Origin of the sequence: Staphylococcus massiliensis CCUG 55927 (genome assembly GCF_000298075.1) — a bacterium.
Lineage (GTDB): Bacteria > Bacillota > Bacilli > Staphylococcales > Staphylococcaceae > Staphylococcus > Staphylococcus massiliensis.
On the sequence record NZ_JH815593.1, the window covers coordinates 1,504,542 to 1,562,212 of the forward strand.

The 57,671-nt window shown below is 36.8% G+C and carries 49 protein-coding genes, 1 tRNA gene, 2 pseudogenes and 1 CRISPR repeat array; of the genes and pseudogenes, 18 read left to right on the forward strand and 34 right to left on the reverse strand.

From position 1 onward, the window contains the following. From A33S_RS0107420 to A33S_RS0107435, 4 genes are all read left to right on the forward strand, one after another. The coding region (locus A33S_RS0107420) for a DUF1430 domain-containing protein (protein ID WP_238537484.1) at window positions 1-386 on the forward strand (386 nt) is incomplete at its 5' end. 2 nt (window positions 387-388) lie between these two features. Then, the gene (locus tag A33S_RS0107425; RefSeq protein WP_017176695.1) at window positions 389-1,015 is read left to right on the forward strand and encodes an ABC transporter ATP-binding protein; all 627 of its coding nucleotides are present in this window, start codon (window positions 389-391) and stop codon (window positions 1,013-1,015) included. 331 nt (window positions 1,016-1,346) lie between these two features. Beyond that, window positions 1,347-1,706, forward strand: coding sequence for a DUF3147 family protein (locus A33S_RS0107430; protein ID WP_009382317.1), 360 nt, complete (start codon window positions 1,347-1,349; stop codon window positions 1,704-1,706). A gap of 15 nt (window positions 1,707-1,721) precedes the next feature. After that, window positions 1,722-2,096, forward strand: coding sequence for a DUF3147 family protein (locus A33S_RS0107435; RefSeq protein WP_017176696.1), 375 nt, complete (start codon window positions 1,722-1,724; stop codon window positions 2,094-2,096). 92 nt (window positions 2,097-2,188) lie between these two features. Here A33S_RS0107435 and A33S_RS0107440 read toward each other — a convergent pair whose 3' ends face one another. The 6 genes from A33S_RS0107440 to A33S_RS0107465 form a co-directional block, all read right to left on the reverse strand. Next, window positions 2,189-3,007 (reverse strand): SDR family oxidoreductase, encoded by an 819-nt coding sequence (locus A33S_RS0107440; protein ID WP_017176697.1) that lies wholly within the window; start codon window positions 3,005-3,007, stop codon window positions 2,189-2,191. A gap of 159 nt (window positions 3,008-3,166) precedes the next feature. Then, on the reverse strand, window positions 3,167-3,775 hold the full coding sequence (locus A33S_RS0107445; protein WP_017176698.1) for a DUF4352 domain-containing protein: 609 nt from the start codon (window positions 3,773-3,775) through the stop codon (window positions 3,167-3,169). Window positions 3,776-3,998: 223 nt separating this feature from the next. Further along, on the reverse strand, window positions 3,999-4,721 hold the full coding sequence (locus tag A33S_RS0107450; protein WP_009382322.1) for a CPBP family intramembrane glutamic endopeptidase: 723 nt from the start codon (window positions 4,719-4,721) through the stop codon (window positions 3,999-4,001). A 15-nt stretch (window positions 4,722-4,736) separates the two neighbouring features. After that, window positions 4,737-5,450: a DUF3169 family protein gene (locus A33S_RS0107455; protein WP_009382323.1), complete on the reverse strand. Its 714-nt coding sequence runs from the start codon at window positions 5,448-5,450 to the stop codon at window positions 4,737-4,739. Continuing rightward, window positions 5,447-5,650: a helix-turn-helix transcriptional regulator gene (locus A33S_RS0107460; RefSeq protein WP_009382325.1), complete on the reverse strand. Its 204-nt coding sequence runs from the start codon at window positions 5,648-5,650 to the stop codon at window positions 5,447-5,449. Before A33S_RS0107460 ends, A33S_RS0107455 begins: the two co-directional genes overlap by 4 nt. Window positions 5,651-5,818: 168 nt before the next feature. Beyond that, window positions 5,819-6,427, reverse strand: coding sequence for a GNAT family N-acetyltransferase (locus A33S_RS0107465; protein ID WP_009382327.1), 609 nt, complete (start codon window positions 6,425-6,427; stop codon window positions 5,819-5,821). Window positions 6,428-6,533: 106 nt separating this feature from the next. Between A33S_RS0107465 and A33S_RS0107470 the strand changes: the two genes are divergently transcribed. Together A33S_RS0107470 and A33S_RS0107475 are read left to right on the forward strand one after the other, a co-directional pair. Next, window positions 6,534-8,996, forward strand: coding sequence for a heavy metal translocating P-type ATPase (locus tag A33S_RS0107470; protein ID WP_238537485.1), 2,463 nt, complete (start codon window positions 6,534-6,536; stop codon window positions 8,994-8,996). A 462-nt stretch (window positions 8,997-9,458) separates the two neighbouring features. Next, complete coding sequence (locus A33S_RS0107475) at window positions 9,459-11,195, forward strand: acyltransferase family protein (protein ID WP_051007384.1); 1,737 nt, start codon at window positions 9,459-9,461, stop codon at window positions 11,193-11,195. Between the two features lie 770 nt (window positions 11,196-11,965). Here the strand turns inward: A33S_RS0107475 and A33S_RS0107480 are convergent. The 3 genes from A33S_RS0107480 to nadC all read right to left on the reverse strand — a co-directional run bounded on the left by A33S_RS0107480 (window position 11,966) and on the right by nadC (window position 15,115). After that, a complete protein-coding gene (locus A33S_RS0107480) occupies window positions 11,966-12,676 on the reverse strand; it encodes a transglycosylase family protein (RefSeq protein WP_009382330.1) in 711 nt (236 codons plus the stop codon). A gap of 507 nt (window positions 12,677-13,183) precedes the next feature. Then, window positions 13,184-14,284, reverse strand: coding sequence for a quinolinate synthase NadA (gene nadA / locus A33S_RS12240; protein ID WP_017176701.1), 1,101 nt, complete (start codon window positions 14,282-14,284; stop codon window positions 13,184-13,186). Beyond that, the gene (nadC, locus tag A33S_RS12245) at window positions 14,285-15,115 is read right to left on the reverse strand and encodes a carboxylating nicotinate-nucleotide diphosphorylase (protein WP_009382334.1); all 831 of its coding nucleotides are present in this window, start codon (window positions 15,113-15,115) and stop codon (window positions 14,285-14,287) included. A gap of 124 nt (window positions 15,116-15,239) precedes the next feature. Here nadC and A33S_RS0107495 point away from each other — a divergent pair, with 124 nt between their 5' ends. Together A33S_RS0107495 and A33S_RS0107500 are read left to right on the forward strand one after the other, a co-directional pair. Next, on the forward strand, window positions 15,240-16,325 hold the full coding sequence (locus tag A33S_RS0107495; protein ID WP_017176702.1) for a cysteine desulfurase family protein: 1,086 nt from the start codon (window positions 15,240-15,242) through the stop codon (window positions 16,323-16,325). A 4-nt stretch (window positions 16,326-16,329) separates the two neighbouring features. Further along, entirely contained in the window at window positions 16,330-16,857 is a 528-nt protein-coding gene (locus tag A33S_RS0107500) for a transcription repressor NadR (protein ID WP_009382337.1), read from the forward strand. Window positions 16,858-17,066: 209 nt separating this feature from the next. On the opposite strand, the gene A33S_RS0107505 is transcribed toward A33S_RS0107500, so the two are convergent. Both A33S_RS0107505 and A33S_RS12250 read right to left on the reverse strand, forming a co-directional pair. Further along, complete coding sequence (locus A33S_RS0107505; RefSeq protein WP_009382338.1) at window positions 17,067-17,795, reverse strand: alpha/beta hydrolase; 729 nt, start codon at window positions 17,793-17,795, stop codon at window positions 17,067-17,069. Between the two features lie 126 nt (window positions 17,796-17,921). Further along, window positions 17,922-18,011: transfer RNA gene (locus tag A33S_RS12250), tRNA-Lys, on the reverse strand. 294 nt (window positions 18,012-18,305) lie between these two features. Between A33S_RS12250 and A33S_RS0107510 the strand changes: the two genes are divergently transcribed. After that, window positions 18,306-19,550, forward strand: coding sequence for an aminoacyltransferase (locus A33S_RS0107510; RefSeq protein ID WP_009382341.1), 1,245 nt, complete (start codon window positions 18,306-18,308; stop codon window positions 19,548-19,550). A 697-nt stretch (window positions 19,551-20,247) separates the two neighbouring features. Then, complete coding sequence (locus A33S_RS0107515) at window positions 20,248-22,224, forward strand: acyltransferase family protein (protein ID WP_009382343.1); 1,977 nt, start codon at window positions 20,248-20,250, stop codon at window positions 22,222-22,224. A 295-nt stretch (window positions 22,225-22,519) separates the two neighbouring features. Here the strand turns inward: A33S_RS0107515 and betA are convergent, their stop codons facing one another. The 8 genes and pseudogenes from betA to cas9 all read right to left on the reverse strand — a co-directional run bounded on the left by betA (window position 22,520) and on the right by cas9 (window position 36,034). After that, the gene (betA, locus tag A33S_RS0107520) at window positions 22,520-24,211 is read right to left on the reverse strand and encodes a choline dehydrogenase (RefSeq protein ID WP_009382345.1); all 1,692 of its coding nucleotides are present in this window, start codon (window positions 24,209-24,211) and stop codon (window positions 22,520-22,522) included. A gap of 48 nt (window positions 24,212-24,259) precedes the next feature. Next, window positions 24,260-25,750, reverse strand: coding sequence for a betaine-aldehyde dehydrogenase (gene betB, locus A33S_RS0107525; protein ID WP_009382347.1), 1,491 nt, complete (start codon window positions 25,748-25,750; stop codon window positions 24,260-24,262). A gap of 665 nt (window positions 25,751-26,415) precedes the next feature. Further along, complete coding sequence (locus A33S_RS0107530) at window positions 26,416-28,038, reverse strand: BCCT family transporter (RefSeq protein WP_009382349.1); 1,623 nt, start codon at window positions 28,036-28,038, stop codon at window positions 26,416-26,418. 358 nt (window positions 28,039-28,396) lie between these two features. Beyond that, window positions 28,397-29,764, reverse strand: coding sequence for a YSIRK-targeted triacylglycerol lipase (lip, locus tag A33S_RS11720; RefSeq protein ID WP_017176703.1), 1,368 nt, complete (start codon window positions 29,762-29,764; stop codon window positions 28,397-28,399). Between the two features lie 243 nt (window positions 29,765-30,007). After that, a CRISPR array of direct repeats spans window positions 30,008-30,635; the repeat unit is 36 nt; unit sequence GAATCACTTATACCTAAAATTACAGAGTACTAAAAC. Between the two features lie 14 nt (window positions 30,636-30,649). After that, window positions 30,650-31,642: a hypothetical protein gene (locus A33S_RS0107540; protein WP_235044490.1), complete on the reverse strand. Its 993-nt coding sequence runs from the start codon at window positions 31,640-31,642 to the stop codon at window positions 30,650-30,652. Window positions 31,643-31,655: 13 nt separating this feature from the next. Continuing rightward, complete coding sequence (gene cas2 / locus A33S_RS0107545) at window positions 31,656-31,964, reverse strand: CRISPR-associated endonuclease Cas2 (protein ID WP_009382352.1); 309 nt, start codon at window positions 31,962-31,964, stop codon at window positions 31,656-31,658. Between the two features lie 4 nt (window positions 31,965-31,968). After that, window positions 31,969-32,808 carry a type II CRISPR-associated endonuclease Cas1 gene (cas1, locus tag A33S_RS11725; protein ID WP_274515674.1) on the reverse strand — a complete coding sequence of 280 codons (840 nt, stop codon included), beginning with the start codon at window positions 32,806-32,808 and terminating at the stop codon, window positions 31,969-31,971. Window positions 32,809-32,876: 68 nt separating this feature from the next. Further along, window positions 32,877-36,034, reverse strand: a pseudogene (gene cas9 / locus A33S_RS12630) (type II CRISPR RNA-guided endonuclease Cas9). 315 nt (window positions 36,035-36,349) lie between these two features. Between cas9 and A33S_RS0107560 the strand changes: the two are divergent. Next, a complete protein-coding gene (locus A33S_RS0107560; RefSeq protein WP_009382364.1) occupies window positions 36,350-36,604 on the forward strand; it encodes a GlsB/YeaQ/YmgE family stress response membrane protein in 255 nt (84 codons plus the stop codon). 56 nt (window positions 36,605-36,660) lie between these two features. Here the strand turns inward: A33S_RS0107560 and A33S_RS0107565 are convergent, their stop codons facing one another. The 4 genes and pseudogenes from A33S_RS0107565 to A33S_RS0107580 form a co-directional block, all read right to left on the reverse strand. Further along, on the reverse strand, window positions 36,661-37,203 hold the full coding sequence (locus tag A33S_RS0107565; RefSeq protein WP_009382365.1) for a DUF3267 domain-containing protein: 543 nt from the start codon (window positions 37,201-37,203) through the stop codon (window positions 36,661-36,663). A gap of 15 nt (window positions 37,204-37,218) precedes the next feature. Further along, a pseudogene (locus tag A33S_RS11735) lies at window positions 37,219-37,679 on the reverse strand (2-thiouracil desulfurase family protein). Window positions 37,680-37,876: 197 nt separating this feature from the next. Then, on the reverse strand, window positions 37,877-39,100 hold the full coding sequence (allC, locus tag A33S_RS0107575; RefSeq protein WP_009382367.1) for an allantoate deiminase: 1,224 nt from the start codon (window positions 39,098-39,100) through the stop codon (window positions 37,877-37,879). Between the two features lie 111 nt (window positions 39,101-39,211). Further along, window positions 39,212-39,874 carry a haloacid dehalogenase type II gene (locus A33S_RS0107580; RefSeq protein WP_009382368.1) on the reverse strand — a complete coding sequence of 221 codons (663 nt, stop codon included), beginning with the start codon at window positions 39,872-39,874 and terminating at the stop codon, window positions 39,212-39,214. Window positions 39,875-40,877: 1,003 nt separating this feature from the next. On the opposite strand from A33S_RS0107580, the gene A33S_RS0107585 reads away from it, so the two are divergent. Continuing rightward, window positions 40,878-41,768: a fructose bisphosphate aldolase gene (locus A33S_RS0107585; RefSeq protein ID WP_017176706.1), complete on the forward strand. Its 891-nt coding sequence runs from the start codon at window positions 40,878-40,880 to the stop codon at window positions 41,766-41,768. A gap of 441 nt (window positions 41,769-42,209) precedes the next feature. Here the strand turns inward: A33S_RS0107585 and A33S_RS0107590 are convergent, their stop codons facing one another. Then, window positions 42,210-43,157, reverse strand: coding sequence for a mechanosensitive ion channel (locus A33S_RS0107590; RefSeq protein WP_009382370.1), 948 nt, complete (start codon window positions 43,155-43,157; stop codon window positions 42,210-42,212). 402 nt (window positions 43,158-43,559) lie between these two features. Here A33S_RS0107590 and A33S_RS0107595 point away from each other — a divergent pair, with 402 nt between their 5' ends. Then, a complete protein-coding gene (locus A33S_RS0107595) occupies window positions 43,560-44,339 on the forward strand; it encodes a hypothetical protein (RefSeq protein ID WP_009382371.1) in 780 nt (259 codons plus the stop codon). A gap of 50 nt (window positions 44,340-44,389) precedes the next feature. Here A33S_RS0107595 and A33S_RS0107600 read toward each other — a convergent pair whose 3' ends face one another. Further along, window positions 44,390-45,259, reverse strand: coding sequence for a LysR family transcriptional regulator (locus tag A33S_RS0107600; protein ID WP_009382372.1), 870 nt, complete (start codon window positions 45,257-45,259; stop codon window positions 44,390-44,392). Window positions 45,260-45,421: 162 nt separating this feature from the next. Here A33S_RS0107600 and A33S_RS0107605 point away from each other — a divergent pair, with 162 nt between their 5' ends. The 4 genes from A33S_RS0107605 to A33S_RS0107620 are packed head-to-tail and all read left to right on the forward strand — an operon-like array spanning window position 45,422 to window position 49,779. After that, window positions 45,422-46,447 (forward strand): ABC transporter ATP-binding protein, encoded by a 1,026-nt coding sequence (locus A33S_RS0107605; protein ID WP_009382373.1) that lies wholly within the window; start codon window positions 45,422-45,424, stop codon window positions 46,445-46,447. A 3-nt stretch (window positions 46,448-46,450) separates the two neighbouring features. Beyond that, window positions 46,451-47,476 carry an ABC transporter substrate-binding protein gene (locus A33S_RS0107610; RefSeq protein WP_009382375.1) on the forward strand — a complete coding sequence of 342 codons (1,026 nt, stop codon included), beginning with the start codon at window positions 46,451-46,453 and terminating at the stop codon, window positions 47,474-47,476. Window position 47,477: 1 nt separating this feature from the next. Next, the gene (locus A33S_RS0107615) at window positions 47,478-49,121 is read left to right on the forward strand and encodes an ABC transporter permease (RefSeq protein WP_009382376.1); all 1,644 of its coding nucleotides are present in this window, start codon (window positions 47,478-47,480) and stop codon (window positions 49,119-49,121) included. A 49-nt stretch (window positions 49,122-49,170) separates the two neighbouring features. Next, window positions 49,171-49,779, forward strand: a complete 609-nt coding sequence (locus tag A33S_RS0107620; protein WP_009382377.1) for a metallophosphoesterase — start codon at window positions 49,171-49,173, stop codon at window positions 49,777-49,779. Window positions 49,780-49,853: 74 nt separating this feature from the next. On the opposite strand, the gene budA is transcribed toward A33S_RS0107620, so the two are convergent. From budA to A33S_RS0107655, 7 genes are all read right to left on the reverse strand, one after another. Beyond that, the gene (gene budA, locus A33S_RS0107625; RefSeq protein ID WP_009382378.1) at window positions 49,854-50,555 is read right to left on the reverse strand and encodes an acetolactate decarboxylase; all 702 of its coding nucleotides are present in this window, start codon (window positions 50,553-50,555) and stop codon (window positions 49,854-49,856) included. A 13-nt stretch (window positions 50,556-50,568) separates the two neighbouring features. Next, window positions 50,569-50,925: a DUF2200 domain-containing protein gene (locus tag A33S_RS0107630; RefSeq protein ID WP_009382379.1), complete on the reverse strand. Its 357-nt coding sequence runs from the start codon at window positions 50,923-50,925 to the stop codon at window positions 50,569-50,571. Between the two features lie 170 nt (window positions 50,926-51,095). Further along, on the reverse strand, window positions 51,096-51,665 hold the full coding sequence (locus A33S_RS0107635; protein ID WP_009382380.1) for a CHAP domain-containing protein: 570 nt from the start codon (window positions 51,663-51,665) through the stop codon (window positions 51,096-51,098). A 292-nt stretch (window positions 51,666-51,957) separates the two neighbouring features. Then, window positions 51,958-52,416: a class B sortase gene (gene srtB, locus A33S_RS12520; RefSeq protein WP_009382381.1), complete on the reverse strand. Its 459-nt coding sequence runs from the start codon at window positions 52,414-52,416 to the stop codon at window positions 51,958-51,960. Between the two features lie 5 nt (window positions 52,417-52,421). Beyond that, window positions 52,422-53,204 (reverse strand): hypothetical protein, encoded by a 783-nt coding sequence (locus tag A33S_RS0107645; protein WP_009382382.1) that lies wholly within the window; start codon window positions 53,202-53,204, stop codon window positions 52,422-52,424. Beyond that, window positions 53,194-53,793 (reverse strand): NEAT domain-containing protein, encoded by a 600-nt coding sequence (locus A33S_RS0107650; protein WP_009382383.1) that lies wholly within the window; start codon window positions 53,791-53,793, stop codon window positions 53,194-53,196. The genes A33S_RS0107645 and A33S_RS0107650 overlap by 11 nt, the downstream gene beginning before the upstream one ends. Before the next feature lie 291 nt (window positions 53,794-54,084). Further along, window positions 54,085-54,465: an HsmA family protein gene (locus tag A33S_RS0107655; protein ID WP_009382384.1), complete on the reverse strand. Its 381-nt coding sequence runs from the start codon at window positions 54,463-54,465 to the stop codon at window positions 54,085-54,087. 187 nt (window positions 54,466-54,652) lie between these two features. On the opposite strand from A33S_RS0107655, the gene A33S_RS0107660 reads away from it, so the two are divergent. Beyond that, window positions 54,653-56,215 (forward strand): MFS transporter, encoded by a 1,563-nt coding sequence (locus A33S_RS0107660; RefSeq protein ID WP_009382389.1) that lies wholly within the window; start codon window positions 54,653-54,655, stop codon window positions 56,213-56,215. Window positions 56,216-56,412: 197 nt separating this feature from the next. On the opposite strand, the gene A33S_RS12635 is transcribed toward A33S_RS0107660, so the two are convergent. Continuing rightward, window positions 56,413-56,610, reverse strand: coding sequence for a hypothetical protein (locus tag A33S_RS12635; RefSeq protein ID WP_338421025.1), 198 nt, complete (start codon window positions 56,608-56,610; stop codon window positions 56,413-56,415). Between the two features lie 97 nt (window positions 56,611-56,707). Beyond that, window positions 56,708-57,592, reverse strand: coding sequence for an MFS transporter (locus A33S_RS11740; RefSeq protein ID WP_392450200.1), 885 nt, complete (start codon window positions 57,590-57,592; stop codon window positions 56,708-56,710). Window positions 57,593-57,671: the final 79 nt, after the last annotated feature.

The following is a 57,671-nucleotide window of genomic DNA, read 5'->3' on the forward strand; positions in this document are numbered from 1 at the left end:
CGATTGAATCTGTGTATAACACTAAAGTTGACGATGTGAACGCAGCTCAACGAGAATTGATTAAATATGTTGCGCTCGCATGCCTAACCTTAACTGCACTAATGATTTCTATTATAACTGCGATTCATCTTTACTTTGCCAATTGTAAGTATGCGATATTTCTCAAATATAATTTAGGTTACAGTTTTTTAAGAACTCATTCAAAAGCCATCTTACTTATTCTTGCATTTAATACTTTTATGCTTTTCACTTTGTTGAGTAAGTATGTATTATTAAGCTTCTTAATCTTTATTGGAATGCTTATCTTAGAACTAATTCTGATTATGATTGAATTTATCATTTTAAATAAAAAGAACCAGAACGAAATTTTGAAAGGAAAGGCATAACCATGATTGAATTAACTTATGTTTCAAAGTCATTTAAAGATCATGAAATATTTAAAAATATTCATTTGAAAATTAATAAGGGCGACTTTGTCGTGCTTCGCGGCAAAAGCGGTCAAGGGAAATCGACATTGCTTAATATCATGAGCTTATTAGAACCACCTACTCAAGGTCAGGTCTCTTATTATGACTCGCCTATTAAAACCGCTTCACAAATTAGAAAACTGAAGCGAAAAGACATTGCTTATGTTTATCAAAACTACGGTTTACTGGAAAATAAGACTGTCTTCGAAAACCTTCTATTACCGTTAAATATTTCAAAGAAAGATACACCAAAAATAAAACAAGCACTTCAAGATGTTGGTCTTTCACAAGATTTATTACACAGGAAAGTATTTACGTGTAGCGGCGGCGAACAACAACGCGTTGCGATTGCAAGAGCGATACTTAAGAATCCATCTATCATATTCGCAGACGAACCTACGGGTAATTTAGACGAAAAGAATGCGAAAGATATCGTAGAATTGTTTATAGTTTTAATTGCTAAAGGCGTTACAATCGTCATGGCTACTCATAGCGAACGATTTTTTGATATAGGTACAAGACTGATTGATCTCGATTCTTTTGCTTAAATGTCAACCTATATAAGCCTAACCATACAAAATTCCCCTTTAGTTATGACAACTAAAGGGAAAGATTGGTGGTTAGTGTGATTCATATCGACTTATTTTCAAAGTAACATAATAAATCGTGCAATACAAAATGCGATTGTGTGACTAATAGAATCCGTTCCGCTTATTCGCTATACCATTTATTTCGTAAAGCATTCTATATTGTATTCCAAGGGCTTTTCAAAAAGATAAATGAATTAAATCATATAAATTATCAATATATAAACTTCACATAATATTTAAAGTATACGGGTATCTTACATATACATACAGGTTTAAAGAGGTGTATATGATGTCAGATATATCATTAATCGGCGTTATCTTGCGCTTCGTCATCGGTGGCCTCGCCGTCTTACTAGCCTCTTACCTCGCGGGAAAAATTGGCGGTAAATTCGGGGGCATCATCGCTACGATGCCGGCAGTTTACTTAGCAGCTGTCGTAGCGCTCGCAATAGATCATCACGGTGAAGAACTCGTTCAAATGTCCATACACATGAGTACGGGTGCCATCGTCGGAATTGTGGCATGTATCCTAAGTGTGTTCTTATCAGTTTATGTCATCAGGAAGTGGGGACACCACGTGGGACTCATCTTTACAATCGCAAGTTGGCTCGTTTTAGCAACGCTCATATTTATGGTTACGCATTTATAAAGAGGTGTTACGAATATGAAATTAAATCTCATCAAATTTTTAGTCGGCGGTTTAACCGTCGTGCTAACATATTTACTTTCGAAAGTGATTCCAGTCAAAGCATACGGCGGTATCTTCGCAGCGTTCCCAGCAGTTTTCTTAATTTCGATGTATGTTGCAGGCCTGCAATACGGTCGCGCTATGGCGATGCACGTAAGTAAGGGCGCGATATTTGGAATGATTGGCGTCTTATGTAGCATGCTTGCGACGTGGGGTATGCTTGCGACAACGCATATGTGGTTACTCAGCATCGTTGTCGGCTTTATCGTGTGGTTTATCAGTGCTTTCTTATTATTCGAAATCGGCGAAAAGTTCTTTAGACATAAGCATACGCATCATTATAAACATTAAAAGAGACTATGACAGTCTGATATGTGCCTTCAAGATGGGTTATTGAGCCCCCTGAAGAAGCATGTCTCTCGCGTCATAGCCTCTTTTTTTATTTATTGAATTGAGTTTTTCCAACTGTCGTCTGTCAACATGTCACCAGGCCAAGTGTACGCCATCACACCGCCGTCAATTCGGATTGTTTCACCTGTAATAAATGAACTATCGTCTGACGCTAGAAATGCGACAAGTTTACCAACTTCTTCTGGCTTACCTAAACGACCTAGAGGTGTTACCCATTTCTGTGTATCTCGGAATGCGCGACCACCTTTGTCATCATTAGTACCAGCTAAATTATCTACTAGAGGTGTTTCAATCGTTCCTGGATTGATTGCATTGCAACGGATATTTTCACGTCCATATTCAATCGCAGTAGAACGTGTTAAGTTCACGACACCAGCTTTAGCGGCATTGTAACCGGCACGATTTAAGTCAGCCGCTTCACCTGAAAATGACGCTGTGTTCACGATTGAACCGCCATTTTCAAGCATGAGTGTGATGAAGAATTTCGTCATAAAGAACGTTCCGCGTAAGTCTACGTTTAAGATCTTGTCGAAAGTTTCAACCTCGTATTCGTGGATGCGACCACCCTTAATATCAATGCCCGCATTGTTGAAAAGCACATCAATCTTACCGTATTCAGATTTGATTTTGTCTGCGAGGTCTTCTATAGCTTTCTCGTCAGCAATATCTAAGTGATAGCCTTTAGCTTTGTATCCTGCATCATTGATGTCTTGTACTGTTTGGTCTAACTTTTCTGAAACGTCGAACGCGAGTACTTCTGCACCTTCTGATGCCATTTGAAAAGCCGAAGCACGCCCTATTCCAGTAGCCGCGCCTGATACGATCGCGACCTTGCCTTCTAATCTCTTCATGCTTAACACTCCTTTTAATTAATATCTAGTTAGTATTATACATTGCTTTGTAAAGGCGATAAAAGATTCCGTTCAGGACTAATAATATAAGAAAAGCTAAGACAATTTTGCAATCTAGGAAATCCTCCCAACATTAACAAAATGTCTTAGCTCATTAAATTATTGAGGATTTACCTCGTAAACGTAACGTTTATTAGAAAATGACATTAATGGTTGAAATTCAAGTTCAATCTTTTTAGGGTTGCCGTTAATAGCGAAACCTTCTGAACCACTAATTGAGCGACCTGGAGATAGGGAATCTATTAATGAATCATTAATAGGATAAGTTTTAACTTGCTTTCCATCAGCGTACACTTTGACATCTGAGCCTACTGGGATTTCTTCATCAGAACCATTTTTTATTGTCATATCTACTTTAAGTACTTTGTCAGCTTCAACTTCAGCAAATTCATTACGTTCATCAGTATATGTAGCTCCATCTAACGTAAATTCAATATCATCTACTTCTGTAGTCTCTCCTACTTTTTTAACTTTGGTGTCCTTATCCTTATCTAAAGTACCTTCTTCATTAACGCTTTTATCTACTTCATTAACTACACTATTAGTGCATGCTCCAAATAAGATACCTAGTATGATAAGTAATCCTAAACACCCACCACAACCAAACAACCATTTCTTTTTGGATTTTGATTTTTGTTGTTTTTTGTAATCTTCAAATTCTTGTTGCTGTTTTTTTAGTTGTTCTTCATATTTACTTTCATTATCCATTATTTAACCCTCCAAAATATTATGTTTATTTTATTTTACCGCATCTATTTATTTAATTTAATGGTTTTATATAAATTTATATATTTTAGATTATCCAGAAGATGTAAACTTTATAGTTATAAATATTAAAGTTTATATATGCAGTTTTAAAATACAAAATTTCACATCGCAATATCTTAAATAAAAAAACGCCACGTTAACAACGCGGCACTTTAATCACATTTTACATAAGATTTGTCATAGAGACGCCATTTAAGTACATTATAAATAGCATTGATGCTGGCAATAAGTTATTAATCATATGCAAAATCATTGAAGCTAAAATATTTTCAGTTTTTCTATAAATAATAATTAATAGCGCTCCTAAAGAAGCATAGATGATAAGCGAAAGAATATCTGAAGGCATATGGAATGAACCGAACACTAATGAAGTAATCACTAACGGTAATATGAAACTACCATACTTGAATACTTTATTGTAAAAAATCCCTCTAAATGCTAATTCCTCTAAGATTGGCGTTATAAAACTGAGCGTTAAAACAAAGAGCAACATAGCTATCATAGAAGTATTTTGGTAATCAAATCCCATTATAGCTTGATCGTTCTTAGTCATCTTTTCACCAAGTAAAGATATACGTAGTACCGTTAATCCATACATTAGCGCTCTAGCAAAAATTGCGAATAGAATGATAAGACCAATCGTTTTAAGGGTAAGTTTCTTTATCCCGTGTCCTGAATACTTTTTATACTTACGGTACATAAACCAAATTAAAGTTAAATCTATGCAAAGTATAAGTAATGTTAGAAGTATCGTGCCCCATAGCGGCAAGTTTTTATCTGATGTAACTAAAAATGACGATAAAGTCATAGGTATTATAGCCAGTAAAATAAAGCCAATTACTTTTAATATTCTTAGTAAAATATGTTCTTTTTGTGCTTTATTCATATTTTCAACCTCTTCCTAGTAGTAATAAACTTTAATTTTTTTGTAATAATAAGAAATATTAACAATGTATAATACACAAAATAGTACTGATGAAATTCCAATATCATTAAAACCAAATGCAGCGGCTGCGGCACATATCATTGCAAACATTAAGAAAATAGAGAGGTTATATTGAAATAATTTATAAATAGCATTAAACATGATATAACGCTCTCCTTCATCAAAATTATTTAACAAAGTATTAACTGGATTGCTATCTGATAATTTTGGGAAGCGCTTATCTACTTTATGAATTTGTGCATTATAAATGTAACTAAATATCGTTGCGATCATTAATGTAATAAAAGCAATAAAGAACATACGTCCAGAATCTTTCATAAAAAGTGCTAAAATAGAAATGTTTAACAAAGCTAATATATTAATGACATGTATTAAAATTGATGTTTTGTAAATTTGTTTACCTCTCATTAAGTCATAATCATCTTCAAATCCATCATCTTCATTTTCCATCAATTGATTATATGTCTTTGCCTTATTTAAGCGTTTTAACATTAATAAACCTAAAATTATAACTAAAATTACTGCTATACCATTGATAATATTACCTGAGACCCAGTTAAGAAATTTGGGTATGCCTTCGTCAATAAGTAAGCCAATTAAACCTCCGATTATACCTCCTATTATCAGCGAAAGTATGATAAATGGAATACTATTTCTTCTCTTTTTCACAGTTCTTCCTCCTCGAAAATAAATATGTCTTCAATACGTTCATTAAAAATATTTGCGATTTTAGCTGCCGTATGTACTGACGGCATAAATTCGTTTCGTTCGATCATTGAAATCGTCTGCCTTGAAACTTTAACTTTTTTAGCAAGTTTGGTCTGATTATAGCCATCACGTGCTCTAAGCTCTTTAATTCGGTTACGCATACGCTATCCCCTTTCTGCACTTAATACGTTAATACAACTTCGCAGTTTTGTAAAGTATACTTGTCAAAAAGTTATGTTCACTTGTCAAAATGATAACTTTAATTATCAATTTAAACTCTAAAAAAAGCCTGACACCAACGTGTCAGACTCATCTATCAAGACCTATTTTCAAACCAACTGTTTACGCATGCGATATAAATGAAACGGCGCTTTATCAATATCGCCAACGATTTTATACCCCATCTTTTCATAGAGTTTGCGCGCTTCATGATTATCTTTTTTGACGGTAAGTGAACATGTATCAAACCCTTCGTTTAAGGCGTAATCTTCTGTAGCTTTAAGTAGAGCTGTACCAGATCCTGTACCTTGGTGCTCAGGCAACACAGCTAACATACTTACATGATACTCGCCTTTGTATCCTTCTTTCATCGTGATTAGAGACTTTATGCTTTTAAAATTCTGAACTAATAACGAAATGGCGCCAAGTCCTTTCAATTTCAAAATTTGAAGCACGGTTTGTCCCATTGTAGCGTCCATCTTTGACACAGGATAACATGTCACAATACCTGTTACGTTATCGCCCTTTTTCGCTACTAAAGAATATTCGTGACTAAATCGGTTGCCGGGCTTTTTCCAAAGTTGTTGCATGAGGTATTCGATTTTGTGCTTTTCAGAGGTGCCTAAGAATGCTTCACACATATCTCCAATTGCTAAATAGTTAACGCGTCCACCAAGTGTATAATCTTTACTTGCTCTCTCTATCGAAACGTTCGCCAATCTGATTCCTCCTATGCGGTTTTCATAACGTTATTCTATACCCGGATTTCTAATTATAAACAGCAAGGTCGAAATACCCATATAGGGTATGTTAAAATAGATTTAAATGAAACTTGCTTTTCTAAATGGCTTTTCAAGAAGGAGGGATTGTGTGACACAAAAAGAACTTAATTTGAATGTTACAGGCATGACATGTGCGGCGTGTGCGAATCGTGTTGAAAAGGGCTTGAATAAGACGGACGGAGTGTCTGAAGCGAATGTGAACTTTGCGCTCGAACGGGCTACCGTTAAGTATGATCCTGATGTGACTTCGATTAGCGCCTTTCATGACAAGATCAAGAAGCTCGGCTACGATTTACAAACGACCGACGCGTCCTTTGATATAGAAGGTATGACGTGTGCGGCGTGTGCGAATCGCATTGAGAAAGGAATTCAAAAGGCGGACGGTATCGTTTCAGCGAATGTGAATTTCTCACTTGAGAAACTGAATGTTACGTATCTTGAAGGTACGACGGGGCCTGATGACTTTAAAACTATCGTGGATAAACTTGGTTATAAGTTGATAATGGATCAGACGAATGATGAGAAACAGAACCATAAGCAAGATGAAATTAAACGCCAAACGATGAAATTTATTGCGGCCTTAATCTTAACCTTGCCACTACTTTGGACGATGGTGGCGCACTTTAGTTTCTTAAACTTTATACCACTACCTGATTTCCTCATGAATCCTTTCGTGCAACTTATCTTCGCGACGCCAGTTCAGTTTATTATTGGTGGTGCGTTTTACGTCGGCGCCTTTAAAGCGTTACGTAATAAGAGCGCGAATATGGATGTGCTTGTTGCACTAGGTACGAGTGCCGCCTATTTCTATAGTATTTATCAGACGGTTAAATGGATTAAAGATGGGATGACGGGACACCCTGAACTCTACTTTGAAGCGTCGGCAGTGATTATCACGTTAATCTTGTTAGGTAAACTATTCGAAGCGCGTGCTAAAGGTAAGACGAGTGCCGCGATTGAGAAGTTACTTCAACTTAAGGCTAAGACAGCCCGTGTCGAACGTGATGGCGAGGTCGTTGAAATAGCAGTAGATGACGTTGTTTCAGGTGATGTTGTACTCGTGCGCCCCGGTGAAAAGGTCCCTGTCGACGGTACCATTATTGAAGGTAAATCGGCATTGGATGAATCCATGATTACGGGCGAAAGCATGCCGGTTGAAAAAAATTCTGGCGATAACGTAATTGGCGCAACAGTTAATAAGAACGGCGCTTTAAAAGTTCGTGCTACGAATGTTGGTAAGGACACGGCGTTATCTCAAATTATTAAGATGGTTGAGGAAGCACAAGGTTCTAAAGCAGACGTTCAACGCTTAGCGGACAAAATTTCAGGCATATTCGTACCTGTCGTTGTAGGTATTGCGTTACTTACGTTTCTAATTTGGATTGTGTTTGTAGATCCAGGTCACTTTGAGCACGCTTTAATTCCAACGATTTCAATTCTCGTTATCGCATGTCCATGTGCGCTAGGTTTAGCGACACCTACGTCTATAATGGCTGGTTCAGGACGTGCCGCTGAGATGGGATTACTGTTTAAAGGTGGCGAACATTTAGGGCGTACGCGAGACGTCGACACGGTCGTGTTAGATAAGACGGGTACCGTGACGCAAGGTGAACCGACATTAACGGATGTCGAAGTAGCGAACGGCTTTAGTGCGTCGGACGTTTTAACTTACGTTAGTAGTGCCGAACGTGAGTCTGAACATCCACTTGCGACGGCGATTGTACGATATGCTGAATCAAATGATGTTGAATTGCAGGACGTACGTGAATTTGAGGCGGTACCTGGTTATGGTATTAAAGCTATTGTGAACGGTAAATCGGTTTATGTAGGTACGCGACAACTCATGGCGAAATATGAAATTGAAAGTGATGAAATGGAATCGCGTATTCAAGAACTTGAAGCATCTGGTAAAACTGCGATGCTTGTTGGTGTTGAAGGTAAGTTAGCTGGCGTTGTAGCAGTATCCGATGTTGTGAAGCCGACGTCGAAAGAGGCGATTGAGCGCTTACACGATTTAGGCATCGAAGTACTCATGTTAACTGGTGATAACAAACGTACGGCAGACGCGATTGGTCGCGAAGTCGGCATTGACCACGTCATCGCCGAAGTACTTCCTGATGATAAACGTGCTCAGGTCGAAGTACTTGAGCAGAAAGGTAAACGCGTCGCAATGGTTGGTGATGGTATTAACGATGCACCTGCCCTTGCCGAAGCTACGATTGGTATGGCGATGGGTACTGGTACTGACATTGCGATTGAAGCCGCAGACATCACATTGATGCGTGGAGATCTGAATAGTGTTCCTGATGCGATACTCATGAGTCGTAAGACAATGCGTAACATTAAAGAGAATCTGTTCTTCGCATTTATTTACAATTCTATTGGTATTCCAATTGCAGCATTAGGTTTACTTGCACCATGGGTTGCAGGTGCTGCGATGGCGTTCAGTTCCGTATCCGTTGTGTTAAACGCGTTACGCTTACAACGTGTAAAATTGAATAAATAGTTTTATGGGTCCAAGCTTATCTTGGTGGTAAGTCTTGGGCCTTTTATTATTGTCACAAATTGTCGTTTTACACTGACGGCATACTACTGGCACACAAGCGTCAGTCTTCCCCTTTTTTGAAAAGCCCTTTCAAACCAACGGATTTCGTATCATTCACCCAATCCTAGTGATTAGAATTTAAAGCTCCTAACTACATGTCTTATCTATAATTCTAGCCTTCTATTTTTAAAAATATCATAAAATTGACACTTATATTTTGAAATTCCTATCCGATGTATGATTATAATATAATGTATTATAAGGAAATTAGGCATAATTTCCTTTTTATTTAAATACACGAATTAATTATTGACTTCTTTTAAATTATGTGAAAATATTTGATTATGTTGTAGTACTTTTAAAAAAATAAATAAATATGGAGTGTTAATCTTGAGGTTAAACAGATTACATAAAGCTAGGTATATGCCTGGCCTCGACGGGCTTCGTGCTATTGCAGTTCTTGGCATCATTATTTACCACTTAAATAAACAGTGGTTAACAGGTGGTTTCCTAGGCGTTGACACTTTCTTCGTTATATCCGGGTACCTCATTACGAGTTTACTTTTAAATGAGTACAACAAAAACGGTACCATTGATCTAAAGCGTTTTTGGATTAAACGGATAAAACGATTGTTCCCAGCCGTCTTCTTTATGATTGGCGTCGTACTCGTTTACACACTCTTTTTCGAACCCGATTCGATCGTAAACTTTAAGAATGATGCGATTGCTTCAATCTTTTACGTAACGAACTGGTGGTTCATTTTTGATAATGTAAGCTACTTCGACCAATTCGAGATGAAACCATTCATGCACTTGTGGTCACTCGCGATAGAAGAACAATTCTACATATTCTTCCCTATCGTTCTACTGTTTTTACTTAAGAAAGTTAAGAAACTCAACAAGATTTTCACGATATTATTCATACTTTCTTTAGTGTCACTTGTGCTTATGATCATCATTTTCTCAATCACAGACAACAGTTCACGCGTATACTTCGGCACAGATACACGACTTCAAACCCTATTATTTGGTGTGCTACTCAGCTTTATCTGGCCACCATTTAATTTAAGACAACATCCACCGAAACGCGTCGTGATGTTCATTGATATTCTAGGATTTATCAGTTTAGCATTACTCATCCTATGTTTCTTCTTTATTACAGACAAGACAGGATGGATTTACAACGGCGGCTTCTACCTAATTTCGTTAATGACGTTATTCTTAATCGCCGCTTGTGCCCACCCAGCATCAAAGCTTGCGAAACTGATGGGTAACAAAGTATTCGTTTACATTGGTAAACGATCATACAGTTTATACTTATGGCATTTCCCTGTTATCACGCTACTTCATAACCATTTCGTCAAAGGCCAATATCCTTGGTACGTTTATCTATTAGACATTCTGATTATGTTAGCGTTAACAGAGTTCTCTTATAACTTCATTGAAAAGCCAATTCGAAAAGGCGGTTTCAAAAGTTTCAGTATCAACCCAGTTAAAGTTAAACGCTTTGTTAGAACAGCGCTAACAGCGTTAGTACTCGTTCCATCAATTCTAATTCTTTGCGGGGCTTTTAACCATTTAGGAAAAGACACAGCGAAAAAAGAAAAGAAACAAGAATTTACAAGTAACCAAGGCAATGCAGAACCTAAGCCACCAAGCAAAGAAGGCAGCGGTAACGAAAGCGAAGAAGAAGCAAACTACTTACTCATGGGTGACTCCGTTATGGTTGATATCGGTGAAAGAGTGAAACAAGATCACCCTAACGCCGTTATCGACGGTAAAGTCGGTCGTCAATTACGCGACGTTATCCCATTAGCAAATAATAAATATCAGAAATTCAATACCGAAAACTCTAAGATCATCTTAGAACTTGGTACAAACGGTGCCTTTACGAAGCAAGAGATGGATCAACTGACACAAGCATTTGATAAAGCACAAATTTACGTTGTGACAACGCGTGTTCCACGTGAATACGAAGCACAAGTCAATACTGCATTACATCAAGTAGCTGACGAAAAAGAAAACGTCAAACTGATCGATTGGTACAAAGCTTCAGAAGGTCATCAAGAATACTTTGCACATGACGGTATCCACCTAGAAAAACCTGGTATCGACCGTCTCGCACAATTAATTAATGAAGAAACTGAGGAAAAACCTTAAGAAGAGAAATAAAAAGATGAGGAGCATTTACGATTGCGTTCGTAAATGCTTCTTTTTTTATGGGTTATCGGGATTTTAGGAGTTGGGTATTTCGAGATAGCGTCGGTTTGATACTGGCATTCCGACGCTATTCGGCTTTTGCGTCGGTTTCGGTTGCGCATTCCGACGCTATTTGAGTTTTACATCGGTTTCGTTCGCTCATTCCGACGCTATTTGAGTTTTGCGTCGGTTTGATTCTTTCATTCCGACGTTAATTGCGTTTTGCATCGGTTTCGTTCGCTCATTCCAACGCTATTTTGTTTTACATCGGTTTCAGCCTTTCATTCCGACGCTATTTGAGTTTTACATCGGTTTCAGTCGCTCATTCCGACGTTATTGGCGTTTTGCGTCGGTGTCGTTCGCTCATTCCGACGCTAATATTGAGTATTATTAATATCTAACTATTGATTCTATTGATATAGGCAACTTGTCGCATCTTCACTAGTTGCTAACGCGGCTCTTACCAACTTGTCACATCTCCACTAGTCGTTAACGGCGCTCTTACCAACTTGTCGCATCTCCACTAGTTGCTAACGGGGCTTTTACCAACTTGTCATATCTCCACTAGTTGCTAACGAGGCTTTTACCAACTTGTCACCGAATCACAAGTCGTTATCAGCGCATTACAATTAACATTACTCCTCAAATACCCTACAACGCAAAAAAGCTACCGACACATTAGTGCCGATAGCTCTCTATTTTAAACATTCATTATATTTAATCGATTAGGATTATGCAGTTACCCAGTGACCTGCACCGTAGTTGTTGTATAAGTCCATAGCTGCTTGGTCTTGTACTGATTCAGGAGCTTGAGCTGGTGATACACCAACGTATTCAGCTGGAGCTACAGTGTCCCAAGTTGATTGTAAGAATTGGTATTTACCTGCTGCACCTGAAGATGGGTTGATAGCAGTTGGGTTATTACGTGATTCTCTGTAAGCGATAGCTTGTAAGTGTTCGTTTACTTGAACGCCACCGTTGTTAGCTTCTTGAGCTGGTTGCTCTTGAACTGGTTGTTGAACAGCTTGAGTTTGAGGAGCTGCTTCTTGTACTGGAGCTTCCTCTTGAACTGGAGCTTGTTCAGTAGTTTCTTCTTGTACTGGAGCTACTTCTTCTTGTGCTGGTGCTACTTCTTCAGCAGGAGCTTCAGTTGTTTCTTCAACTGGTTCACCTTCTAATAAATCTGAAGCGTCTTGTTCACCTGCACCATAACTCCAAGCCCAGTAAGTACCATTTGATACGAAGTTATAGTTTAAACCATTTTGTGAAAATGAGATATCATATGAACCTTCTTGAACAGGAGCATTGTTTAATGCTTCTGGGTTATTTTGAGCTTTGTTAGCTAATTCAGTTTGGTTACCTTCAGCAGCGTTAGCGTTACCTGCTACGCCAGTTACTCCTAGACCTAATGCTAATGTAGATGTTAATAATACTTTTTTCATTATAAAAAACCTCCAAAATTTTTTATTATCTATTTTTCTATAAAATTTCGTGATAGTTCATTTCTGAGTTACTTTGTTTCAAAAGACAATTAACACTTTAACATAAAATTCCGAGTTGTAAATTACAGACGTATAACAATTTACTATACACTTGAAATCTTTTGTTAATCATTGTTTGCAACTTATCTAGAAATCGCATAGGGACGGCATTAAAATTATTACAAAATGATTAAATCAATAAATTGTAAGATGAAATATTTTCAAATTTATTGATAAATTATCCATAGAATGCACAAAAAAGTTATTGTCAAAGAAATAGACCTGTGTTTAATGAGATTTTAGAAAAGCCTATAACAACGCTTATTCCCCTTATTTAAAAAGCAATCCAAGAATATTAAATTGCTTCAGAGATCGACAACTTTTATGTGTCAATAACAATATTCAAATTAATTTAAGCATACTTGCTACTATTAATAGAATTACTTTTTAAAAGGAATATCCTTTAAACTATGTAATAGCTAACATACGATTTAAACTATCTTTAGCTGGGTGTGCGATATCCGCTTCAACACTAATTTGATTAGAAGTGTCGCCATTCATTATTTTATCTAAGCACCAAGTAAGATGCGGTAAATCAATACGGTTCATAGTTAAACAAGCGCACATAAGTGGATTTAATGATTCAATATTTAACTTAGGATAGTTTGTCCGAATACGATTCACCAAATTCATTTCCGTACCAATAACCCAAATACTACCAGGCTTAGCCTCTGATATCGTCTTCAAGATATATTTCGTCGACCCAGCATAATCTGCTTCCTGCACCACGTCAAACTCGCATTCTGGGTGAACAAGTACATTTACATCGGGATTGTTCTCTCGTGCGCGCTTGATATGCGTCGTATGAAATTTCTCATGAACAGTACAATGCCCTTTCCATAAGACAATTTTAATTTGATCGATATCACCGTCATAATAAAGTTCTTTACTTATAGGATCATAAGTCGCCATGGCTGATAGCGGTATACCTAATTCAAACGCTATATTGCGACCAAGATGTTGGTCAGGCAGGAATAAAACACGTTTACCTTGATCAAGTGCCCATTGAATGACTTTTCGTGCATTACCACTTGTAACGCATGATCCCCCTTTTAAACCGACAAATGCTTTAATCTCTGCAGTAGAATTTACATATGTTATAGGTAATAATGCTTCATTGAAGGTATCGGTCAGAATATCAAAGGCATTCTTTGCTTGATTAATATTCGCCATATCTGCCAAAGCACATCCGGCTGATAAATCAGGCAAATATATTTTTTGGTGATCATGTGTAAGAATATCAGCTGTTTCAGCCATAAAATGTACGCCATTGAACACAAAATATTTAGCTTCGGTGTTTTCACGGCAAATACGTGCAAGTTCTAAAGAATCACCCATAACATCTGCAAATTGAGCAACCTCATCCTTTTGATAATGATGTGTAGGCATGAAAAGGTCTTTTCCTAAGGTGTCTTTAATCGTTCTAACACGTTCTTCTAACTCTGCCGTAGTCATTCTCAAATAACGTTCTGGAATTTCACTTTCCATTTGAAATACTGAACCTTTCATTTATATCACCACTTTCATTGAGATATCGAGCGCTTTTGCTTCATAAAATAAAGCACCCATTGAAATAAAATCGACGCCTGATTCCGCATATGATCGAACATTCTTTTCCGAAATGTTGCCAGAAGCCTCAGTTTGAATATGTTTAGGTACGCTCGAAATATGTGACTTAATCCAATCTGCTGAACAATTATCAAACATAATAATATCTGCTTTAGCATCGATTGCCTCTTGTAGCATGTCTGAATTTTCAATTTCAACTTCAATTTTATCCATTGGACCTAAATGAGCACGTGCCAGTTCAACGGCTATTTTTAAAGATGGACTGTAAGCAATATGGTTATCCTTCAACATCAAACCATCATTTAAGTTACGACGATGATTCACACCGCCACCAACGCGCACGGCATACTTCTCGAACATACCAAGCCCTGGGGTAGTCTTTCTTGTATCCGTTAACTTCGCCTCAGTATGACTAATTTGGCGCACAATACGATTCGTTTTAGTAGCAATACCTGACATACGTTGAATTAAATTTAAAGCAATACGTTCCATTGATAAGATAGCACGTAAATTACCTTTAACTTCCGCTATCGTATCACCCACTTTAATTTCTTCTCCGTCACGAACATTTAGGCAAATTTTAGATTCGTTATCGACTAGCTTAAATGCTTCCTTTAAAATAAGTTCTCCTGTAAATACGCCATTAGATTTCGCTTTCACGTATAACGCACCTTGTTCATCATGATTAAAAATCGCACTAGATATATCTCCATAGTGACTATCTTCTAAGTAAAATTGTTTTAGTTTTTCTCGAACTAATAAAAGGTTCAATTTAAATTCCTCCATAAACTAGATTAAATATACCACACCGAAAATTTACATATAAGTTTACACATATGTTAACATATAAATGTCTAATATGTTTACAGTTAATTTAGTTTTAGGAGGATGTACCATGATTTATCTAGACCATGCTTCAACTACAAAACCTACTCAATCAGCACTTAACACTTATTTAAAAGCCCAAGAAAAACTTTTTTTTAATAGTGAAAGCATACATCAAGGCGGCGTCTTTGTGCAGCGTGCTTTAGATCATAGCCGTCACGTTATTCAAACATATTTCCAATGTGATAAAGATGTTATCTTCACGACAACCGGGTCTGAAGCAAATCGAATAGCGATTTCGATGTACTTAATTCATAAAAACTCTGGCACTATATGGGTAAGCCCTTATGAGCATCCTTCTATCTTTGCAAGTCTTTCCCCTTTTGAAAAGGACTTTAAGATACGTTATTTACCTTTAGATACAAGTGGTGAAATTGACGTCGAGGCTTTTAAAAGAGAGGACCACAATGATGATGTGTTAATTATTATGCAACACGTGAATTCAGAAACAGGCTATCGTTTACCTGTCGAATCTATAGGTGAAATTGCGAATGGCCACGGCACCCCAATGCACGTAGATGGCATCCAAGCAGTATTAAAAGTAGAACCGCTTAATATAGCATATGTGTCCTCTTATTCGGTATCTGGACACAAATTTGGTGGCTCTAAAGGGGCGGGGTTTCTTCTTGCAGACTTCAAATATATAAAACCATTAAACACTCATTTCCATCATGAGTACGGTATGCGTAATGGAACTCTAGATGTACCGAGTATTCTCGCAATGGTTAAAGTACTTGAAGAAACGCATACTCAAGCAAATGTTACATCCTTGAATCAGTTATTTAGGGAAGCGCTTGAAGATCTAGGGTTTAAAGTAATCGACTTTAGTTCGCAATCACCGTATATTCTAGGCGTATTAACACCTAAATTTGAAGGGCAATTCGTTATGCAAAGTTTATCAAGTCGCAATATCTATGTTTCGACTGGTACAGCATGTGGACACGGCACTTTAATGAGTAAAGGACTGCTTAATAAAATTTCGAGCTACGATAACTTTTCTGAAAAACAGTATTTACGGATTTCACTATGTGACACAACCCGTTATACTGAGATTAAGATATGTTACGAAACACTTGGTAAGATTTTAAAGGAGTAGAACCATGAATAAAACGGATAAACGCAGAGAAGCAATAGTTAAATATTTAGAAGAAGCTAACACGGCAGTAAGCGGTCGTGAGTTAAGTGAGACTTTCGAGGTTTCACGACAAATCATTGTTCGAGATATTGCTACACTTAAGACGATGGACTACCCTATCACTTCGACAAGTAAGGGTTATACCATAAGTAGAAAACCAGAAGGTCGTGCGTTTAAACGTGTCATTATGTGTTATCATTCGATGGGTCAAACGCAGGATGAACTTGAAATCGTGATAGACAATGGCGCAATGGTTGATGATGTGTTTGTCGAGCATTCTGTATATGGAACGATTAAGGCTGAGCTTATGATTGAAACTCATGAAGATATTGAATACTTTATTACATCAATGAGTAAAGAGAATAGTCACTTACTTGCACACTTAACAGATAATTATCACCTACATACTATTTCAGCACATACGTCCAAAATTTTAGAAAATGCAGTTGAAGATTTGAGCGCACATGGTTATTTAGTAGATGATGTGAAGTAGAAATGAAACATAGCACCGTGTCAGTTTTATAATTACAGGCTTTTGATTAAAGTGTTCTTACCATATTTTCCAGTAAGAACTACAACTTCCTTATTTATATGAAGAAAAGAGGCATACAGCCTCTTTTTCTAGTTTCTTCTATATAAATTGAGTTGTTGGCTTGAAAGGGCTTTTCAAGGAGGGGCGGTAAGGTTAATTAAATTAACGTGCTAGCTTTCGATGTAATCGATGACCATTTGTTCGACGGTTTCTTTAGCGTGGCTACGAAGCATGAGATGGGTCGCGTCTGGAACGCCGTCTAGTGTCTTGTGGTCGGTGCCCAGATGTTCGTGAATCCAGTGCGCACTTGTATGATAGCTCTCTGCGTCGTTTAAACCATACAGCACGTGCATCGGCGTGTCGATGTCTTGAACGTCCGCCATAATCTGCTCAATCATTTGAATGAATGCATCTGTACCTTTCGAATAAGTTTCAATCGCATTGGCCTCATGTTGACGTTCGTCCTCATCGAAACCGAGGATATCGTTCATGCGACGACCATAACTGTGCAGGCGATCGTGAATGCCTTCTGCGTCCTTCTCAATCGGAACAGACATGATGATGCCTTTATCGAATGATACGTCCTCAGCAAGCTTCAATGTAAATAGACCGCCAAGTGACGTGCCCACTACAATAATCTTGTTGTAACCTTCCTCTTTTAAAAAGTTAAACGCCGCCACAACGTCGTCGTACCAATCATTTACATCGTACTTAACAAGTTCACTTACATTAAGACCGTGACCACGGTAGTTCGGAATATAAGTCGCGTAACCGATCTTATTAAGCCTTTTCGCAAAAGGACGGCACTCGTTAACGTTTCCTGTAAACGAATGTAGCAGAAGTATTGCGGTATCGGATGGCATTGCTTCATATATGTGCTCTGGACTTTTAATTTTCAATTCGTCGTCCCCTTTCGTTTGAGTTCGTTTATGTACAACATTTATGTTACCAATATCATTTAAATGGAACCAAAAAAATGACCCTAGCTTTGAATATCAAAACTAGGGTCGGTATGTATCTATTAGCGGAGGGAGAAGGATTTGAACCAACGCGAGCATAAGCTCCTAATTAATATAAAATATTAATCCTCTTAAGCCAGACTTGAGTATCCCTCCATGAACAAGACAATTAATAATATACCAATAAACTTCATAGAAATCAATACTAAATTTACAAAAAATTACTTTTTCATTAATATTATTCGTAAACCTTATCTCAGTGGTAACTGAATTTGTTGTTTTTTTATCGTTATTGCTATAAAATTACTAAATGGAACAATAGTCGTTGTTATACGATAATTGCTTTTCATACATATTAAAACGATAAATTTGAGCAATTATATTATGATGAATTTTTTAAAATTAATTAGATATGAGAATGTAAATACGTTAGCGAAAAGAGGTAAATTTATGCAATTTGTGAATATATCACGTGAAGAGTTCGAACGTTTTACGTCGGAACATTTTTCACACTATACGCAACTTGTTAAACACTATAACTATCGTAGAAAGTATCAAAACGATGTTCACCTTGTTGGTGTTAAGGACGATGACGGCAATGTTTTAGCGGCTTGCCTTTTAACGGAGGCGCCAGCGCTTAAGGTGTATCGTTACTTCTACACGCACCGCGGTCCGGTTATGGATTACACGAATATACCACTTGTTGAGTTCTTCTTCAAGGAGTTAACGGCGTATTTAAAACGCTTAAATGCTTTATTTGTGCTTGTAGATCCATATGAGCTTGAGAATTATCGCAATACTGAGGGCGAGATTATTGAGTCATTTGATAACCGTGCTTGGATGCGCACACTTGAAAAGCTAGGCTACAAACACCAAGGTTACACGGTTGGTTATTCGTCTACGAGTCAAATTAGATGGCTCTCTGTTCTTGATTTAAAAGGCAAGTCCGAGGATCAATTATTAAAAGAAATGGACTATCAAACACGCCGTAATATCAAGAAAACGTACGAAATGGGCGTTAAAGTGAAGACGTTACCGATTGAAGATACGGATACATTCTTTAAATTATTTAGAATGGCTGAGGAGCGTCACGGCTTTAAGTTTAAGGAAAAAGATTATTTCTACATTATGCAAAATATATACGAAGAAAACGCAATGTTAAAGCTTGCGTATGTAGACTTAAATGAATACTTAGACGAACTTAATAAAAAACATGATGACTTAACTTCTGAGCTTAATGAAGTTAACGAAGCCTTAAAAGAGAATTCAAATTCTAAAAAGCAAAAAAATAAAGCGAAACAGCTTGAGCAACAAGTTAATAGTAGTAAGAAAAAAATTGACCAAACTGAAGCGCTTAAGGCGGAACATGGTGATGTGTTAAATCTTGCATCAGCGTTATACATTTATAATGACCATGAAGTCTATTATTTATCAAGTGGTTCAAACCCTGAGTTTAACCGCTTCATGGGCGCGTACCGCTTACAGTGGGAAATGATTAAGTTTGCGAAGGATCATGGTATCGACCGTTATAACTTCTACGGTATCACTGGTGACTTTAGTGATGATGCTGAAGATTACGGTGTGCAACAGTTTAAGAAAGGCTTTAATGCGCATGTTGAAGAATATATCGGCGACTTTATTAAGCCTATTCAACCTACTGTTTATAAGCTTGCGAAAAAGCTAGGTCGTCTTTAAATCGTATATATTATAGAAGAAACTGGTTTATCCGATGCGGGTAAACCAGTTTTTCTTTGTTTGGGTGGAGGTGGTGGTCGTGGCTTTAAGGGGCGTGGTGACAATGGTTTCGGTGGATTGATAGATCTTATGCCTCGGGCGGTGGTATTTTTCGATCGCAGTTGCGGCATTATAGGTAACTCGTAGGGCTTGAGACTTGATTAGAATTTCACCATCAAGTTTGAACGGGCTTGAGACGTGATTAGGATTTCGTCATCAAGTTTGAAACGACCTGAGACTTGATGAGGATTCCGTCATCAAGTTTGAACGGGCTTGAGACGTGATTACGGTTCGCTCATCAAGTTTCAAACGCCCTGAGACTTGATTAGAGTTCGCTCATCAAGTTTCATATCTCATTTAACAGAGCGCGCAATATTGAAGCTTAAAATATCTCCCCTTTTATCAGTTATTATTTCCTAAACGCTGTAAGCGGCCGTATACCCCCATTTTCAAAAAGGCCTCTCGAAAAAGTTCATTTATCCCATGTAAAAAGAATACAAACTCAATACCTTAAACTTTCTAAATATTAGAAAATCTAAAAACTTAACTAAAAATAAAACTCCCAATATTTAATATGTTATATTAATATATAGTACATCTTAAATAAACAATTATTAATTATTATAATACATACTTATTAAATACGGAGGCAATTACCATGAAGCACGATTTCAACATTGATGTAGAACGTCGCTTTAGACCTGAAATCGAGGGTTTACGAATTGTAGCGGCATTGCTTGTAGCAATCTATCACATTTGGTTTAACAAGGTGTCTGGAGGCGTTGATGTTTTCTTCGTAATATCTGGCTTCCTCATCACGACTTCCATTATTTCTAAATTAAATAAACAAGGCGAATTAAAAGCGTGGCCTTACTTTAGAAATTTGATGAAGCGACTCTTACCAAGTGTACTAACGATTTTATTTATCGTGAGTATCCTAAGTTTTCTCTTCTTACCTGAGTCGATACTCGTTCAAACGATAAAGGAAATTATTGCATCACTCTTTTACTTTGAAAACTGGCAATTGGCCTTTTCAAACACGGATTACTTAGCACAAGATCAAATGAAGACGCCTGTTGAGCATTTCTGGGCGATGTCTATTCAAGGACAATTCTATATCATTTGGTTCTTACTATTTTCAGGCATGATTATCCTTGCCAAATCTTCGCGAAAAGTGAACTTAACGAAGCTGATTAACATCGTTTTAGGTATATTGTTTATCACTTCATTTAGTTTTTCTGTGTATCAAACAATCGTCAACCAACCATTTGCGTACTTTAATGTCGCAGCTCGCGTATGGGAATTCGCACTCGGCGGCTTACTGTGCATGAATATCTCGAAGTTTAAATTACCGAGTTGGTTATCTGTCATTATTGGTTGGTTAGGCCTAATCATGCTAATTATTACGGGCATGTTATTCAATGTATCGACGATGTTCCCTGGTTACATCGCTTTATGGCCTATGGTCAGCGCAATATTCATTATGATTGCTGGTAACAATCCTACGAATTTAGGCGTAGAGAAATTCTTAGGTTCACGCCCAATGATTAAATTAGGCGGCATTTCATTCGGAATTTACTTATGGCATTGGGTAATCCTGTCCTTTTATAGATACAACATCTCAACTAAGGTAGGCATCTTACAGGGTATCGCAATTATCTTAGTGTCAATCCTGCTAAGTTATCTCATGACACGCTTTATCGAGTCACCGGTTCGTAATTGTAAACAAACACCCTCTATCTTCAAGCGTCTTATCCCGATGTTTATCGTGAGCGCGCTTACGATTAGCGTGTTAGGCGTTCGCACTTATGCCATGAACAAAGCATCTTCAGAAATCAACTCATCGCATCCTGGTGCCATGGCTCTTGAAAAGGACTTTAAGAAATCTGATGAGAAGCCAATTCCTTCTTTTGCAAAAGCCAAAGAGGACACTGCCGACGCATATAAAGATGGTTATGATACGAAATTAAAGAAGAGCGACTTAAAAGTCGGTGAATATGGAGAAACTGAGAATTACAAGAAAACGATTGTCTTAAGTGGTGCATCTCATACGACGCATTATCTCGGTGCACTTCAAGAACTTGGTAAAAAGCACAACTACCGAATACTGTCTATAACAAAATCAGGTTGTCGCTTAAGTTCCGAACAAGACGACGACCCAGGTTGTGCACCATGGCGAGATAAAGCTATGAAGAAAATTATAGAAATCGACCCTGACCTCGTTGTGACTTTAGGTACCATTACGCATGAAAAAGAAGTCCCTAAAGGCTTTATCGATTACTTCAAGAAATTTAAAGAACACGACATCGATGTGATGGCGACACGAGATACGCCACGTTACAAGTTTAGTATTCCAAACCATCTTGAAAAGCTTGGTGAACAGAAAACCATTGAGGCTATGAACCAAAAGCCACAGCTAGAACACGAACAAGAATGGAAAGGAAATCCTGATATTCCAGATAACGTACACTTTGTTGATTACACGAAGTACTTTAAGGAAGATGGTAAATTTAAACCAGTAATCGGTAATGTCATCGTTTACTTTGATAAAGGTCATATATCTAACACATATGCTAAATCAATGGGACCTATCATGTATAAAGATATCAAAGAAATTATTGAAGAGAAGAAATAATGAGATGAAACCCCTGTTTCCGTTGTGGAAAACAGGGGTTTTTAGGTTGGTGTGGTATTTTTCGATGGTGGTTACGGTATGATAGGTAACTCGCGGTGCTTGAGACTTGATGAGGTTTCCGCCATCAAGTTTGAAACGCCCTGAGACGTGATGACGAATCCACTATCAAGTTTCACCATCTAAACAGTACGACCTGCTCTATAAGCATAAGCCAAATTCACCACTACCATCCCCGTACACCACCAATACCACAAAAAAAGCGACTTCCCGAAAGAAGTCGCTCTACCTAAAATTCTTATTTAAATGGACCTACTGTACCAGCGTCTTTATCGTGCTTGCCGTGTACGTAGTAATCAACGTATTCAGGTTCTAACGGTTTCTTACCGCGGATGATGTCTGCTGCTTTCTCAGCAAGCATTAATACTGGTGAGTGGATGTTACCGTTTGTAGTACGTGGCATTGCTGAAGCGTCTACAACGCGTAGGTTCTCCATGCCATGTACTTTCATCGTTAATGGGTCAACTACAGCCATTGGGTCTGTTTTAGGTCCCATCTTCGCACTACAAGATGGGTGAAGTGCTGTTTCCGCATCTTTACGTACCCAGTCTAAAATTTCTTCATCTGTTTGAACAGATGGTCCTGGTGAAATTTCACCTGCGTTAAATGGATCCATAGCTGGCTGAGATAAGATATGACGTGCTACACGGATTGCTTCAGTCCACTCACGCTTATCTTCTTCTGTAGATAAATAGTTAAATACGAAGTCTGGCTTTTCAAAAGGATCCTTAGACTTGATCTTAAGGCTACCACGAGAGTTTGAGTACATTGGACCAACGTGAACTTGGTAACCATGAGATGTCTTCGCCTTCTGACCGTCGTAACGTACGGCTAACGGTAAGAAGTGGAACATTAAGTTTGGATAGTCAACGTCGTCGTTAGAACGTACGAAGCCGCCACCTTCGAAGTGGTTAGATGCTGCGGCACCTTTACGTCTGAAGATCCAGTTTAAACCGATTAACGGCATCTTAAGTTTATCAAGACTTGGTTGCATAGAAACTGGCTGCTTACAAGCATGTTGGATGTACACTTCTAAGTGGTCCTCGAAGTTCTCACCAACACCTGGTAAGTGGATACGAGGTTCGATACCTAATGAACGTAAGTGTTCTGAATCACCAATACCTGATAATTGTAATAGTTGCGGCGTATTGAACGCACCACCTGATAAGATGACTTCATCAGCGTCTACAGTGTGTTTCTTGCCGTTCTTCTTATACGTAACACCAGTTACACGGTTGCCTTCGAATTCTAAGCTTGTAACGAAAGCACGTGTCTCAACTGATAAGTTTTTACGCTTCATAGCTGGGTGTAAGTAAGCTCTTGAAGCTGATACACGACGACCGCGGTGTACTTGGCTGTCGAACGGTCCGAAACCTTCTTGACGGAAACCGTTTACGTCAGGCGTTCTGTTGTAACCTGCTTGAACACCCGCTTCGAAAAAGGCATTGAATAATGGGTTCTTCGCTGGACCACGGCGTAACTTAATTGGACCATGGTGACCGCGGAACTTATCATCTTTCGTAGCACCAAAGGTCTTTTCAAGACGTTTAAAGTAAGGGAGACAATGTGCATAGTCCCAAGTGTCCATACCTTCAGGCTCGCCCCAACCTTCGTAATCGAGTGGGTTACCACGTTGGTAAATCATACCGTTGATTGAACTAGAACCACCTAGCACTTTACCACGCGCGTGACCGATCTTACGGCCGCCCATATGTGGTTCTTCGTTCGTTTGATAAATCCAGTCATAGAACGGATTACCTGATGGATACATTAAAGCTGCTGGCATTTGAATAAATAAATCCCAGAAATAGTCACTACGCCCTGCTTCTAATACAAGTACTTCTTTATCTTTATCTTCTGTTAAGCGGCTACCGAGCACTGAACCGGCACTACCGCCGCCGATGATAATATAATCATATTTTTTTGACATGTGATGAAACCCTCCTATTTGTATATCGTTTCATGTGTTACAAGAAATTTATTTACTGAACCAATTTACAGGCTCTGGATTTAAGTTCGTTAAGATGTGTTTTGATGTTAAATACTCTTCTAAACCTTCTTTACCGAGTTCACGGCCAATACCTGATTGCTTATAGCCACCCCATGGCGCTTGTGCGAAGTATGGGTGGAAGTCGTTAATCCAAACAGTTCCCATTTTAAGCTTCGTTGCCATGCGTTCAGCTTTGCCGATGTCTTTTGTAAAGATAGCGCCCGCTAAACCGTAGATAGAATCGTTCGCAAGCTCGATTGCTTCTTCCTCACTTGAAAAGCCCTCTACAGTTACAACCGGACCAAAGACTTCTTCTTGTACAATGCGCTGCGTCGTATTGCAGTCTGTGATAACTGTTGGTTCAAAGAAGAAACCGTCTTGTAGGTCTTCACGTTCAGGACGCTTACCACCTGTAGCGATTGTAACGCCTTCTTCTTTCGCAATTTCCATATACTTTTCAATCTTGTCACGGTGTGCTTCAGAGATAACCGGACCGCATTCAGTATCTTCGTCAAAGCCATTACCTAGCTTGATTTTCTTAGCACGGTCGATTAACGCCTTTTCAAATTCATCTTTAATATCATTGTGTACTAAGATACGTGAGCCTGCTGAGCAAACTTGACCTGCATGGAAAAAGGCACCGTTAAGTGCTTGGTCAACAGCAAGTTCAAAGTCCGCATCGTCGAAAATAATGTTAGGGTTCTTACCGCCAAGTTCTAACGCAATGTTCGTCACGTGATCGGCAGTTTGTTTCATAATGTGCTTACCAGTTTGAATACCACCAGTAAATGACACTAAGTCAACGTCTTTGTGAGATGATAAGACATCTCCAACTTCAGAACCTTTACCTAATACTAAGTTGATAACACCTTTAGGGAAACCAACCTCTTCCATTAATTCAAATACGCGAATTGTCGTAAGCGGTGTAATTTCACTTGGTTTCATAACAAGTGAACAACCTGTCGCAAGCGCTGGACCAATTTTCCATGAAGCTTGTAGTAATGGGTAGTTCCAAGGTGTGATTTGTATAACGACACCAACCGGTTCTTTAACGACTTTAGATTGCGTATTAGGGATCGGTGAATCGATTACTTCGCCACCATCTTTATCCGCTAAACCTGCGAAATACATAAATACATTTGAAATATCTTCCATATCAGCGCGTGATTCTTCTAACGTCTTACCAGTATCAAGCGTTTCTAACTTCGCTAATTCTTCTTTATGTTCTAAAATTTTATCCGCAATTGCACGTACTTTTTGACCTCTGACTTCACTTGTTTCATTTTTATAAGTGCCTTCTTCAAAAGCGCGTCGAGCAGCTAAAATTGCACGTTCAGAATCTTCCTTCGTACCTTCAGCTACTTCCATGATTACTTCTTGGTTATAAGGATTGATGATTTCGCGTGTCGCACCGTTCGCACTATCAACCCATTCGCCATCGATAAACTGACGACGTTCTAAGTTCTTTACAAGTTCCATCAAAATACCTCCGTTAAGTTTGTTAAATGTTTATTTAACGAATTTCACAAAGTTATCGTAGCACAATTCTAAAAACAATGTCAATCTGCCTAAGTTGGTTTAGAGTGAGTCGTGTGTCTGTACTTTCTTTTATTTTAATTTGGAAAAGCCACGTTGAGATCGTTATGGAATTTTGGGGGTAATGCTTCCTCTCAACTGAAAAATCACGCGTGCTTGCGCGAACTTAGGACAATACATAATTCTAGAATTGTGTAAAATTCCTCTCCTTTATTGTTTACGCTTCTCACAGAATTTAAAACATTGGTAATATATTCCAAATTTAAACAATTTCATGAATTATTTAATATGAAGGCTAAGAGTTTATTTAGAGGTACGGGTCGGGGTGTTTACGGGGGCTGTAATGACGTTAGGTTTTGTTGTATTAGTACTCGTTATGCGATTGTTTTTATTTTCTTTCGCGTAACGGGGCCCTTATGCGATTGTTTCGAATTTCTTTCGCGTAACGGACGCCTTATGCGATTGTTTTTATTTTCTTTCGCGTAACGGGGCCGTATAACTAAAGGGCTTTTCAGAAAGGGAATCAAAAAGAGGAAAAAAAGAGACAGGAAAATTGGGATAAAAAAAGAACAGCACGCCTAAGTGACGTGCTGCCTTATTTAAATGATTTATAGATTGTCGTCTTGCTTTGGTTCGCTCACTTGTGTGATGCTGAGTGATCTGCGTTCGACTTCTTTGAGTTTGTCGGCGCGCTTCTCGAGTTTGATACGGTCGCGTGACAGTGTGGAGATGAATGAAATCATCATCATGATGAAGATGACGATTAACGGCACACTTGCGAGGATGGACGCTGTCTTAAGGACGTCTAACGCACGTTCGCCGCCAACTAGCATCAGTGAGAACGGTAGTAAGCATAACGCGAATGCCCAGAATAAACGGTTCTCACGGATTGGTTCGCCAATGACTTTCTTTTGAGAAGCTGACGCTAGAATGTATGAACCTGAGTCGAATGTTGTCGCTAAGAATAAGAATGCTGAAATTAAGAATAAGACAATAATTAAGTTTGAGAACGGTAAGTGATGCATAACTTCAATAATTGTAGCCTCAGTACCATGTGAATTTAAGAATTCGATCACATTGAATTCATTTGTGATTTGTAGGTAAACTGCATAGTTACCAAAGATACCGAAAAATAATACGCAACCTAACGTACCGTATAGTAACGTACCTAGTACAACCTCTTTAAGCGTACGGCCTTTAGAAATTCGAGCGATGAATAGCCCGATAAACGGTGCGTACACGATCCACCATGACCAGTAGAAAATCGTCCATTGTTGTGGGAAGTTCGTTTCTTTACGACCATCGATACCACCAAATGGTTCTAACCATGTTGCCATGTGGAAGAAGTTCTTAAGCATGTTACCCAAACCTGTAACGGTCGTTTCCATTAGGAATACAGTTGGTCCGACGATAAAGACGAACGCGAGTAGTAAGAACGATAACCATACGTTCACGTCACTTAGCTTCTGAATCCCTTTCTTAAGTCCTGTGTACGAGCTGACTGCGAAGATGACTGTGATTGTAAGTAAGATAATACTTCGAACGAACATGTTCTCGCCGTCAATGCCCGTTAAGCGTTCAATACCAGCCGCAATCATTGGTACACCTAATGCAAGTGATGTAGCGGCACCGCCGAGTAGACCGAAGATAAATAAGATATCCACGATTTTACCGAGTAATTTATCTGTCTGGCCTTTTAAAATAGGGCGACACGCTTGGCTGATCTTATAAACCGGTTTCTTCTTAACGAAAACTAAGTAACCGATTGGTAAGGCAGGTAGAACGTATATTGCCCAGGCAATAGGTCCCCAGTGGAACATACCATACATTGTCGCGTATTCTAACGCTTGGTCAGTCATGCCTTTCGCGCCGTATGGTGGGTCTTGGTAGTAATACGCCCACTCAATAACACCCCAGTATAGAATGTCAGAGCCAATTCCAGCGCAGAATAACATCGCTGCCCAACTGAAATTACCAAATTCCGGCTTGTCACTTGCTTTACCTAGTGTGACGTTTCCATATTTACCAAAAGCAATGTATAGCACAAAGCAAAATATTGCTAAACCTAGAAATAAATAGACAGACCCCAAAGAACTTGAAATCATATCATTAATGCCCGTGATGACGTCTTGACTTGCTTTAGGAAAAATCATCATCGGTAGTACTGCGATTAATAATACGATTACAGTTCCTATGAAGGTCGTCCAGTCCATAATCTTGCGTTTTTGCAATTTAGACACCCCTCATCGAATATTTTTTCGCTTGAAACATGACGCAGATTCAGTTTTCAAATTTCTCTCTATTAGCCATTAAGAACATTAACTAAAATACAATTCCAATGCAAATTACATACAAAAGAATAAAAGCGGATAAATGAATAAATATATAAATTATAAGTTAAAAAAACATTTACACAAACGTCGTGATACTTACGTTAAGTTAATACTTAACAATCTTAACAAATTTTACCTATGCTTTAATATTGAATAAATATAAATTTAAAGTGAATAAAAATTCTTTTTCTTAAACTAGGTTTTACACATTAAAAAAGGAAGCAAACGCTTTAGACGTTTACTCCCTTAAAGTGTGCTATTTTGTATCTTCGGTAGAAATTAAATAATCAATTATGTCATGGTAAAACCCTTTTAATTCTTCAGGTGTTCGATGGATATCTAATACGTCCTGACCAGTAAAGTCAGTATGGTCAAAGTCGTGCATGATCGGCATTACTTGCCAGATACCCTTCTGAGGTGCGTCACCTTTCTTAACATTGACGTGCTGCTCGTTCGTTGGATAGTCAGCCGAATATTCAGAGACCATTCCATCGTTTACACGCCACTTTTCATCTTCAACACCACCGATTAAAGAACCTGTACCTCGGTGGATTAAGTGCATGTATGGATTAGGTACTTGTTTACCCGTAGGACCCTTGTGCACTGCTTCGCCACGATACGTCTTGTAATAAACATTAGGATTGACTGAAGTTTTTTCATTAAGTTTTTCGGCACCCTCACGTGTTAAATCATAGAGACCAGTATCGTTACTCGTCCAAAGTTTACTCTTTTCAACACGTTTTGAATACTCAATGTAAGACTCACCTTCACGTTGTTCAAGCCCCCATTGCTTAAGACCGAAATCAATCTTAGAACCGCGGTGTCCTTCAAGTTTTGCGACTTCATAAAGAATACGCTTAATCGTTTCTTTGTTGCCGAAATCGTCCGATGCATGCGTACCTTTGTGAGGTGTTGCGATCGTCGTAATTGAAGATATCATACCATCTTTATTTCCTGTATAAAGTGGGCTGATGTGACCGCCGTGCTCTTTTTGAAAAGCCCTTTCTTCAGGATCACCATTTCTTAAGTACTCTTCCAATAATCTTAACGTTTGACCACCCATACTATGTCCAACTAAGTGAACCTTTTGACCAGGTTTCCAATTCTTCTTTACACCTTCGTAAGTTTTGCCATAGCGCTCGTGACCATATTTCTTAGCATGCGCAGCACCATAGTCAACCTGACCGCCTTTTAAATAGTAATAAAGCTCGACAGCACGATCGTGATTACTCGCAAACGAACTTACATTCGCTTCATAAACTTCGTAATCATTGGCTTTAAGGTCCTCCATCATGTGATACTTCTCGCCACCCCAGTGCTTCATGCCATTTGGCATATGTGCTTCCGTAAATACGCCGAATCCGTGCAGAAAGACTACTGGATATTTGTTTTTATGAGAAGAATCATCTGCCTGAGCTTTGGCTTTCTCTTTAGATGAAAGGTCGCTTAACTGCGCGTCTTCAGGTACTGCACTTGGATTAAATTGATTTGAGTAATTTGAGCCTTCTTTAATAGGTGCTTCCGGAACCGTTTCGTCCGCATGAGCTGAGTATGCGAACGTCGTGAAAGATAGCCCTGTCGCAAGCGTTAAAGATACAATTCGTTTAAAAGCAAAAGTTTTCATTTAGAACCCCCGTGTAAATTTTTGTGTTTGTGGATGCTTAAGTTTCCTGATTACTTTTAACAAAAAGTATTTTATTAAATTTAGTGGGGTTTTTGGTACATTTTGCCCAACTCGTTGAAAATGGTTCCTAAGTGTTTTAGGGGAATAAAAAAGCGAGAATTAAGGATAGATCCTCAATCTCGCTATGAAGTGATTTAAAATTTGAATACTGAGTTTCATTGAAGAAATTTTTGAAGTCAGTATCTTGAACTTATACCTAAAATTACAGAGTACTAAAACGACGTGGTTAGTTACTTACGCAACATCAATGAATCACTTATACCTAAAATTATAGAGTACTAAAACATGCTCAAATAGAGTCGTGCAATCTTCCCAGAATCACTTATACCTAAAAATACAGAGTACTAAAACGCCATCTAAAAAATTAATAGTGTGTGTTTGAATCACTTATACCTAAAATTACAGAGTACTAAAACCAGAATAACCAGTTGTTTGACCAGTTACAGAATCACTTATACCTAAAATTACAGAGTACTAAAACTCTTGATACGCCTTTTTCATCTGTTTCATAGAATCACTTATACCTAAAATTACAGAGTACTAAAACTCTTGATACGCCTTTTTCATCTGTTTCATAGAATCACTTATACCTAAAATTACAGAGTACTAAAACTCTTGATACGCCTTTTTCATCTGTTTCATAGAATCACTTATACCTAAAATTACAGAGTACTAAAACGCATCTATTAAGGTTAAGAAACCGGATGCCGAATCACTTATACCTAAAATTACAGAGTACTAAAACTGTCGATAAGTTTGTTATTCGTTGTCATTTGAATCACTTATACCTAAAATTACAGAGTACTAAAACCTCTAGTAAATCAATTAACTTGTACTTAAACCTAAATATAATGCCAGTGGTTCACTAATTTTAGTATCATCAATATCTAAAATGTAATCTAATTTACAGAATCTAAGAAATCGTACAATTACATAGATATCTATATCTTTGAATACCATTATATCACCCAGGTGATAATTCGTTATAGTTGGATGAATTTCAAAACAGTGACTATATTGATCAAAAACATTTTTCAAACTAACTACTATATCTTCCCTCTTAAAATTCAATGGTGCTTCCCAATAACAATTTTCTATAAAATCGACTGTAATCATTTGCTTAGAATTACGTAAATAATTTAATCCATCAATAGAGTCTGCTAGAAAATAGCGAGATTGTGTTAGCACAATGATTTTAATTGGTAAGTCATTCAGTACTTCCCTGAAGATCAATCGTTCTTTAATGCTTAAATTCGCTTCAGGGTAAAGATAAATCAGTAGCCCTTTGTTATTTGATAGGTTGTTCATTTGCTCAACTAACAATGGCAATAATTGTTTCAACCTAACAATCAACCTTGAGTAATCTGCTTCTAATTCATATTCAAAATTTAATTGCTTAATGAATTGTTTAATATCAAATGGCTTAACTTTAAGAGGTAATTTTCTTTTAACTTCTTCAAGCAAATCTTCCATTAATACGTTTATGGAATTAATATAGCCGCTTACTTCGATATTTTGATTCATGTCATATTGTAACTTTTTATTTAAAATGCTCGAGGCCGCAAGTTGGTGTTCTTGCTCAATGTCATTATGACTTATCATGAAAGCAACGTGAGATTTACTTGATACCTCTACATCTTCGATTAATTCTTTAATCAACACATCTTTGTTTCGATTACGTGGCTGAAAATATTGATAAATAAGGCTTAATATCAATTCCTCATTAGTCTCATTCTCATTATAAATAGAGGTATACTCACCTAGGTTTAATGTTACATGATTAAGTTGGCTTGATCTTATTTGCCATATTTGTTTCATTGCTACACCTGCCTTAGAATAACAATGTTCTATTATCATTTAGTATTTTAATATTCTCGTCCTCATGTCCCAATAAAATTTGCATCTTTTCATATTGTTTCTCAGTAATCATGAGAGCCCGAACATGACCATTTGGTGGCAACATACGCTTAACAGAATTAATGCTACTATTGGCTGCATCTTTATTAATGCAACTTTTAATATAAATAGAATATTGCATCATTAAGAAGCCCTCTTGAATTAAGTGCTTTCGAAATTTATTATAAATGCGCACATCGTATTTCGTTTCTACAGGTAAATCAAACATGATTAATACTCTCATGAATCTATAACTCATAAAATGATACTTTCTTTAGACTTGGCATTTTCAATGTTTCATACTTACCAGATCTAAAGAATTCGATTATGGACTGAACCATGATTTCTATTGCTTGAATCACTGTTTGATTTTTACCGTCTATTAAAATACGTGCATGCATTAAGTTTACGAGTTCTAAACGATACGACTTCGTCATAAAACCTTCTTCAGGAGGATGTTGCAATAGATATAAATCAACCAAAGGTCTAAATACTTCAATAATATCAGATGCCAAATTAAAATGATTACGTCCACCGATATGATGAATCCCAATAGCTGGTATTAATCCTTTCGCGACGATTGTTCTGGCAATCGCCGCGTTAAGGACTGTATAACCATAATTAAGCACCATATTCTCTATTAAATCATCACGATCTCGTTTATAGTTTTTAAAGAATGAATTAAAATAATATTTTGCAGCCTGTCCTTCGATATTAAACTCATCTTTAATTGATAATTGTGATAAAATTTGACGCATTTTAATAATCCGCTCAGATTCTATTTTCAACTTCCTCATACACTCAATTTGATTACTGATTTTACGTTCAATAATGTAATACCATAATTCATCTTTACGATTTTGTGGCCATGAAAGTTGTTCTTTCATTTGATGATATTGTGTAAAATGACCATTTATAGGTTGCAATTGGCATTCCGGTAAGTGTTGCTGGTTACAAAAGATAACTAAAACATTATAATCAGATAATTCTACGAGAAGTCTAGCTGTTATACTTACTGTTAAATCCTCAATTATAAGTGCAAAAATATCGCGTAAGGGAACCTTAACTTCTAAATCACCTTTAACTATTTATAAATTATTCATACTTAGTGCTAAGCGATCGACTTCAGAAGCATAAACGATTCGCCAAGCCATAATTAATCCCTAACCTTAAAGATAAATTGAGGTTTTTCAGGTGAAGATATTTTAAAAGTGTTACCGAGTATATCAGTAGTGTACTTCTCTAATATTGTGATAGATTTACCGATATTTTTTCTAATTCTAGGAGTTGTTGCTAAATTCATATTTTCTACATAATCACGGTACGATATATCAATCATATTAAGTTCTAACGTATTTTTAGCATCATCGTTTACACCAATTACACGTAGCAACTCACCATTAATTTTAATTAAGTCATTATTATAAAAACTTCCTATAAACTTAGCATTTTCACTAATTTTCTTTTGTTGCAATGCAAGTTTGTATTTCTCTTCGTCAATGACATAATAAGTATCCTTCTTAATAATATCTAGATATTTCACTGTAACAAATTTATATTTTCCGTCATCTAAATAAACATCGAATCGGAAAGGTTTAAGAGATAATTTAACAACTTTGTTATTAGAATTTTCATAATCATTTGTAATGTCTAGATGTGCATTTACTTGCTTTCCAATATATTTCAGCGACTTTACAATTGGTCCATTATCTTTTTTAGCATATTTAGTCAGATACTCGCCTGTTTCATCATGAAATTTATATAATGGATTCTTCTCATTCTTATATTGCTTCATAATGGTAGCTAATTTATCAAAAGTTTTAGGATCATGTTTATACATTAAGAACTTTTCAGGTGACTTATTAAACAATTTCTTTAATTGATCATTTTGCTTATCATAGATGTTATTAACTGTTTGGATTGTATAGGTTTTATTGTCAACTTTACGAGTAGAGTAAATCGTATCATTAATAAGCTCTCGATTCGGCTTTTTATCAACTCGGTGAGAGAATTTATAGTTATCATACAACTTGATCTCTTTAATTTGATCAGGTTCTCTAAACAATGATTCATAATGTTCATTATCTTCGACATTGTCTTTTTCAACTTGAACCTTACGACCTTCCATTACTTTCTTCGCGTTATCAAGTGCTTTAAGCTGTTTAAAAATAAAATCAACATTCGCAATAATTAAAGCATCTTCAGCATGATGTTTATAACCTGCATTACGATCTTTCTTGAAATCCCAACGCTTTCTTAGATAACTTGTAAATCCACCGTTAATGGCCTTAACTTTAACGTCGAGTTCATTAGCAGAAAAGTAAGCGCGTAATAACGTCATTAACTCTCTTGTGGCATAACGCGTATCAACTAAGTTACGGTTAATAAATTCCTTTTGAACACTAAATTTATTAATATCTCGTTCCTCTAATAGATACTCTTTCTTCTTCTTCGTGATGCGATCTTTAGTTTTACTAAGATTTAAAACATGTTGTTTAAATTGTTTAAAAGTAATATGCGTGTTACTAGAATTAAAGTACTGGAACGGCGTTTGATTACTCTTCTTAGAATTTTCTTCCTGAAGCACTAAAACTTTATTGTTCATAGAGTTATCATAAGACACTGAGCGTGGAATGATATGGTCTACTTCATAATGATGCGGATTATTAAGCAAGTCTTCTAATGGAATACTCTTTAATGAATATAAACATTTACCTTCTTGCTTATCGTGTAATATAAGCTTTTCAACCATACCTTTAGCTTTAGTTTTACCAGTTTCTTTAATGACTTTATCTACTAGGTCACGTGTTTGCTGATTACGTTTTTGAACGTCTCGAATAATTTTTCTTTCCTCATCAGAGTTTTTCTCACGTGCAAGCTCAATAATTATATCTTTAGGCAAACCATATTTTTAATTACAGCATTTATTACTTTAATAGACTGAATGAATGCGCGCTTAGCAACTGGTGAAATGATGAAGTCTTCCACTAATGATGTAGGGATTTTATTCGCTTTTGCTAAATCAACTTTTTGAGGTTTCATATTTAAACGAGTAAAGATTGTCATTTGGTTGTCGTTCGTTTCCCATAATTCATCGATAACGATTTGAATGGCTTTTAAAGAAAGTGCATGTGTACCAGTGTAACCAGTTAATTTAGAAATTCCCTCGATTTCTTCTTTCGTTAAAATAACATTCAAACTCTCAAGTTTTTCTTGGACTTCAATAGGAGATTGATATATCGTTAATACTTCAGCAATCGCGTCCAAAAGCTCTGTATCTTCTAACACTTTATCGTTAGATGTAACGGATTTAATATCATGATAAAGTTTAAACGACGTAAAGACTGGCGTTCCAGAAGCTGTCACACGATAGCCTCGAATATCTTCTGGTGCGACGTCAATCTCTTTAGCTATTTGTTTAAGCGTTGGCTTTTTCCTTTGTTTAAAAACATTCTCAACGATATGATATTTTTCTGGATACGTTAGCTTATCATTTTCATCCCTCACAATAACAAGGTTGTTTAAATCATTAAGAGCGTTAAATAAGTCTGCACTGTAAGCATATTTCACACTGCGCAATGATTCAGGGAAGTAAGTACAACGCCCCATAAGAAGTTCATACCATTTCTTAATGTCGCCATCCCAACCGTACGGACTACCTTTACCAGGGCCTTCATAGTATTCGCGTCTTGTTTCTAAAAGAGAGATATATTTATCAATAAATACTTGGTCTAGGTTGTGATGATCTTTCTGAATAGAAAGAATTTGTTTTGCTTCACGAACAAAATCTTGAGTTTTAAAGCGATTATTAGCACCACGTACTTTATTATCATTTAATAATCGTTCAAGTTGAAGTTCACAAACATAACGACTTTCAAGAGCTTTCTGATTCTTCGCTAGTTGTTCTTTAGTTGATAAGCCATTATCTGAACTATCTGATTCAGTATCCGTCACGTGAACATTATCAATTCCACGACGTTTAGCTAGGTGAAGTAGCGCAGCACTTAATTCGTCTGAAGTTAGCACTTCTTTAAAGCCTTTTACACGGATTTCATAAGGGTTCTTTTCACATTTTGGAAAAGGATTAAGTTGATAAGATTCTAATAGATTCCTAGTTCGAGCTAAGCGGTGCTTACGTCTACGTTGTAATCTTCTGGATCCACGTTTAGAACGACGCCCCTCATTATTTTCTACATTGGCTTCCTTAAATAAGCGCACACCTGCATCAATAACAGATTTATCATGATAATCAATTAAACCATATCCGACAGAAGTTATACCTATATCCAAACCTAATATGTAATCTTGTCCCATAATTTCAACCCCTTAAAAAATTATAAAAAAAATCTCGCCAATACAATTGACGAGATAAACACGGCATATTGCCTTGTTTTAGTAGATTCTGTAATTTTAGGTATAAGTACAAAATTAAATTTGTTACTATATTTAAATTATAATACACTTAGTTTTGTACGTCAATACTTAATACGTTTAAATAAATTTTTTATTTAAAAGCGTTTATCCTTACGCCATAACAAATATTTACATTTTCTTCATATTTTATGTTTATTAATTGGATATGGTGGAATATTGGAAGTGCTTGAAATATACAAAAGGAGCATGATATATATGGGTATTATTATTATGTTAATTGTTGGCGGCCTTATCGGTTGGTTAGCCGGCATGATTCTTGGTAAAGATATCCCAGGCGGTATCATCGGTAACATCATCGCTGGTATCCTTGGTTCTATTTTAGGCGGCAAATTAATGGGCGGTTTCGGTCCAGAATTTGGCGGCATTCACATTATCCCAGCATTAATCGGTTCACTAATTTTAATTTTCTTAGTGTCACTAATTGTTAAAATGCTTAGCAAAAAGAGATAATTAGTTATATTTAAAATACCAACTAACCATCGTGTTAGTTGGTATTTTTTATTAGCTTATTCACGCTCATATATCTTTAACCCTTTCGCGGTATCCTCAACAAATCCTTCCTTCGAACACTTCCTTAAAATTAACATGATCATATAAAAGTCGCCTGTGCAACCGCCAGTATGAAACGTACCAACTACTTTAAAAATCTCAGGAGTTATAACATTTAAATGATACAAAATAAGCAGTAGTGTAGTTAAGACTAAGAATGGCGCTATAATAATAATGTTAAACTTCATTCTCGAATAGAGCGATCCCGGACTCGTAGTATACAACATGCCGGATACAAACCCATACTTCACTGGGCGTTCAGGCTTAAACACTTTAAAGAACAAACCGTGAATCAGTTCATGAACTATAAGAAATCCTATAAATAATAAAATAATACCTAGAAAATTATAGAAATTTACTACAAATTCTGAACCATCAAATATTGAAACATAAAACGCAAAGATGAGATAACTTGCAATGACCACAAATAAGCCATAAATATTTAATCGAATAGCCAACTTCTTATCATTTAAAATATCTAACTCATATGTTTCTTTCATAACTTATCCTCCCTATCATTTACGTCGCTTCGTCCCCCACTCATGTTCATCCATAACTTCAATACCGTATCGCTTCAATAAACTCGTGAAGACACCTTGACCGCTTCGTTTACCACCATTAAAGTGACCGTCATAGATTTCACCGCTACCACACGAAGGACTGCCTGATTTCAATATGACAAGCGACCCGCCAAACTCTCGTACAACTTCCAATGACGCTAGGGCACCCTTTTTGAAGTTCTCTGTTACGTCTCGTCCGCTTATCGTCATTACTTTCGCGCGACCTTCCCAGACATCATCACCGTTGCCGCCAACGATTTCAGAAGGCTCCCTCGGTACCGCCAATCCGCCTAGCACCTCTGGACACACGCTTACTGCCTTACCGTCCGCGACAAGCTGCCTTAAATCTTCTTTTAATTTATGGTCACCGTCGTATCTGACTGGTTCCCCCCCAAACATGCACTCACAATTATCACTGTAACACCACATTTTAATATTTATAATAATCGTATCATATATTTTAGCAAATTTACGCATAAATTAAGACGCTTGTACATGACTCGTATACAAGCGTCAGATCCTGAATTCTCTATTTTCTCTTTTTGAAAAGGCCTTTTAAAAAGGGAACGCAATGGTTCTTAAAATTACATGTAAATCACATCTAATTACCCTATTAATACGCTAATTGATATAAAACTTCTGCCATGACCTCAATACCTTTCACAAGGTCGTCTATATCGGTATCTTCCTCAGGACTATGCGATATGCCATCAATAGAAGGTACGAAAATCATGCCTGTTGGTACATGTTGCGCGAATATTTGGGCGTCATGTCCGCCACCAGAACTCATGCGCTTGTATTTGCCAGGGGCTCTTAAAGAGGCGGCCTGCTCAATATCATGAACAATATTGGCATCAAGTTGTGTCGGCGCTTCGTCCATCCAGCAATCCATTTCAACATTCAACTTATGGGCGTTCGCGATATCTTGAATCGTACTTTCAACCTCTTCTGAGAATGCCTTCAGTTTAGCGGCATCATCGTGTCTCGTATCAACTGTAAACTCAATTTCGCCTGGCACGACGTTGACCACATTAGGGGTTAGACTGACCTGACCAAACGTTACTACAAGCGGATCCCCTTCTTCACGCGCACGTTTCGTAAGCGTTTGGATGATCTCAGCGTACGCAACCATCACATCGCGGCGCATACCCATAGGTGTCGTACCTGCATGATTCGTCTCACCTACAAGCTTTACCGTATAACGTTTCTGACCTACAATGCTTGTAACGACGCCAATTTGCTTCTCTTCCGCTTCAAGCACCTTACCCTGCTCGATATGCATTTCTATAAACGCCTTGAGGTCATTGTGCGGGTAGTCTTTTTTCCGAAAATCATACCCTGATTTATGCATAGCATCTTCAAATAAAATGCCCTCGTCATCCGTAATACCTGCTACATCCTCAGGCTTTGCGATATTGAAGAAATTCTTACTACCCCAGAATGTGTATGGAAAGCGGCTACCTTCCTCTTCGGCAAGAACGAGTAACTCAAGCGAACGTTTCGGTTTACCATAAGTATCCTTTAAATACTTCATCGCAAGAAACGCAGCCAAGATACCGTACTGTCCGTCTAAGTGACCACCTTCAACCACGGTATCGATATGAGACCCGGCCATAATCGTCTCCTTATGGTGCGTCGTCCCTTCGATTCGACCGATTAAATTACCGATATCGTCACTGCGCACTTCGAAATCTTCATTTTTAAGTAGTAATTTAAGATGATTAATGGCTTGTTCCCATTCTTTCGTATAAAGAAGCCTTGTAATTCCACCATTTTCAAGACCGCCAAAACTTGTAAACACGCGGTCGAGCTCCGTATAAGCTTGTTTAATGTTCAAATAATCATCTCCTTCGATATCTATTCTTAGCTATTTGAACACGTCGACTCATACTTTGTTATAACACAAAAAAGGATTAGGACGAAAACGGCTTGCCCTAACCCTTTTAATTTATTGAACTAGTTGCGTTAGTTCTGAAAGATCTTTGATTTCGTAAGTCGGTTTAGAGCCATTATCATTAAATAACTCACCGTTACGATTAACCCAAGCCGTGTCAAAACCAAACGAACTTGCGCCATTAATATCCCACGAATTCGAAGACACATACAGGATGTCCTCTCGCTTCAGCTTACTTTTATTCAAGATCAGGCGGTAACTCGCCGGACTCGGCTTAAACTGCCTAATCTGATCCACGCTGATAATATATTTGAAATGTTGGTCAACCTCTTTATTATAGGCAAGTTGATCCAGCATATGATCCGTACCATTCGATAGAATCGCATAATCCGCAATAGGCGCCTTCTTTAAAAGCCCTTTCGCATCTTCGAAAAGCGTAAGATCTGTATATTTATTTGCGATATACTGAATTTCCTTCTCAGTATGACCGACATTATAGTAATTAAGCGCATAACGGAGCGCGTTAATTGTTATCTCCTCAAAGTCAACATAGCTCTGCATCGCCTGTCTTAAAAACGCATGTTCAAGTTGCGTCTTACGCCAAAGCGCGCCGATTTCTTTAGTACGTTCACTTTCAAGCTGATCGATGGCCCCATCTATTGAGCGTACATCGAAAAGCGTTCCATATATATCAAAGACAATTAATTTATATGTCATCTCTCTCATCTCCTCTATCTTTATACTCTTATATCCCAAAATGTAAGCGATTAACCTGTGAAATTATGGAATTTTAGGAAATACTAGGAGTTTGTGCAGTTTCGGGACGAGTAGTGGTAGTAGACTGGGCTTTAGATTGGAGGCACGGACGCCCTTGTTACATTGTTTGTCTCAGTCTTTGTAACATGGCTTTCTTGTTTCATTGTTTGTCTCAGTCTTTGTAACATGGCTTCCTTGTTTCATTGTTTGCCTTAGTCTTTGTAACATGGCTTCCTTGTTTCATTGTTTGACTCGGTCTTTGTAATATGGCTTCCTTATTACATTGTTTGCCTCAGTCTTTGTATTATGGCTTCCTTGTTACATTGTTTGTCTCAAACAATGTAACAAGCCTTCAGATTTATTATATTTGATTATATTAAAGAAATAAGATCCAATCATTAATAGTTTTATCTTTTAAAACAAGCATATATTCATGTTATTATATTTACAAACTACTCAGAAGGTATGTGAGCTATCTAATGAAATTACTTCGCAATACGATTAAAGCCTTAATTATAATAAGTTTGCTCTTTTGTATGCTTAATATATTCGAAATTCTACCACTAAATGACCCTGTCTTTTACTCATTAATATTAATAATCACTTTATCAGGTACTTTTCTAAACTTTACACGGACTGACTATGATAAATATCAATAAGTGTTAGTGCTTCTACCAAAAGTATGACTCGTAATTGTCTCGACCTAATACGCACTAGAACTACTTCCTACCCCTCTGCACAAGCTACTTCTCACCCTACTAATTTCGCCGCTAAAGACAGCGTTCGCTTAACTAAAGTGCTTTTCAAAAGTAATGGAAAATGAAGTCATACACATAATGATATTTATATAAATATTAAACTTTCGATAATGGTGAAAGTTTTGAAAAGTCATGTAATAATACTTGTGTTGTAGGGTGTTTTTTATCATACTAGATATGTAAAATAAATCAAAGGAGTGGAACTAATGAACCAAGAACAATTCGATAAGATTAAAAATGGTGAAGGGTTTATTGCAGCATTAGACCAAAGTGGTGGTAGTACACCTAAAGCACTTAAAGGTTACGGTATTGAAGAAGATCAATATAATAATGAAGAAGAAATGTTCGACCTTGTTCATGAAATGCGTACACGTATTGTAACATCACCTGCATTTACTTCAGATAAAGTAATCGGTGCGATTCTATTCGAACAAACGATTGACCGTGAAGTTGAAGGTAAATACACTACTCAGTACCTTGCTGACAAAGGCATTGTACCTTTCCTTAAAATTGATAAAGGTTTAGCTGAACAAGAGAACGGTGTTCAACTTATGAAACCTAATCCAGATTTAGAAGATTTATTACGCCGTGGTAATGAACGTGAAGTATTCGGTACTAAAATGCGTTCAAATATCCTAGAAGCTAACGAAGACGGCATCAAAGCTGTTGTTAAACAACAATTTGACGTTGCTAAAGAAGTTATCGCTGCTGGTTTAGTACCAATCATCGAACCAGAAGTTAACATCAAAGCTGAAGATAAAGAGAAGATCGAAGACATCTTAGCTGATGAAATCAAAGCTGAATTAGACGCTTTAAACGACGATCAATATGTAATGCTTAAATTAACAATCCCATCAGTTGCGAACCAATACAAGAAACTTATCGAGCACCCTAACGTTGTGCGCGTAGTTGCATTATCTGGTGGTTACACACGTTCAGAAGCTAATGAAATTCTTAAGAAGAACGATAACCTTATCGCAAGCTTCTCTCGTGCATTAATCAACGACTTAAACGTTAACCAAACTGATGAAGAATTCAATAAAGAATTACAAGAAAGTATCGACACTATTTACGATGCTTCAGTAAATAAAGGTTAATTTAACCGACTAGCTCAGTTCGCTTATTATGCGAGCTGGGCTTTTTCTTTTTGAAAAGACCTTCCAGGTCAGCTTCCTAATAAATATATTTTAAATTAATTGGTGTAAAATTTAATTATCTATGATATATTATAATTGTTAGAGGCGATGTGCTTTTAACGCCATATCATAGCTTCTGAGAAGTTGCCTAATTGTAGAGAGTTTTGTGTTTGTATTCAAGTTGCTAGCTGATGAATTTTGAATTCATTATCTCCTGATGTATTTACTGGGTTTTTTTCGTTTTTATTCCTAGTCTCGTGTATTTACCTACACACATAGCGCTTAATCACTATACTTTTAGCCACATATCTCTGAAGTTATCACACTCTTCGAGACTTATGTCTCCATAAGAAAAACGGTGCAACAGATTACTCTGTCGCACCGTTCATTTATTTCTAAGAATTATTTACGGAAATTGTCGTCATTTGCTTTGTTTTCGAATTTGTCTAATTGTCTTTTAGCAAATTCTTTACCACCGATACCGAATGAGATAGCGAATGCTACCGCAACAGCACCAAGGATTAATAAGAATGCACCGTTTACAATGCTAGCTGCTAAATCTAATTGATCTAATGTCATGAATACAGCTACGATTACAACGATGTACTTAACTGCTTCACCAACCATGTTGTTACCAGTTGATTTTTTAACAACTTTGCTTAACATGTTACCACCGATGAATCCTAGTGCTAAGATGATTGCACCTGATAATAATAGTGGTAAGTAACCGATGATTGCAGTACCGATTTTGTTAAGTACTGATAAGTTAACTGTGTTAATAGCTTGAACTACGAAGAATAAACCGATTAATGCAGTTACGATCCAACCTGCTGTTTCAGGAATGTCTAAACCGTCTCTGTCATTTTTACCAAAGTTTAAGTAATGGTTATATTTGCTAGCGTTAATGCTGTTTAATAAGTTTTTGATTAATGTACCTAATACTTTTGCGATGAACATACCGATTGCAAGAATTACAACTGCAACGATAATTTTAGGTAAGAAATCAAAGATAGTGCCCATCATACCATTGATTGGTTTAGAAACTGATTTCATTTCTAAAGCGTCGAATACTGCTGGTAAGAATAATAAGAATACTAAGAAATAAGCTAATTTACCAAGTGTCTTGATAAGACCTTTAGACTCATCTTTTTTCTTGTCTGGGTCAGTTAAGCCTTTTTCACGAAGTTTCTTATCTAAGCCAATTGCTTTTAAACCTTTAACGATAATTGTTTTAACGATTGTCGCTACAATCCATGCAACTAATAAAAGAACTAATGCACTGATAATGTTAGGAATAAAGTCAATGATTGTCTTAAGAATTCCCATAAATTGATCTTTAATGTTTTCCATTTTAGAATTCCTCCTTTATAGATAATAAGTACCCTTACAAAAAGAAAATTAATCATAATTTGATAATTATTCTAAATAATTATAGATTATTACAACATTTTTTGTTTTCAAAAAGACACTACCTAAGACATTTTTGAAATTCTAAAATATGTAATAACGCTAATCCTTCGTAGTTACTAATTTAAAACAACAATCAAATTTAATGATTTATTTTTAAATGCTACCCTAATTCAAGGTTTTGTATTCATAATTTAGTCAAATTGTTAAGCGTTTGTTTATTTTGAAAAGTAAATTCAAAAAGATAATAGAACTTATATTTAAAATATTTATTATCTTTTTACGTCATATATATCCGCCGTCAAAACTTTTCAAGTAGTGTAAAAGTCGGAGGTGGATTTAACAATGAAAAAATTACTTATCGCAAGTTCAATATTTATAGGTGGTATCGCACTTACAACACCAATCGCACACGGTGCATCAGCGCAGTATGAAGTTAAGGTATACGCAGACGCAGATAAAATCGTGAAAGACAATCGACACATTGATCATGACGTGTTACACGACTTAGGCTCTGAAGATAAAGACGAAGACTTCAATGTACAATACATAGACGACGGAGCACGTTCAAACTTCAATAAGAAAACGACTTTCCGTGTAAGAAAGTCCGAAAACGATGATGAAACGAAGCTTCAATATAAAAAGCGTTATCCAATAACGGATGGTAACGTAGACGCTGCCATTCAAAAAGCTCAAGCTGATGGCTACGATGCAGAAGAATACGAAGTTGAATACGGGGAAGGTAAACAAACACTAAGCGTATCAAATAAGTCCAAAGTCACTTTAGACAACGAAGGAACGACACTTCCTGGTGCGACAAAGAGCCTTGATTTATTAAAGGCTGAGGCAGCAGCACCTTTCTCAACGCTGCTTAATCAAATTAAATCACCAGAAGTCATTGGTCCCGTTCACTTCGAACGCCACGAAGGTTCTATTGACGGTCATGATATCCGTATTGAGAACTGGAATATTCAAGACGATAACGTTGTAGAGGTCTCTGCGAAGGTATCTAGCGAATCTGAAGCCAAAGCCGTTCAACAAGCGATCATTAAGAAACTTGATGCATTAAATATTCATGAAACGAACGACCAACTCAAAACGAATATGATTTTCGAAAACTATTAACTAAAGAACCCCAATTCAAGTGAATTTCGACTTGAGTTGGGGTTTGACTTTTATATTGATTTATAAAGAAGTGAAATAAAGTTTTGTATCATCGGTGTAATGTAACGGTCAGATTTAAACACGAGCGATATATGACGGTTCTTCGGTGGATTTGGTAGTGGCTTAGATATTATGTCGGGATGATTCACGACACAAGCGCTCATTAGACTTAAAAACTCAGAACCTCGAATCGTCTCAATCAGGCTATTCATATTATTCGATTGCATCGTCGCATCTATTTCTAACAGATTAGCGTTTAACCACTCATCAATACTCTCTCTTGTAGAACCAGTACTATGTATGACAAAAGGGTATGATTTTATGTCTTGAAGGTGTATGTCGTCTTTAGAAGCGAGCGGATGTTCTTGATCCATCGATAACATTAATGGATTCTCAGTGAGCCGTTTTACTTCAAGACCTTCTAAGGGCAACCCATTTTCAGAAATGACGCCGACATCAACCTCCCTATTATGAATCATTTCGATAACGCGCGGCGCCGTATCTACAGATAGCTTCACATCTATTGTAGGATAAGCCTCTAAATATTGTTTTACCGTGTCAGGTAAGATACTGTATATCGGTGCGTTACTAGCACCAATTCTTAATGTGCCACGTTTCGACGTTTTAAAGTCCTCCATCAAATCTTCAGTTTCACTCATTAGCGTTAATATTTTGGTGCTATTTTGATATAACATTTGCCCCGCTTCTGTTAAATTGAGCTGTTTCCCCTTTTTTAAATAGAGCGGCACGCCGTACGATTTCTGTAGATTTTTTAGATGAAACGTGACGGTCGGTTGTGAAATTTGAAGCATCTCAGCAACGACATTTTCATTTTGTTGTTCAACGAAATGCTTAAATATCATTAATTGTTTCGTGTTCATTCAAAGACTCCTTTTCAAAAAGCGATTACCTAAATGAATCAAATATAGATTTTTTCTATACAGTTATACATATTACATATAAAATTTTGATTCTTCATTAACACGTTGTTTAATATTTATTAATACATTTTTATTATAGTAAGAGTTGAGTGAGGTGAAGACATGGAATTATCTATTAAAAATCTAAAAAAATCATTCGACCAAAACGAAGTTATTAAAAACATTAATCTTAACGTCGAAAAAGGACAATTCATATCGCTACTCGGTGCTTCTGGTAGTGGTAAAACGACACTACTTAGACTTATTGCTGGCCTTGAGAAACCAGATAATGGAGAAATCCTTCATAATGATCAAACGTTTTATCACAGTGCTGACCGCATTTTCGTGAAGCCGTCTAATCGTCAAATAGGTATGGTCTTTCAAGACTTTGCGTTATGGCCACATATGACCGTGTTTGAAAACGTCGCTTACCCTTTAAAGGTCAAAAAAGATACGAAAAATTTAAAACAGCGCGTTCGTGAGGTTCTTAAAGAAGTACATTTAGAAGGTTTTGAAAAACGCGCGGTACACGCTTTATCAGGTGGACAACAACAACGTGTCTCACTAGCAAGAGCAATCGTTTCTAAAGCAGACCTTATTCTAATGGATGAACCACTTTCTGCACTTGATGCTGGGTTACGTGAAGACATGCGCTTATTGATTCAACGCTTAATTAAGACATATGGTATGACGACGATATTCGTTACACATGATCAATACGAGGCTATGACCATGTCAGACAAAATCGCCGTTATGAAAGATGGCGAAATCGTTCAATTCGATACTCCAGAAAGATTGTACCAGCACCCTAAAAATAAAGCCGTCGCTACGTTCATCGGTAAAGGTACATATTTAACAGGTTATGTTAAGCATGGTGAATTTAGAACGCATGAAGGTATCACGTTACCAGTTAGTCAACCCGATGGTAAATACGGTTTATTCATTAGACCAGAACACGTGCACGTAGTAAATGACGGTATTAAAGCTCAAGTTGAAACGGTAAGTTTCACTGGAGAACGCTATCAGTACACCGCTTCAATAAAAGATAAAGAAATTAAATTTTATAACACACGTTACTTTGAACCCGGTACATCTGTTCATTTAGACATTCATTATAATGAAACAAAATTATTAAAAGTGGAGGCTTAAAATATGAAACAATTATCTAAATATGTTGTTCTTTTGATTGCTACAGTTATGCTTTTAGCTGCATGTCAAAATAAACCAGAAGGTGACAAAGGTAGTGACGCTAAAAGTAGCGGTGACAGTAAAGACAAACTTGTCGTATATACTTCAGGCCCTGGGAAAATGGCTAAAGATTTAGTTAAAGCTTATGAAAAGAAAAGCGGTAAGAAAGTTGAAGTCTTCCAAGGTACGACTGGTGAAGTATTAGGACGTCTTGAAGCTGAAAAAGACAATCCTAAAGCAGACGTTGTACAACTTGCTTCATTACCAGCAGCACTTGACTATAAGAAACAAGACTTAATTGAACCATACAAAGTTAAAAACCATGACAAGCTTTACGAAGATTGGGTTGATAAAGACGGTTACTACTACGGTTTCAGTGGTAGTGCACTCGGTATCTCTTACAACACAGACAAAGTTAAAAACCCACCTCAAGATATTGAAGACTTAACTAAAAAAGAATTCAAAGATCAAATCGCAGTTCCAGACCCATCAGAATCAGGTACAGCACTAGATTTATTATCAATTAAAGTTAATAACGAAGGCGACAAAGCTTGGGACGATTACCAATCACTTAAAGACAACGGCATGAAAGTTGCAGGCGCTAACAAACCTTCACTTGAAACAGTCATCAAGGGTGAGAATAAAGCAATCTATGGTGGCGTAGACTACATGGTATACAAAGCTAAAGATAAAGGTGAACCAGTAGACATCAAGTTCCCTAAATCAGGTACGTCAATTTCACCACGTCCAGCCTTCATCTTAAAATCAGCTGAACACAAAGAAAATGCGAAATCTTATATGGACTTTATTACAGGTAAAGAAGGTCAACAAATCGTCGATAAACACTATTTAATTCCTGCAGATAAATCTCAAAAGAAAAATAAAGCAACTAAAAAACGTGAGGATATTAAAGAACTTGAGTACGATTGGGAATCATTATCTAAAGACAAAGAAGATGTACTAAAAAAATTCATGGATCAAATGAGATAATATGCAACATCAAGTTAAGAGACTAAACCAAGTCCTTGCTTTGATTGTATTATTCATACTTGTGGTATTACCCCTATGCTTAATTTTGTATAGGGGTTTTGCACCAAGTGAGACATCATCTTTCTTAGAGAATGTGCAACAAATTATACAATCAAGCAACTTAAAAATTCTTTGGAACTCTGTATTACTCGGACTTTCAGTGGTAATTTTGACAACACTAATCGCATTACCACTTAGTTATATCATGGTTAAAACATCTTTAAGTCGCCATCAATGGTTAGATGTACTCATTATGGTTCCTTTTATGACACCGCCATACATTGGCGCAATGGGCTGGATGTTAACAATGCAACATAACGGATTGCTTCATCAAATCAGTCCGATATTTTCACATTTAACACCGATATTCTTTTCATTCTTTGGAATGGTCGTTATCATGAGCTGTCACTTAACACCATTCTTATATGTCGTACTTAAGAAATCTTTATTAAACATACATCAATCTCAAGAAGAAGCAGCACTTATATACGGTGGTTCTTTCATGTACCGCTTCAAACGTATTATCGCACCACTCTTTGTATCAGGTTATAGCATGGGTGCCTTACTTGTTTTTGTAAAAGCCATTGGAGAGTTCGGTACGCCTGTAACTATGGGTAACCGCATTGGCTTTAAAGTTTTAACATCTGAAATTCACCATAGTGCATCGATTTGGCCTATCGACTTCCAAAGAGCTGCACTCTTATCTTCATTACTGCTGACGGTAAGTATGGGTGTCTGGGCCTTCCAACAGTGGTTCCAAACACGAACTAACTTTATCTCAAATAGCGGTAAAGGACAGAAGACACGCATCCTTCCGAAAGGCAAATGGGATATATTACTTTATCTCTTTGTATTTATTGAACTATTCGTAACAATCGTTTTACCTTATGCAAGTATTGTTATCAATGCTTTCGTAAAACGTTTATCTAAAGGTTTAACTCCTGACAACATTACGTTAGATAACTTTGTACAAGTACTAAGTGGTAACGGTGGTATCGCCCTATTTAACAGTGTATTACTTGCGGTTATTGCAGCAACGCTCGCAAGTATCTTAGGGTTATGGTACGTTTTATCGTCACAAAAGAGAAACCCTTTAAGTAAGCTAATAGACTTTTCAAGTTTACTTCCTAACACGGTTCCAGGGATCATTGTCGTAATTGGTTTAATCCTATTTTGGAACAGTAAGTTCAATCCAATACCACTTTATAACACTATCTTCATGTTAGTAGTGACGTATACCGTATTGTATATTCCGTACGCTGTACAAAATATCAAAAACGTGAAGCAAAACATCAGTCCTAACTTATTCGAAGCAGCTGAAATGAGTGGTAGTACAGGGTGGCAGAAGTTTAAGTCCATTACACTACCACTCCTTAGACCAGGTATCATTTCTGGGTGGATATTAATTTTCTGTATTTCAATGCGTGAACTTGTAGGTTCGCTAATGTTAAGACCACCTAATACTGATACGTCAGCTACGTTTATTTATCGCCAGTTTGAACAAGGTGATTCATCACAAGGTATGGCTATGGCGTTGTTATCAATAGGTATTACATCTATTATTTTAATCGCTATGGAACAATGGGAACGAAAACGTAAATTATAATCTTATATAGCTTTTCTCCCAAACTTTTCAAAAAGAAAGGGGGACGACCATGACACAACATCGGCTACTCGCAATCTCAGACATACACGGACATAAACAAGCACTTCAAAAATTGCTTCATGAAGCACAGTATAGCTCGCAAACAGACCAACTCGTCTTACTAGGCGACTACGTAAATAAAGGCCCCGATTCAACCGGCACTTTAGAATATGTTGAAGCTCTAGTTAGAAATGGTGCCAAGGCACTCATCGGTAATCATGAATTAAAATGGATTCATGAATGCACGAATCTCGACCATAAATGGGTGAATATAATCGGTCGCTTGGACTGCGTGATAGAACACGAACGCTATATTTTCGTACATGCAGGCATCGACACGCGTTATGCTTTAAATAACCAACCAGTGATACGTGCTACAGGGTATGAACCAAGCGATTATATCCAAACTCAATTTCCTGGGAAATGTGTCGTTCACGGGCACGTTCCAACATTCCGTGAAGGTTGTCATTTAGATGAAATTGTGATGTCTGAGGAAACGATTAATATTGACACTGGTGCTGGGCATGGTTATTACTTAACACTTCTTGATATTACCAATGAAAAGACCTATTCAATAAACGTTAATGAACTCGATTCGGTTAAAGTAAAGCAATTATAGTGTTTCAAAAAAGGACGTTGGCTCTTTAAGGTCACGTCCTTTTCTTTATCTAACGTTTATAGTTTTGTCGGTACTTATTCACCCTTCTCGATATCACGTCGTACCATTTCTTCATCTATCTTTTCATTTAAAAAGGTTTTATTGTCGATTGGGAAATGTTGTTCAAAGGTTTCGAAATTTTGTAACTCTATAGATGCATTCTCTATTTCAAAGTCTAATATATGTCCGCCATACATATTTTGATCATCCACAAAATGAATATGGAATCCCTTAGCGCCTATACCATGGAATAGATCTGGTGTGAAAAAGCCTACGATTGTACCTTTAATATCCATCAATGTTACTTCAGGCTGACTTTCTACAGAGTCCATAAGTTTCGTATAAGGTGGATCCTGCTTTGGCATCATCCGAACATGCATAGACTTAAAAGTACCTGTAGCCTTAACAGCCGAGAATAAATTCTCACTTAGCATCTCGCTCTTAACCTTATCTTTAAATGTATTTGAATCCATATGCTTTACGTTAAATTGGTGATCAGATTTAAAATGAGCAATTGTTGCATATGGTGTGCGTTCTTCACCAGAAAGTTGAACAAAGTCTCCATGCTCGTTCGCATGAAAGGCTTCACCCTCTAGGAAGATGACTTCACCATCAGACCCCGTTAAGGTCGCGATGCCAAAGTCCCCTTTAGTTAGTAATTCATCAACAGTGGCTGTCCCTTCAAGTAGCCCAGCCATTAAGGCACCAAGTGTGCCATGTTGATATAACTTATGCATGCCTATCCCTCCGTTATTTCTCTTTTCTAAGAATGTTTTCCATCTTTTTACCTCTACCAACTTCATCCACAAGTTTGTCGAGATAACGGATTTCTTGCATAAGGGGTTCTTCAATGTCTTCTACACGAACGCCACAGATTTTACCAGTTATAAGTTTACGATTTGGATTAAGCTCTGGTGCTTGGTCAAAAAATTCTTTTAGTGAAACCTTATCTTCCAATTGTTGCTCAAGCGCTTCTTGACTATAGCCAGTTAACCATTTAGTTACTAAATCTACATCATCTTTAGAACGCTCTTTTTTCTCAGCTTTAGTAATATAATGCGGATAAATTGAAGCTAAACTCATATCATAAATTTTATGATGTGCCATTTATAGATTCTCCTAACACGTTTAGTATAAGTTTGATGCAATTCATTTCTTATATTAACATAACACTTCTCATGTGTACCGCAGTATGTATAGTCCATATAAATATATTATAAGAAGAGACATACCCATTTTCTTTATTTAAAATACAGAATATGTCTCAACTTCAAAATTTACACTTTAAAATATCTCAGTGTTTGCGCTGCTTCACGTGGAATTATACGTTTTGATATAATTCCTAAACCTTCAACATTAGATTCAGAGATTAAGATAGAATCATCACTAAATACATGCTCCACAAAGGCCACATGCCCGTATTCTGCACTGGCACCTAATTGATTGCTATCAAATACCACCGCAGCGTGTAGAAGTGGCTCATGGTATATCGTGTAATCTTGATGTCTAGCTTGATCAATCCAATCTTTAGCATCACCCATTAAATAGTCTACACCTTCTCCGAATTGCTTCATGCGGTGATAAACGTACCACGTACATTGACCATAAGGATAATCAAAGGCAACTTCAGAAGTCTTAAACGGCACTATATCATTCGGGTCGTATGAGATATTAACTTCGTCGTAAAAAGGTAAAATCTTAAGATGAGCTACATGTCGTGTTGCCTCTGTTACCATACCTTCAAGTAACTGAACATCTGAATAATCGGAAGCTTTCGCATTGTCGTAACTTAAACTGTTGATAATTAAACTGATTAAAGCTGAACTTAGAATGAGTTTTACTTTCAAGTATCAAACTCCTTTCTATTTGATCTTAAACTTCAATTAGTACACATTTACATACAACCACCACGCGCTTCTCTGTATCCCGATTTGGATCCTCGCAAGTCGATAATGTAATAAGTTTATCCTTTTCAGTAATCCCTACATTTGTATGGATAACTGATTTCTTGAGCGTATTATATAGGAAGTCACGATATGCTTCTTTACTCGTAAATCGGGTTTGGATATAGTTATCATTCGTACTTGTTTGAAAAGCACTTAAAACTTCTAGGCGGTATTTACCAAATTGTGTATCAAATTAAATATTTGGGTTAAGTTTGTAAAAATCTTGTTTAAGATATTGAGGTAAAATATCAAACATCGTACCATCACCGACATGATGTCCGTATATGATAGTGTTATAAGATAATTGTTTAACATTGTTGCGATAGTCAAAGAATAAACTGCCCTTGTGACTATCTTCCTTGTTAAAGTCACGTTTTAAATAATCTAGATTATCTTTAGACTGAAGTACTGGATAGTTGAGAGACGTACCTTCTACATGAAGCCAACCGTGAATGTCTTTATTAACAGCCTTTAAGGCTTCGAATTGAGGTCTTAGTTTATTGTTTTTATCTTTAAACGTATAGGTTTGTTGTAGCGTTTCGTATTGATGTTGGATACGTTGATTCTTAGAAGATGACATATAGAGTTGAAAACTTGCGTATATAATCACGACTATTGCACTGATCTGAATAAATCTAATAAGTATTTTCATGGAATTTACCCTTGGACATCATGAACGTTTAATTTTTTCCATTTCTTACTTGTAAGCGTTAATCCTAGAACAGAGAAAGCGATAACTAACGCAACAATCCATAAACTTTGATGTGTTTGAGGTTGAACGACTTGAGATTCAGGTTTGATTTCTGCCTTATTTAATCGTTTCGGCTTAGGGATATCGCTATCACGATTAAATAAAAGATTTGGTTGATAATGTTGTTGTATTGTAGATGTACGTGGTTTAGGAGTTGGTTGATTAAAAGGGGTTGGTACATCATCTACATAACGTGTATTAACATCGATAGGTTGTTGAACATTAGAATCATTTAAACTTGAGTCATTATCGACTTTCACATCGTCTAATAACTTTAAGACATCGAACTCACTCGTAAGAGTGTTTTCCTCTAATTCATATTCTTTTGCAGGATCGTTCAATTCTATATCAAACCTTTTTTCTAAATCGTCCAAAGTAACCATTGTAATGGAAAGTTTATCTAACACGTCTTCTGAATCAACTAAAATTTTATATAGGTTTAATGCTTCGAAGTGATTTACATCGTAAGCATGCGCAAACACAAGTTCCTTAACTTCATACGGAACACTAAGAACGACTTCTTTAAATACCTTGTCACCTAATTCAATCTCTTTAATTTCATGAACTTCTATTTCAACATCATCTTGCAGTACTTCTAAATGAGATGAATCTTCAGATGCATAGACGACTTCTGATAAACACAGATAGAGTACGAAAACGAGCACTATCCATTTTAGACTATGAAACATGATGCGTTTTTCTTTTTCGAGATATAAAGAACGTGATTACAATGCCTATAAGTGCTACAATAATAAACTTTTCGTAAGCAACAGGCTCACCTGCGAATGTTTTAGGATTTGGTTCTACCTTTTCAGGTGTTGAGGATGTCGTTGCTTTATCAGTCGAAGCAGCTACGTCCCCTTTCAAATTAAACTCAACTTTGTATTCGTGGTCATATTTAAAAGGACTTCCATTAACTTTCTCATCGACTTCAACTTTTACTACACCTTTAACTTTGCCAGATGTTTGACTGAGTAGGAATTCAGATACCCTAGTGTCTTTCGTCTTATCTTCTTTAATGACAGTTTCCTTCTGTCCATCGATTAAGATAGATTTAATCCAATGGCTATGATTGATATCAAACCTTATAAAAGATTTTCCATCACGTTCAATAACTTTGGCAGGCTTTTCGAAGTATTCGTTTGCGATTGCTACTTCCTCTGAGCCTTCTTTTAAGACTTCAAACTGTAGTTCTTTAGTGGTTTCTGCATGTGCATAGTCCGTAATAACGGTTAATAATAAAAATGGAATCAGTATAATCTTAAAAATACGTTTCAAATGCTTTCCTCCAAATTCTAAAAAGATGACTGAGTTCTAAAGATAACGTTATTGATTAAGCATTAATGTATAAGATTCTCCTTTCTCAACAAGTAGCAGCACATTTATTATAGCACCACGCAACATATTTTTATATTTACTACAATTAATTTTTATAAGTTTTTATTTTACATTTAACAAAACTTTCGAAAGTTACACTTTTTCAAAATTCGACACTTCCAATTTCTTAAAGGGCTTTTCAAATAAATAAAAAAGGCGAGACAACTTAAGTGCCTCACCTTGAAATCTTATTTAGCTCATACCGATGATTAAACCTACGATATAAGGAATTAACCAGAATAACCATACGATTAAACTGAATTTGTGGAAGTTATGTTTCGCTTTGTCTGTACCTTTAATTAGTACAACGATTGCCCAAATAAAGTGGAATGCCATTAAGATAATTGCGGCTAAACCTGTGATTTGGTGTAGTGACATACCTGCATCCGCTTCGCTGCCTGCGAGTGTTGACATTAAAGTTGTACCGATTGTATCAAATATTAAACCTAAACCGAATAGTACGAGATGTCCTGGTTTAATTTCGCCTTTCTTTCTCTCTGAAAAGACACCCCATGTATAAAATACAAGTGCTAAAGAAATAGTGATAATTGCAAAGATAAGTGTCGTACTCATAAGAATCCCCTTTCTCTTTTTTGTGAATTTTCTTAATTAATACGTTATTCCCTTTGACACCACTTATACTATTCCTTCAATATGAACTATATATGAACAAATAAAAATTTTTTTAGTTCACATTCAGTTCAAATTCTTCCTTTATATTTAACGTATCATAAATAGAAAACTTGAAAGAAGGGGTTAGATGAAAAAGAAGAGCTTTGATATCGTCGCACTATTTCTATTACTCGGCGTATTTATGTCAGCACTTGATAACGGTATCATCAGTGCTGCATTAACGACGATTAACAATTCTTTTGATATCGATGCACAAATGGGATCATGGGGCATCACGATTTACACGCTTGGTATGGCGGTTACGACGCCTATAGCAGGTAAACTCGCTGATATGTATGGAAGAAAGAAAGTATTTATCGCAGAAGTTGTCTTATTTGGACTCGGTTCGTTACTTGTAGCGCTAAGTCCTAACTATATATTCTTTATTGTTGCGAGACTTATTCAGTCTCTTGGTGGCGGTGGCTTATTCGTTATCGCTAGTTCTCACATCATCTCAACGTACTCAAAAGAAAAACAAGGCTCTATGTTAGGTGGTCTTGGCGCAATGAATGGTATTGCGTCTGTACTTGGACCAAATATTGGTAGTCTACTCATTAATGTTACTGGAACTTGGCATTGGTTGTTCCTCATTAATGTACCTTTCGCAATCTTAATCGTTTTCTTTGTGGCCTTTAAAATGAAGGAAACGCAAGATAAAGTTAAAACTAAGATTGATAAGTACGCAATCTTAATGTTCTCTATTTCTACGTTACTAGTGATGTTCGCGATTAACAATGTTCAAACTGGTAACATTGCAGGTAGTATCCTGAGTTTCGCAGTCATTGGATTATTTATCTTAGCCATCTTAGGTTATGGCATCATGATCTTTATCGAATATATGAATGAAAATAAAGACGTTGACTCATTCTTACCGTTTAAATTATTAAAGAACCCTACATTCTCTGTAACGTTAATCATGGGTATCTTATCAGGTATGTTAATTGGTGCAATCATCTTCATACCGTCATTCGTTGAAAATGTATTAAATGTTAAAGCAGACAACAGTGGTTTCTGGATGACACCACTTGCACTAGCTTCAGGTGTAGGAGCTTCTATGGGTGGTAAGATCGTTGATAAGAAAGGTCCTATTTTCGCACTGATTTCAGCAAGTATCATCAGTATTATTGGTTATGGCGGTTTAGCGTTATTCACATTCTCACCGTTACCATTCTTTATCTTTTCAATTATTGCCGGAATTGGTTTCGGATTCACGATTGGCGCACCAATGACCGTTCTTGCGACACGCTCAGCTCACTCTAACAAGAATAACAGTACTGTTATTGGTACATTATCAGTTTCAAGACAGATTGGTATTACGATATCACCTACAATCTTCTCAACATTTATCGCGATTGGTTTTAGTAAAATGGGTGAAAAGATTAAGGACAATATGATGGAAGCTGGCTTTACGATGAAAGACGTGCCCGCTTCAGTGATGCGTACAATGAGCGAGAAAGGTAGTTCACAAGGACATATTATCGATAAGATCAAAGATATTCCTAATCCTGATTTAAAAGACGCAATGTTAAATGGTATTGAAAGTGCTACACACTTAGCTTACATGCCAATTTTCTTAACAGCTGCCATTGCGTCACTCGGTATTCTAGCACTCGTTCTTATCTTTAAAAAGAACTTTGAAGAAGCGAAATAATTATTTAGAAAAAGACGAACCACGGGACATCATTCACAATTCCCTTAAACAGCATGCTTTCCTGGGGCGTGGCCTGAGCCTGTAGTCTCAGGACGCACGCTACTCCCCTAGGAGTCAGCTGTTTTAGGGAATTGTATGAAATAAAGCTTCAATGCTCTATTTCTCAAAATTTGTCTCAAGGTTCGTCTTTATTTTTATTATGTAGAATTTTCGATTGTTGTATGTCGCCCTGCGCCAGCACAAAATGTCATCATGACGATAGCGGTTATTAATAATAATATGAACGATGCTAGCCAACTATGTGTGAGATCATGGAGAAGGCCAAAACATAAAGGACCGATACAAGCTATCAAGTAACCTAACGCTTGGGCCATACCTGATAATCTGGCAGCCATGATACTGCTTTCTGTTCTTAAACCGAAAAATGTATTGACTAAACCAAACGAAATACCACTAGCTACTCCGATAAGTATAACGCCTATCATCACCAAATCAGTATGCAACATCGTTAATAAAACGCCTAACCCAAACATAACCAGCTATCACGATTACGACAACTTGTCGCTTCATCCTTTCGATAAGTATTGGTGTTAAAAAAGTTGTAGGAATCAGACACAATTGTAAAATCGTTAAATAAGTTCCCGAAGTACTTATTGCAACACCTTTCTCAGATAAATATTCAGGTAACCAATTTAAGAATGAATAAAAGATTAAAGATTGACTACCGATAAAAAATGTAATTTGCCAAGCTAGTGTCGAACGCCAAATATTAATCGGTTCTGTTGAAGACGCTTCTATCTTTAAAGGCTTATTCTTAAGTTGAGAGCTCCAAATAACTAAAGTAATGAGTGTTAATATAATGATTAAATTGATTGAGATACTGTAGTTAAATGCTTTTGTTAAAGGTTCCGTTATAAAGGATGATAAGGCACCGAAGAGATTCATGATAACGGTATATAAAGCCGTCATAAGTCCTATTCGGTGCGGGAAGTAGCCTTTAATGACTGCCGGAGTTAATACATTACTGTAAGCATTGCCGATTCCAATTAGTAATGTTCCAATGAATAAGCATGCAATATGTGTGATACCTCTAAATACTAAACCAATTACAAGTAAAATTAACGCAAAAAAAATTGTACGCTCTAGTCCTAGTCTATTACCTGTCTTAGCTGCAAATAGCGACGCTGTGGCAAATGCGAGTAATGGGACAATCGTGATTAAACTTGCTACTGAGTTAGAAATACCGAGTTGTGCTTTTATTGAAGGTAACGCAACGCCAATGGAAGTGATCGGTGCGCGTAAATTAGCACCAATGAGCAGAATACCGATGAACATTAAAATATACGTGTTCGAAAATCTTCGTTTGTATTCAAACATCTAGACCCACCTTAATAAGAGTTGAGAAATATAGCGCTCAAAATTTCCGTTATAACGTACATTATGAGTGTACAATTTG

Excerpts from the sequence above, each read along its gene's own strand:
- A33S_RS0107425 (WP_017176695.1), top strand. The coding sequence starts at position 389 with ATGATTGAATTAACTTATGTTTCAAAGTCATTTAAAGATCATGAAATA.
- A33S_RS0107430 (WP_009382317.1), top strand. The coding sequence starts at position 1,347 with ATGTCAGATATATCATTAATCGGCGTTATCTTGCGCTTCGTCATCGGT.
- A33S_RS0107435 (WP_017176696.1), top strand. The coding sequence starts at position 1,722 with ATGAAATTAAATCTCATCAAATTTTTAGTCGGCGGTTTAACCGTCGTG.
- A33S_RS0107440 (WP_017176697.1), bottom strand. The coding sequence starts at position 3,007 with ATGAAGAGATTAGAAGGCAAGGTCGCGATCGTATCAGGCGCGGCTACT.
- A33S_RS0107445 (WP_017176698.1), bottom strand. The coding sequence starts at position 3,775 with ATGGATAATGAAAGTAAATATGAAGAACAACTAAAAAAACAGCAACAA.
- A33S_RS0107450 (WP_009382322.1), bottom strand. The coding sequence starts at position 4,721 with ATGAATAAAGCACAAAAAGAACATATTTTACTAAGAATATTAAAAGTA.
- A33S_RS0107460 (WP_009382325.1), bottom strand. The coding sequence starts at position 5,650 with ATGCGTAACCGAATTAAAGAGCTTAGAGCACGTGATGGCTATAATCAG.
- A33S_RS0107470 (WP_238537485.1), top strand. The coding sequence starts at position 6,534 with ATGAAACTTGCTTTTCTAAATGGCTTTTCAAGAAGGAGGGATTGTGTG.
- A33S_RS0107475 (WP_051007384.1), top strand. The coding sequence starts at position 9,459 with ATGCCTGGCCTCGACGGGCTTCGTGCTATTGCAGTTCTTGGCATCATT.
- A33S_RS0107480 (WP_009382330.1), bottom strand. The coding sequence starts at position 12,676 with ATGAAAAAAGTATTATTAACATCTACATTAGCATTAGGTCTAGGAGTA.
- nadA (WP_017176701.1), bottom strand. The coding sequence starts at position 14,284 with ATGAAAGGTTCAGTATTTCAAATGGAAAGTGAAATTCCAGAACGTTAT.
- A33S_RS0107495 (WP_017176702.1), top strand. The coding sequence starts at position 15,240 with ATGATTTATCTAGACCATGCTTCAACTACAAAACCTACTCAATCAGCA.
- A33S_RS0107500 (WP_009382337.1), top strand. The coding sequence starts at position 16,330 with ATGAATAAAACGGATAAACGCAGAGAAGCAATAGTTAAATATTTAGAA.
- A33S_RS0107510 (WP_009382341.1), top strand. The coding sequence starts at position 18,306 with ATGCAATTTGTGAATATATCACGTGAAGAGTTCGAACGTTTTACGTCG.
- A33S_RS0107515 (WP_009382343.1), top strand. The coding sequence starts at position 20,248 with ATGAAGCACGATTTCAACATTGATGTAGAACGTCGCTTTAGACCTGAA.
- betA (WP_009382345.1), bottom strand. The coding sequence starts at position 24,211 with ATGTCAAAAAAATATGATTATATTATCATCGGCGGCGGTAGTGCCGGT.
- betB (WP_009382347.1), bottom strand. The coding sequence starts at position 25,750 with ATGGAACTTGTAAAGAACTTAGAACGTCGTCAGTTTATCGATGGCGAA.
- lip (WP_017176703.1), bottom strand. The coding sequence starts at position 29,764 with ATGAAAACTTTTGCTTTTAAACGAATTGTATCTTTAACGCTTGCGACA.
- A33S_RS0107540 (WP_235044490.1), bottom strand. The coding sequence starts at position 31,642 with ATGAAACAAATATGGCAAATAAGATCAAGCCAACTTAATCATGTAACA.
- cas2 (WP_009382352.1), bottom strand. The coding sequence starts at position 31,964 with ATGAGAGTATTAATCATGTTTGATTTACCTGTAGAAACGAAATACGAT.
- A33S_RS0107560 (WP_009382364.1), top strand. The coding sequence starts at position 36,350 with ATGGGTATTATTATTATGTTAATTGTTGGCGGCCTTATCGGTTGGTTA.
- A33S_RS0107565 (WP_009382365.1), bottom strand. The coding sequence starts at position 37,203 with ATGAAAGAAACATATGAGTTAGATATTTTAAATGATAAGAAGTTGGCT.
- A33S_RS0107580 (WP_009382368.1), bottom strand. The coding sequence starts at position 39,874 with ATGACATATAAATTAATTGTCTTTGATATATATGGAACGCTTTTCGAT.
- A33S_RS0107585 (WP_017176706.1), top strand. The coding sequence starts at position 40,878 with ATGAACCAAGAACAATTCGATAAGATTAAAAATGGTGAAGGGTTTATT.
- A33S_RS0107590 (WP_009382370.1), bottom strand. The coding sequence starts at position 43,157 with ATGGAAAACATTAAAGATCAATTTATGGGAATTCTTAAGACAATCATT.
- A33S_RS0107595 (WP_009382371.1), top strand. The coding sequence starts at position 43,560 with ATGAAAAAATTACTTATCGCAAGTTCAATATTTATAGGTGGTATCGCA.
- A33S_RS0107600 (WP_009382372.1), bottom strand. The coding sequence starts at position 45,259 with ATGAACACGAAACAATTAATGATATTTAAGCATTTCGTTGAACAACAA.
- A33S_RS0107605 (WP_009382373.1), top strand. The coding sequence starts at position 45,422 with ATGGAATTATCTATTAAAAATCTAAAAAAATCATTCGACCAAAACGAA.
- A33S_RS0107610 (WP_009382375.1), top strand. The coding sequence starts at position 46,451 with ATGAAACAATTATCTAAATATGTTGTTCTTTTGATTGCTACAGTTATG.
- A33S_RS0107615 (WP_009382376.1), top strand. The coding sequence starts at position 47,478 with ATGCAACATCAAGTTAAGAGACTAAACCAAGTCCTTGCTTTGATTGTA.
- A33S_RS0107620 (WP_009382377.1), top strand. The coding sequence starts at position 49,171 with ATGACACAACATCGGCTACTCGCAATCTCAGACATACACGGACATAAA.
- budA (WP_009382378.1), bottom strand. The coding sequence starts at position 50,555 with ATGCATAAGTTATATCAACATGGCACACTTGGTGCCTTAATGGCTGGG.
- A33S_RS0107630 (WP_009382379.1), bottom strand. The coding sequence starts at position 50,925 with ATGGCACATCATAAAATTTATGATATGAGTTTAGCTTCAATTTATCCG.
- srtB (WP_009382381.1), bottom strand. The coding sequence starts at position 52,416 with ATGAAAATACTTATTAGATTTATTCAGATCAGTGCAATAGTCGTGATT.
- A33S_RS0107645 (WP_009382382.1), bottom strand. The coding sequence starts at position 53,204 with ATGTTTCATAGTCTAAAATGGATAGTGCTCGTTTTCGTACTCTATCTG.
- A33S_RS0107655 (WP_009382384.1), bottom strand. The coding sequence starts at position 54,465 with ATGAGTACGACACTTATCTTTGCAATTATCACTATTTCTTTAGCACTT.
- A33S_RS0107660 (WP_009382389.1), top strand. The coding sequence starts at position 54,653 with ATGAAAAAGAAGAGCTTTGATATCGTCGCACTATTTCTATTACTCGGC.
- A33S_RS12635 (WP_338421025.1), bottom strand. The coding sequence starts at position 56,610 with ATGGCTGCCAGATTATCAGGTATGGCCCAAGCGTTAGGTTACTTGATA.
- A33S_RS11740 (WP_392450200.1), bottom strand. The coding sequence starts at position 57,592 with ATGTTTGAATACAAACGAAGATTTTCGAACACGTATATTTTAATGTTC.